The organism is Pseudoflavonifractor sp. SW1122 (assembly GCF_012027765.1).
Taxonomy (GTDB): Bacteria; Bacillota; Clostridia; order Oscillospirales; family Oscillospiraceae; genus Enterenecus; species Enterenecus faecium.
Genome location: NZ_SJOS01000010.1, coordinates 1 through 57,671 on the forward strand (window position 1 = coordinate 1; position 57,671 = coordinate 57,671).

The 57,671-nt window shown below is 60.6% G+C and carries 49 protein-coding genes, 2 tRNA genes and 1 riboswitch; of the genes, 15 read left to right on the forward strand and 36 right to left on the reverse strand.

Annotated features, from left to right (window positions below; genetic code table 11):
* The 3 genes from E0L15_RS03825 to E0L15_RS03835 all read right to left on the reverse strand — a co-directional run.
* A partial coding sequence (locus E0L15_RS03825) for a DNA translocase FtsK 4TM domain-containing protein (protein WP_206020557.1) occupies positions 1-730 on the reverse strand: 730 nt, incomplete at its 3' end.
* 15 nt (positions 731-745) lie between these two features.
* Positions 746-1,588 (reverse strand): undecaprenyl-diphosphate phosphatase, encoded by an 843-nt coding sequence (locus E0L15_RS03830; RefSeq protein ID WP_347565971.1) that lies wholly within the window; start codon positions 1,586-1,588, stop codon positions 746-748.
* Between the two features lie 414 nt (positions 1,589-2,002).
* Positions 2,003-7,330 carry a family 20 glycosylhydrolase gene (locus E0L15_RS03835; protein ID WP_168124610.1) on the reverse strand — a complete coding sequence of 1,776 codons (5,328 nt, stop codon included), beginning with the start codon at positions 7,328-7,330 and terminating at the stop codon, positions 2,003-2,005.
* A gap of 233 nt (positions 7,331-7,563) precedes the next feature.
* On the opposite strand from E0L15_RS03835, the gene E0L15_RS03840 reads away from it, so the two are divergent.
* On the forward strand, positions 7,564-8,052 hold the full coding sequence (locus E0L15_RS03840) for a DUF3592 domain-containing protein (protein ID WP_168124611.1): 489 nt from the start codon (positions 7,564-7,566) through the stop codon (positions 8,050-8,052).
* A 36-nt stretch (positions 8,053-8,088) separates the two neighbouring features.
* On the opposite strand, the gene E0L15_RS03845 is transcribed toward E0L15_RS03840, so the two are convergent.
* The 16 genes from E0L15_RS03845 to hprK all read right to left on the reverse strand — a co-directional run bounded on the left by E0L15_RS03845 (position 8,089) and on the right by hprK (position 26,010).
* Entirely contained in the window at positions 8,089-8,784 is a 696-nt protein-coding gene (locus E0L15_RS03845; RefSeq protein ID WP_168124612.1) for an ATP-dependent Clp protease proteolytic subunit, read from the reverse strand.
* Between the two features lie 133 nt (positions 8,785-8,917).
* The gene (locus E0L15_RS03850; protein WP_168124613.1) at positions 8,918-10,321 is read right to left on the reverse strand and encodes an aminopeptidase; all 1,404 of its coding nucleotides are present in this window, start codon (positions 10,319-10,321) and stop codon (positions 8,918-8,920) included.
* A 20-nt stretch (positions 10,322-10,341) separates the two neighbouring features.
* Positions 10,342-10,947, reverse strand: a complete 606-nt coding sequence (gene coaE / locus E0L15_RS03855) for a dephospho-CoA kinase (protein WP_168124614.1) — start codon at positions 10,945-10,947, stop codon at positions 10,342-10,344.
* A complete protein-coding gene (locus tag E0L15_RS03860; RefSeq protein WP_168124615.1) occupies positions 10,944-12,221 on the reverse strand; it encodes an L-threonylcarbamoyladenylate synthase in 1,278 nt (425 codons plus the stop codon). Before E0L15_RS03860 ends, coaE begins: the two co-directional genes overlap by 4 nt.
* 4 nt (positions 12,222-12,225) lie before the next feature.
* Positions 12,226-13,287 carry a peptide chain release factor 1 gene (prfA, locus tag E0L15_RS03865; protein ID WP_168124616.1) on the reverse strand — a complete coding sequence of 354 codons (1,062 nt, stop codon included), beginning with the start codon at positions 13,285-13,287 and terminating at the stop codon, positions 12,226-12,228.
* A gap of 4 nt (positions 13,288-13,291) precedes the next feature.
* Complete coding sequence (gene abc-f, locus E0L15_RS03870; protein WP_168124617.1) at positions 13,292-15,199, reverse strand: ribosomal protection-like ABC-F family protein; 1,908 nt, start codon at positions 15,197-15,199, stop codon at positions 13,292-13,294.
* 36 nt (positions 15,200-15,235) lie between these two features.
* Positions 15,236-16,630, reverse strand: coding sequence for a UDP-N-acetylmuramoyl-tripeptide--D-alanyl-D-alanine ligase (gene murF / locus E0L15_RS03875; protein ID WP_168124618.1), 1,395 nt, complete (start codon positions 16,628-16,630; stop codon positions 15,236-15,238).
* 23 nt (positions 16,631-16,653) lie between these two features.
* Positions 16,654-17,700: a D-alanine--D-alanine ligase gene (locus tag E0L15_RS03880; protein ID WP_168124619.1), complete on the reverse strand. Its 1,047-nt coding sequence runs from the start codon at positions 17,698-17,700 to the stop codon at positions 16,654-16,656.
* A gap of 210 nt (positions 17,701-17,910) precedes the next feature.
* Positions 17,911-17,984, reverse strand: a tRNA-Gln gene (locus tag E0L15_RS03885).
* Between the two features lie 149 nt (positions 17,985-18,133).
* Positions 18,134-19,042 (reverse strand): cell wall hydrolase, encoded by a 909-nt coding sequence (locus E0L15_RS03890; protein ID WP_158096578.1) that lies wholly within the window; start codon positions 19,040-19,042, stop codon positions 18,134-18,136.
* A 408-nt stretch (positions 19,043-19,450) separates the two neighbouring features.
* A tRNA-Ser gene (locus tag E0L15_RS03895) sits at positions 19,451-19,542 on the reverse strand.
* 77 nt (positions 19,543-19,619) lie between these two features.
* Positions 19,620-20,984, reverse strand: coding sequence for a sodium:alanine symporter family protein (locus E0L15_RS03900; RefSeq protein ID WP_168124620.1), 1,365 nt, complete (start codon positions 20,982-20,984; stop codon positions 19,620-19,622).
* 60 nt (positions 20,985-21,044) lie between these two features.
* Complete coding sequence (locus E0L15_RS03905; RefSeq protein WP_087369685.1) at positions 21,045-21,569, reverse strand: folate family ECF transporter S component; 525 nt, start codon at positions 21,567-21,569, stop codon at positions 21,045-21,047.
* Positions 21,566-22,864: a folylpolyglutamate synthase/dihydrofolate synthase family protein gene (locus E0L15_RS03910; protein WP_168124621.1), complete on the reverse strand. Its 1,299-nt coding sequence runs from the start codon at positions 22,862-22,864 to the stop codon at positions 21,566-21,568. The genes E0L15_RS03905 and E0L15_RS03910 overlap by 4 nt, the downstream gene beginning before the upstream one ends.
* Positions 22,865-22,938: 74 nt before the next feature.
* Positions 22,939-23,075: riboswitch (THF riboswitch) on the reverse strand.
* Positions 23,076-23,161: 86 nt separating this feature from the next.
* The gene (gene glmS / locus E0L15_RS03915; RefSeq protein WP_168124622.1) at positions 23,162-24,991 is read right to left on the reverse strand and encodes a glutamine--fructose-6-phosphate transaminase (isomerizing); all 1,830 of its coding nucleotides are present in this window, start codon (positions 24,989-24,991) and stop codon (positions 23,162-23,164) included.
* 71 nt (positions 24,992-25,062) lie between these two features.
* Positions 25,063-26,010 (reverse strand): HPr(Ser) kinase/phosphatase, encoded by a 948-nt coding sequence (gene hprK, locus E0L15_RS03920; RefSeq protein WP_168124623.1) that lies wholly within the window; start codon positions 26,008-26,010, stop codon positions 25,063-25,065.
* 166 nt (positions 26,011-26,176) lie between these two features.
* On the opposite strand from hprK, the gene rpmB reads away from it, so the two are divergent.
* Positions 26,177-26,365, forward strand: coding sequence for a 50S ribosomal protein L28 (gene rpmB / locus E0L15_RS03925; RefSeq protein WP_087228945.1), 189 nt, complete (start codon positions 26,177-26,179; stop codon positions 26,363-26,365).
* A 70-nt stretch (positions 26,366-26,435) separates the two neighbouring features.
* Here the strand turns inward: rpmB and E0L15_RS03930 are convergent, their stop codons facing one another.
* From E0L15_RS03930 to E0L15_RS03955, 6 genes are all read right to left on the reverse strand, one after another.
* Complete coding sequence (locus E0L15_RS03930; RefSeq protein WP_168124624.1) at positions 26,436-26,624, reverse strand: hypothetical protein; 189 nt, start codon at positions 26,622-26,624, stop codon at positions 26,436-26,438.
* A 106-nt stretch (positions 26,625-26,730) separates the two neighbouring features.
* On the reverse strand, positions 26,731-27,738 hold the full coding sequence (locus E0L15_RS03935) for an NAD(P)H-dependent glycerol-3-phosphate dehydrogenase (protein WP_168124625.1): 1,008 nt from the start codon (positions 27,736-27,738) through the stop codon (positions 26,731-26,733).
* The gene (locus E0L15_RS03940; RefSeq protein WP_168124626.1) at positions 27,735-28,631 is read right to left on the reverse strand and encodes a glycerol-3-phosphate acyltransferase; all 897 of its coding nucleotides are present in this window, start codon (positions 28,629-28,631) and stop codon (positions 27,735-27,737) included. Before E0L15_RS03940 ends, E0L15_RS03935 begins: the two co-directional genes overlap by 4 nt.
* Before the next feature lie 3 nt (positions 28,632-28,634).
* Positions 28,635-29,963: a ribosome biogenesis GTPase Der gene (gene der / locus E0L15_RS03945; RefSeq protein ID WP_087228970.1), complete on the reverse strand. Its 1,329-nt coding sequence runs from the start codon at positions 29,961-29,963 to the stop codon at positions 28,635-28,637.
* Between the two features lie 187 nt (positions 29,964-30,150).
* On the reverse strand, positions 30,151-30,330 hold the full coding sequence (rpmF, locus tag E0L15_RS03950) for a 50S ribosomal protein L32 (RefSeq protein ID WP_087228973.1): 180 nt from the start codon (positions 30,328-30,330) through the stop codon (positions 30,151-30,153).
* 47 nt (positions 30,331-30,377) lie between these two features.
* On the reverse strand, positions 30,378-30,881 hold the full coding sequence (locus E0L15_RS03955) for a DUF177 domain-containing protein (protein ID WP_087228977.1): 504 nt from the start codon (positions 30,879-30,881) through the stop codon (positions 30,378-30,380).
* 147 nt (positions 30,882-31,028) lie between these two features.
* On the opposite strand from E0L15_RS03955, the gene E0L15_RS03960 reads away from it, so the two are divergent.
* The 9 genes from E0L15_RS03960 to E0L15_RS04000 all read left to right on the forward strand — a co-directional run bounded on the left by E0L15_RS03960 (position 31,029) and on the right by E0L15_RS04000 (position 40,754).
* Complete coding sequence (locus E0L15_RS03960) at positions 31,029-32,015, forward strand: RluA family pseudouridine synthase (protein ID WP_168124627.1); 987 nt, start codon at positions 31,029-31,031, stop codon at positions 32,013-32,015.
* Between the two features lie 240 nt (positions 32,016-32,255).
* Positions 32,256-33,446 carry an ABC transporter ATP-binding protein gene (locus E0L15_RS03965; protein ID WP_087228983.1) on the forward strand — a complete coding sequence of 397 codons (1,191 nt, stop codon included), beginning with the start codon at positions 32,256-32,258 and terminating at the stop codon, positions 33,444-33,446.
* Positions 33,436-34,290 carry an ABC transporter permease gene (locus E0L15_RS03970; protein WP_087228986.1) on the forward strand — a complete coding sequence of 285 codons (855 nt, stop codon included), beginning with the start codon at positions 33,436-33,438 and terminating at the stop codon, positions 34,288-34,290. The genes E0L15_RS03965 and E0L15_RS03970 overlap by 11 nt, the downstream gene beginning before the upstream one ends.
* Entirely contained in the window at positions 34,287-35,174 is an 888-nt protein-coding gene (locus E0L15_RS03975) for an ABC transporter permease (protein ID WP_087228990.1), read from the forward strand. The genes E0L15_RS03970 and E0L15_RS03975 overlap by 4 nt, the downstream gene beginning before the upstream one ends.
* Positions 35,175-35,198: 24 nt before the next feature.
* Positions 35,199-36,320 (forward strand): ABC transporter substrate-binding protein, encoded by a 1,122-nt coding sequence (locus tag E0L15_RS03980; protein ID WP_168124628.1) that lies wholly within the window; start codon positions 35,199-35,201, stop codon positions 36,318-36,320.
* Between the two features lie 298 nt (positions 36,321-36,618).
* A complete protein-coding gene (locus E0L15_RS03985; protein ID WP_168124629.1) occupies positions 36,619-37,011 on the forward strand; it encodes a thioesterase family protein in 393 nt (130 codons plus the stop codon).
* A gap of 125 nt (positions 37,012-37,136) precedes the next feature.
* Positions 37,137-37,397 (forward strand): metal-sensing transcriptional repressor, encoded by a 261-nt coding sequence (locus tag E0L15_RS03990; RefSeq protein ID WP_087229000.1) that lies wholly within the window; start codon positions 37,137-37,139, stop codon positions 37,395-37,397.
* 13 nt (positions 37,398-37,410) lie between these two features.
* On the forward strand, positions 37,411-39,921 hold the full coding sequence (locus E0L15_RS03995) for a heavy metal translocating P-type ATPase (RefSeq protein WP_168124630.1): 2,511 nt from the start codon (positions 37,411-37,413) through the stop codon (positions 39,919-39,921).
* A 149-nt stretch (positions 39,922-40,070) separates the two neighbouring features.
* Positions 40,071-40,754, forward strand: coding sequence for a VTT domain-containing protein (locus tag E0L15_RS04000; RefSeq protein WP_347565972.1), 684 nt, complete (start codon positions 40,071-40,073; stop codon positions 40,752-40,754).
* 40 nt (positions 40,755-40,794) lie between these two features.
* Here the strand turns inward: E0L15_RS04000 and E0L15_RS04005 are convergent, their stop codons facing one another.
* The 6 genes from E0L15_RS04005 to E0L15_RS04030 form a co-directional block, all read right to left on the reverse strand.
* On the reverse strand, positions 40,795-42,051 hold the full coding sequence (locus tag E0L15_RS04005; RefSeq protein ID WP_087390204.1) for a diaminopimelate decarboxylase: 1,257 nt from the start codon (positions 42,049-42,051) through the stop codon (positions 40,795-40,797).
* A 118-nt stretch (positions 42,052-42,169) separates the two neighbouring features.
* Positions 42,170-43,081, reverse strand: coding sequence for a zf-HC2 domain-containing protein (locus E0L15_RS04010; RefSeq protein ID WP_168124631.1), 912 nt, complete (start codon positions 43,079-43,081; stop codon positions 42,170-42,172).
* Positions 43,078-43,575, reverse strand: coding sequence for a sigma-70 family RNA polymerase sigma factor (locus E0L15_RS04015; protein WP_168124632.1), 498 nt, complete (start codon positions 43,573-43,575; stop codon positions 43,078-43,080). The genes E0L15_RS04010 and E0L15_RS04015 overlap by 4 nt, the downstream gene beginning before the upstream one ends.
* Before the next feature lie 137 nt (positions 43,576-43,712).
* Complete coding sequence (locus E0L15_RS04020) at positions 43,713-45,032, reverse strand: uracil-xanthine permease family protein (protein ID WP_168124644.1); 1,320 nt, start codon at positions 45,030-45,032, stop codon at positions 43,713-43,715.
* A 303-nt stretch (positions 45,033-45,335) separates the two neighbouring features.
* Positions 45,336-46,748 (reverse strand): CoA-binding protein, encoded by a 1,413-nt coding sequence (locus E0L15_RS04025; protein WP_168124633.1) that lies wholly within the window; start codon positions 46,746-46,748, stop codon positions 45,336-45,338.
* Position 46,749: 1 nt separating this feature from the next.
* Complete coding sequence (locus E0L15_RS04030; protein WP_087229018.1) at positions 46,750-47,967, reverse strand: AsnC family transcriptional regulator; 1,218 nt, start codon at positions 47,965-47,967, stop codon at positions 46,750-46,752.
* 240 nt (positions 47,968-48,207) lie between these two features.
* On the opposite strand from E0L15_RS04030, the gene E0L15_RS04035 reads away from it, so the two are divergent.
* Genes E0L15_RS04035 through E0L15_RS04045 form a run of 3 tightly spaced genes read left to right on the forward strand, consistent with a single transcriptional unit; the run spans position 48,208 to position 50,043 of the window.
* Positions 48,208-48,528, forward strand: a complete 321-nt coding sequence (locus E0L15_RS04035; RefSeq protein WP_087369657.1) for a PadR family transcriptional regulator — start codon at positions 48,208-48,210, stop codon at positions 48,526-48,528.
* Complete coding sequence (locus tag E0L15_RS04040; RefSeq protein WP_158099770.1) at positions 48,521-49,123, forward strand: DUF1700 domain-containing protein; 603 nt, start codon at positions 48,521-48,523, stop codon at positions 49,121-49,123. Before E0L15_RS04035 ends, E0L15_RS04040 begins: the two co-directional genes overlap by 8 nt.
* Positions 49,120-50,043, forward strand: a complete 924-nt coding sequence (locus E0L15_RS04045) for a DUF4097 family beta strand repeat-containing protein (RefSeq protein WP_168124634.1) — start codon at positions 49,120-49,122, stop codon at positions 50,041-50,043. The genes E0L15_RS04040 and E0L15_RS04045 overlap by 4 nt, the downstream gene beginning before the upstream one ends.
* 43 nt (positions 50,044-50,086) lie before the next feature.
* On the opposite strand, the gene E0L15_RS04050 is transcribed toward E0L15_RS04045, so the two are convergent.
* The 4 genes from E0L15_RS04050 to E0L15_RS04065 all read right to left on the reverse strand — a co-directional run bounded on the left by E0L15_RS04050 (position 50,087) and on the right by E0L15_RS04065 (position 55,417).
* The gene (locus E0L15_RS04050) at positions 50,087-52,306 is read right to left on the reverse strand and encodes an ATP-dependent RecD-like DNA helicase (RefSeq protein WP_168124635.1); all 2,220 of its coding nucleotides are present in this window, start codon (positions 52,304-52,306) and stop codon (positions 50,087-50,089) included.
* A 20-nt stretch (positions 52,307-52,326) separates the two neighbouring features.
* On the reverse strand, positions 52,327-53,775 hold the full coding sequence (gene cysS, locus E0L15_RS04055; protein WP_087229032.1) for a cysteine--tRNA ligase: 1,449 nt from the start codon (positions 53,773-53,775) through the stop codon (positions 52,327-52,329).
* 3 nt (positions 53,776-53,778) lie between these two features.
* Positions 53,779-54,423, reverse strand: coding sequence for a serine O-acetyltransferase EpsC (gene epsC / locus E0L15_RS04060; RefSeq protein ID WP_087390178.1), 645 nt, complete (start codon positions 54,421-54,423; stop codon positions 53,779-53,781).
* A gap of 277 nt (positions 54,424-54,700) precedes the next feature.
* A complete protein-coding gene (locus E0L15_RS04065; protein WP_168124636.1) occupies positions 54,701-55,417 on the reverse strand; it encodes a hypothetical protein in 717 nt (238 codons plus the stop codon).
* Positions 55,418-55,528: 111 nt separating this feature from the next.
* Between E0L15_RS04065 and E0L15_RS04070 the strand changes: the two genes are divergently transcribed.
* The gene (locus E0L15_RS04070) at positions 55,529-56,371 is read left to right on the forward strand and encodes a DegV family protein (RefSeq protein WP_168124637.1); all 843 of its coding nucleotides are present in this window, start codon (positions 55,529-55,531) and stop codon (positions 56,369-56,371) included.
* A gap of 46 nt (positions 56,372-56,417) precedes the next feature.
* Here the strand turns inward: E0L15_RS04070 and E0L15_RS04075 are convergent, their stop codons facing one another.
* Positions 56,418-57,569 (reverse strand): S41 family peptidase, encoded by a 1,152-nt coding sequence (locus E0L15_RS04075; protein WP_168124638.1) that lies wholly within the window; start codon positions 57,567-57,569, stop codon positions 56,418-56,420.
* Positions 57,570-57,671 lie beyond the last annotated feature (102 nt).

Here is a 57,671-nt window from a genome sequence, read left to right on the forward strand (position 1 = left end):
CGTCGGCAGCGTCAGATGCGTACAACAGACAGCCATAGGTCTGAGGCTCTTCCGCTTCCTCCTCTTCCCACCGGGCTTGCCGGGCCTCTTCCCGCTCCTCCATCCAGCCCCGCATGTCCTGGTAGAACTCCACCGGGGTGCGGTTGAAGGAGAAGAGCAAGGTGAGCAGAGTCACCACCAGGAGCACCACCATAGCTCCCACCGTACTGAAGGCGTAGCGGAAGGAGATGGCCAGGATGCCACCCAGCACACCGCCGGAGTTGCTGCGCAGACCAGCCATCCACAGCTGGCCCATGAGATTCATCCCCCATGTAAAGCGGTTGCCGCTGAGCATGAGGTGGAGTATAGCCCCGGCCAGCACCGGCAGCAGCAGTGCACAGGTCAGGCGCAGCCGCACCGGTCGGCGGCGGTGAAAGATCAAGATGTAGGCGCACAGCACCAAAACGGGCGGCGCCAGGTAGTAGCCGTAGCCACACAGGCCCCGGAGCAAGTCGCAAAACAGGTCGATGAATGCGGCCTTGACACCAAAGTAGCCAAAAGAGCCAAAGAAGGCCAACACCAGGCATACCACGCCGCCAATCTCTCGGTGGTAGGAAGGAGCGGCAGGGGCCGCCTTCTTTCTGGGCTTGGCGGTGGAGGTCGTCTTCTTTTTGGTACTTTTGGGAGCGGCAGACTTGCTCTGGGTCCGTTTCCCGCCGCTTTTGGTGGTTTTCTTTTGCGTTGAAGCCATAGCTTCCTCCTCACATTAGAGTACGATAAAACCGGCAACCAGGGAAACTACGCCCACGATCCAGCAGTAGTATGCAAAATTGCCGAACTTGCCCTTGCTGGCCAGCAGGCGCACCAGCTGGATGGAGAAATACCCCACCACGCCGGCCACCACCATGCCCGCCAGATAGTTGGGCAGCAAACTGGTGTCCACACCTTCGCCCACGGCTTTGACCACCTTGAGCAAGGTAGCGCCCAGCACCGCAGGCAGGGACAGCAGGAAGGAATAGCGCACGGCAAACTTCCGGTCAAAGCCCAGAAGCATACCGGCGGAAATGGTGCTGCCGGAACGGGAGATGCCGGGGATGGTGGCCACCCCCTGGGCAATGCCCACCAACAGAGCATCCTTCACGGTGGCGGTGCGGGCGTTCTTACGTCCGCCGCCCATGCGGTCCGAGAAAAACAGAATAAAGCCGGTGAGAATGAGCATCACAGACACCGCAGCGGGATAGTTGCCCAGCTGCTCCACCACCCCCTCCAAGGGCAGGACCACAAACAGAGGCAGAGTGCCCACGATGACCATCAACACCAGGCGGCGGGCCGTGGGGGGCCGGGACTCCCGGCTGCCGTGGCCGGAAAACAGAGAGGCGAAGCCGCGGAAGAACTCCACCACCATCTCCACAATGTCCTTCCAGTATACCACGCACACAGCGAGAAGCGTGGCAAAATGCAGCAGGATGTTAAAGAGGTTATCCACCTCTTTCATCTCAAAGAAGTGCTGCAACAGGGTCAAATGCCCGGAACTGGAGATGGGCAGAAATTCCGCCACGCCCTGGACAAAGCCCATAAACATTGACATGAGCAAGGACAAGATTATCACCTCATTTTTCTTGATTGCCCAGGACTGAAATCCGGTGCATCATAGTATATTACCACATCCCATAGTCAAATTCCAGCGTTTTTCTCCCTACCATCGGAAATCTTGTCAAAATATCTCATATCCATGCAAAAGGCCAGATGATATTGCATCGTCAAAAAGCCCTCGGCAGAGTTTTCCCGCCTAAGGGCGGGAAAATAAATCAAAATCTGTTTTTCCCGGGGACATGCGCATCGGGAAAAACACTTCTCAGCCCGCAAGTGTGGAATCGGGTCGCCCTTTGACCCGATTCTGCATGCAGCGGGCTGCAATTTCTCTCAAAAATGCTGGCATTTTTGAGAAGCGTGTCGAACTAGTTCGACACGCGAAATACCCCGGACCGGGAGAACCCGGTCCGGGGTATTTGGTGCAAAGAGATCAGCGGACTCGCTTGCGGGCCGCCGCAACAACAGCCAGGCAAGCAGCACAGACCAAGAGGGTCAGAACGGGCACCATCACCCAGTTCCCATCTCCGGTCTGAGGCACACTCTCCGGCTTCTGGGTGGCATCCGGCTTGTCCGTGGTTTCGGGCTTGTCGGTGGCGTTGGGGGTCTCACCGCTCTCGGTGGTCAGGCCACGGATGGCGGTGTCCAGCTGGGCCACAGCGGCGTCCACCGTCTTCTGGTCGTCCTCGGTGAGGCTGTCATCCGCCATCACCGCCTGCGCCGTGGCCAGAGCGGTGCGGAAGGTGGCCACGCTCTCGGCGGTGTAGCCGGACAGGTCCAAGCTCTCAGCCTTGCCGATGAGGTCTTCCAGGATGGACTTGTTAGCCTTGAAACGCTGGGCCAGGATGGCATTGAGCAACACCTGAGCGGCGGGCTGCACGTCCTCCTCCATGGCGTCGCCGTCGGCCATCACGTCCTTGGCAGCCGCCAGGGCGTCCACCAACTCCTGCCAGTGGTCGGCCACATATTTGTCAGCGTTGGCAGTCATGTCCTCCGCCTTGGCGATCAGCTGCTCCAGCATGGCCTTGTCGCCCTGGGTGAGGCCCAGGCCCCAGATACCCTCCAGCAGGGCGTCCCAAGCGGCGTTGACATCCTCCTGAGAGGCGTTTTCATCCGCCAGAACCACCTTGGCATTGGCCAGTGCCTGTTCAAAAGCAGCCTTGGCAGTGTCGGTGACACCCTCGGTGGAGAGCGTCATGGCGTAGTCATAGGTCTTTTGCAGCAGGGTCTTGTCCACCTGGCTGGGCTCGGGGGTGGGCTCCGGCGTAGGCTCGGGAGTGGGAGTAGGTGCAGGCTCCACAGGCAGATTCTCCATGGCCTCGGTGAGGGCTGCGGCGCTGTTCTCCACCTCGCTGCGAGTAGCCAAGGGGCTGCCTTGGAGGGCACGGGCCAGCACCACGGCCTCAAACAGCGCCTGCTCCTCCTGGGTGCCCTGGGATGTAAAGGTCAGACCCTTTTCGGCCACGATCTCCTCGGCCTTATCCAGCAGCGCCTGGAGCTCTGCCTTGTCCACCTGCTCGTAGACCAGCATCTCCTGGAGCTTGTACACGCCGCTGGACTGGTTGCCCTGCATCTTCACAAAGCGGGCCTCCACCGCCTGGTCCAGCTTCACGGTCTGGCGGGCGGCGGTGTTGCCGGAGACCACCTTGGCCTCGGTCCAGGTCTCCCCGTCCAGAGAGGTCATGATCTTGATGTCACGGCCCACGCCGTCGGCTCTCCACTGGAGGTCCACCTGGGAGATGGTGCGCACCTGGCCCAGGTCCACGGTGAGGGAGCTGTCCCCGTGGTCGCCCTGCCAGTAGGAGTAGATCTCCGAAGAGGCATCGTCGTCGCTGGTGAAGGTCTCGCCGTCCACCGCCTTCATGGCGATGCGGGTGCGCTGTACCCCGTTGTCCTGGCCGGAGGCGTCGCTGCTCTGGTAGGAGTCGCCACCAGCGTAGGCGTTCTGGGCCACGTTCACCAGGCCGTCATCGGTCCCTGCCACCTCCTGGGCAGACAGGGCCTTGTTGTACACCTTCAGGTTGGCCATCTGGCCGTGGAAGTCCTGGCCAATCTTCTCCAGGGGCAGCAGCACCGAGGAGTAGAGGGTGGACACCGCATTGGGGGTCACACCGTCCTGGTCCTGCTTCTGGGACAGGAAGGTCACCAGCTGGCCGTTGACATAGAGCCGGGTGGCCTGGAAGGTGCCCACGATGGTGATGTTCACGGCGGTGCCGTCGGTGGGCACCTGGTAGCCGAAGTCACGGGTGAAGTAGTTCACATCGGCACTCAGGTTGCCGTTGTGTCCTGCCACCTGGATGCGGCCGTCATAGCCGGAGAACAGGGAGGATTCGGCGGTGTTTGCCTCACCGTCCTGGGCGGAGAGCTTCAAATCAAAGGAGACGGTGTAGGGGTAGGACAGGGTCTTCAACGGGGTCTCCAGGAGGGTGGAGCCGTCGAAGGTGAGCCAGCCGTCCTCCACAGCGCCGCCGGTGAGGGTGGCATCATAGCCGTTGCCGCTGGCGTCATACACCTTATCTCCGTCCTTGGAGACATTCTGGAAGTTGTAGTCCAGCACCAGGGAGCTGGCGCTGTCCACCTCCATGGCGATCTGGGTGCCGGGGCCCTCGGCCAGACGGGCGGCACGCAGCTCGTACTCAGGGAAGGTATCCTCCTGGTCGGTGCCGCCCCAGGTCTTTTCGCTGAGGATGGACACGGTGCGCAGCACCCGCTGGTGGATGTCCTGCTCGGTCATGCCCTCCTGGCTCTGGTCGCCCCAGACCACGCCCTTGGCGCCCACCAGGTTGGGCTCACCCACCAGGGGATTGTTGCCGCCGAACATGGTGGGGTTCCAGTCGTAGAACAGGTACTCGGCGTTGGGCACGTCTCGGTTGGTGCGGCCGGGGTTGGCGTACAGGAAGGCGTCCCGGCAGTTGATGACCTGATACCCTTCGGCCACACGCTGGGCGGCCTGGTCATAGGCGGTGCTCCAGATGTCCAGCTGGTAGTCCTCCGCCAGCTCCTGGGCGGTCTTGCCCAGGGCGGTCTGAGCGGTGGCAAAGCTGCCGGTGCTGGCGCCCCACATGCGGATTTTGGTGTCCTCACCCAGGTTGTTCTGGATGGTCTGGCGCATGGTGTCGGCAAACTTGGCAAAGGCATCGTTGGTGGCCTGGTTGTGCACCCAGTACTCATCGGCGCCGATGTGCACCACGTCCGCGTTCACCACCGGGTCCTCCCCACGGGTGTACTCGTCCCACAGGGTGGAGGCAAAGCGCAGGGCCCGTTGGCTGTTGGGGCCGGTCAAGTCCAGCAGCTCCAGCTGCTGGCCCAGGCTGGTGGTGCTGGGGGCCAGCATGGTGCCCCCGGCCAGCCACTCAATGTTGTCCGGGTTCTCAGCGGCGTACTTGTTGTACAGCAGGGAGTGACCGGGCATGTCCAGCTCGGTGAGCACATACATGCCCATGTCCTCGCACATCTGGGTCAGCGCCCGCCACTGGTCCTTGGTGTAGGTGGGGTTGCCCTGATAGTCCTCGTTGTTGTTGTAGTAGTCGGAGTTGATGAGATCGGCAGGAATGCCTGCATGCTTGGTCTCCGAGGTAAGGCTGGGGAACTCCTCGCTCTCCAGGCGGTGGAAGCCGGAGTGGGTCTCAAAGGAGGAGGAGCTGATGTTGGCGTTGTCGTTGTCATTGACATGCAGGTGGAACTCGTTCATCTTGTACCACAGCATGATCTTGGCGTAGTCCTGGAGCAGCTCATAGCGGTAGGGGGTACGGGCCACGTCCAGCATGATGCCCCGCACCTCATAGGCGGGATAGTCCCGCATGATGCCCTGGGGAATGGACACATGGTCCTGGGCCTGCCACAGAATCTGCTCGGCGGTAATGGTGCCATACAGGCAACCAGTATAGGTGGGGGCATAGATGTGCAGCCCCTGCTCATTGGTCACCATCAGGTAGCCCTCCTCCCCCAGGTCATAGGCGGCGGGGTCGGTGAGGGACTCCAAATAGATGTCGTGGGGCCCGGTGGGGGCGGTGCCCGTCTCCACCGTCAGGGTGAGGCCGGAGATCTCCTCCACATCGGTCACCAGGTTCTGGGCCACCTTGTCCAGGCCCACATTGGCCTTGTCGTTGAGGATGACCTTGGAGTCGGCGGTGAGGGTAAAGCTGCCCTCATAGCCGTACCACTCCTGGACGGTGGGAATGACCTCTGGCTTGGGGTTGGGGTCGGTCACCGTGGGGAACCACTCAGCGGGATAGTTGGAGGAGTGGTCGGGCACGGTGACGGTGACATTCTTCTGGGCATAGCTGGTCTCGTCTCCCCGGTCGGTAAGGCGCAGCAGCAGCGTCACGTCCCGAGCGCCAATGTTCCACGAGCTGATGGTGCCGTCATTGGCCACCACGTTCTCCAGTTCGCTGCCCCGCACCACCAGGTCCGCCCCGGAGATGGTGGGCAAAGTGATCTGGGTATCTCCCAGGCTGGGATTGGACACAGTGACTTTATTCAGTTCTCCATCCACGTCCACAGGGGGGTGAACGTCGGGATTGGTGCCCATGAGCGCAACCTCGGCAATGTTCACATTGTTGCCGCCGGGGGCCTGGGCGTTGGTCTTGTGGATGTACAGCCGCACATACCGACCCAGCTGGGTCTGACCCAGAGCGGGCTGGGACGTGGTGGTGATGGTGTCGGTATAGCTGGCAGGGTCTGCGATGTTCTGCCCCTCTCCGTTGACCAGAGTGGAATTAGCCGAAGCTCGGCTGACATAGGCCACCCGCTGCCAGGAATCGGCATCCTCCGGGGTGTCGGTGGTCTGGAGCTCATATTCCATGGCCCACACCTTGTTGCTGGCATAGGTGATCTTCACGGTCTGAAGCTTCGAGCCGGTGGCTCCCAGGTCCATCTGGAGCCACTGAGGGGTCTGGAGCTCCTGGTCCTTGGAGTTGTCGGTGACCTTGAAGTCCTTCAGGTCCGGGGAGTTCCACTGGGTGGTCTTGGAGCCGTCCACCGCATTGGATGCGGAGGTCCCCTCCACGGCCCCGCTGGCCGTCACCGGGCGGTTGAGGGCCAGATTCCAGGGCTCCTCGGTGGGTTCTTCCGCCTCTTTGGCATACACCTGAATCTCCCGCAGGCACACGTTGTTGCCGGGAGCGGCGGTGTTCACCTTTTCCACATAGAAGCGCACATACCGCTCCACTGAGGCCCCCTCTGCCAGGGCGGGGGTGGTGTCCGAGGTGATGGTGTCGGTGTTGGCCGCGGAGGCGGGGGTGGTGTTCCCCGTCTCGTCGGCGATGTTCTGGCCGCTGCCGTTTTTCACCGCTCCGTCAAAGGGGGAGCGCTCCACCCGCACCAGGGTGGTCCAGGCGTCCTCTGTCCCGTTGTCCGAAGAGGTCTGAATCTCGTACACCATGGGCCACACCTTCATGTTGTACCACAGCTGAACCCCCGCCACCTCCACGGGCTGGGTCACGCTCTCCCCCAGGTCTACGGTGAGCCACTGGGGGGTCTGGGCATCGGTGGGGGTCGCACCGCTGGTCTTCATCTCGTCCGAGGCCCACTGATAGGTCTCCTGGGTGATGCCGTCCACGGCATAGTGGGCGGTGGACGCCCCCGAGGACACAAACACCGGACTGTCCGGGGTAATCATGGCGGTACCCTCTACGGCACGGGCCGCCGCCTTGGTATCTCCACCTGTGTCTGCCGCAATGGCCTGCAGGGGCAGACTGCTGGCCAGGAAGAGGGCGGACAGCGCCAGGCTGAGCACCTGTTTTTTCTTCATTACCTTCATTTCCTTTCCTCCCTTGTCAAATTTCGCTTCCACTTGTCTGTTTTAGTTTAGCACATTTTACAATAAACGCAAGGTTTTCTTTTCGTTCTCTGTCATTTTGCGGTGGATGTTTCATCCACATACATACAACTTCGGATTTCATTGACACAGGCCCCCAGGTCGGGTATCATTACAGGAAAGGACATGGGACGGTGTGTCGCCCTTGTCCCTGATACTTTTTGGGGTGAATCAACATGAAACAAAAGAAAACACACAACCAGCCGCAGGCGAAGTCTTCGGGCTTTCTCTTCAACTTCATCCTGTTTCTGGGCTTCGTATTTGCGGTCAGCGCCGTTGGCATCTTCATCTCCGGCTATTCCAACTTCCAGACCCAGTGGGACCAGACCGAGTGGACGGTTGCCACTGCCCAGGTGGTGGAGGTCACCGACTCCCAGGTGAATGGTACCACGGTGTATGAGGTGGAGTACCAATACGAGGCAGGAGACACCACCTACACCGGCACCGCTCAGCGCTCCAGCGACGATCTCAAGGCTGGGGATTCCCTGACCATCAAATACAATCCCGACAGCCCCGATGCCTCCACGGCCAATCTGGCCGTGGACATGGCCTTTATCATTCAGGCCAGCATATCCGCCGTGCTGGCGGTGATCTTCCTCTATGGTCCCTCCCTCTACAAAAAGAAAAAGGAGGGCGGCCCCGTTCGCCGTCTTCCCCTGCGCTAAATGAACATCCCGCTCTGGATAACCAGAGCGGGATGTTCACTTCTTACGATATTTCTTCATGCGCTTGCGCAGGCAGGCCATGGCATCGGACAGGCCACCCAGGTGGTCAATGAGCCCCAGCTCCACTGCCTGCTGGCCGTAGACGATGCTGCCCATGTCGGCGGCCATCTCCTGGGTGTTGAGCATCAGCTTCTCCAGTCGCTCCCGGGTGATGGAGCTGTTGTGGGTGACAAAGTCCAAAATCCGCTCCTGCACCCGCTGGAAGTAGTGGAAGGTCTGGCTGACTCCGATGACCATCCCATTGAGCCGCACGGGGTGGATGGTCATAGCCCCGGAGGGCACGATGAAGGACTCCTTGGCGGACACCGCCAAAGGCACCCCGATGGAGTGGCCGCCCCCCAGCACCAGAGACACCGTGGGCTTAGACATCCCGGCGATCATCTCCGCAATGGCCAGCCCCGCCTCGATGTCGCCCCCCATGGTGTTGAGCAGGATCAGCAGTCCGTCCACCTCGTCGCTCTCCTCCACCGCTGTGAGCAGGGGCAGCACGTGCTCATACTTGGTGGTCTTGGCCCCCTCCGGGGCCTCTTGATGGCCCTCGATCTGGCCGATGATGGTGAGGGTCTGAATGGTCCCGCACCCGGTCTTCACCGTGGAAGCCCCCAGCTCGGTGAGCTGTTGCTGCTGTTCCTCCACAGGCTGTGTTCCCCCGCTGTTATCCTCTTTTTTCATGCAAAAGCACCCCCTTCCCGGATAGTATTTCCAGGAAGGGGGTGCTTTATCCTATGTACGGCCAAAAAGCCTCGCAGAGTTCGCACCCGCAGGTGCGAAATATCAGAATCCGTTTTCCCTTTGAACGGAACTCTTAGCCCTCGTACAGAGCCCGGCAGGCTGCGTAGGTCATGTAGCAGTCCAGCTTGGACACGGTCTCAAAGGGAGAGTGCATGGACAGCACGGGCACGCCGGCGTCCAGGGTGTCGATGTTGCGGTTGGCCATATAGCAGGCCACGGTGCCGCCGCCGCCCTGGTCGGTCTTGCCCAGCTCGGCCATCTGCCACAGAACCCCACGGTCGTCCAGCAGGCGGCGGATATAGCCCACAGCCTCGGCACCAGCATCGGAGCAGCCGCCCTTGCCGCGGGCACCGGTGTACTTGCTCAGACCCACGCCGTAGTTGACGAAGGCGGAGTTGTTGCGCTCATAGACCTCAGCAAAGTTGGGATCGAAGGCGGCGGTGACGTCGGAGGACAGGCAGAAGGACTTCTCATAGCAGGCCCGCAGAGGCACGTTCTGGCTGTCGCACAGGTCCTCCATGAAGGTATCAAAGAAGGCGGACTGCATGCCGGACACGCCCTCGGAGCCGATCTCCTCCTTGTCAGCCAGCACGCACACGGCGGTACGGCAGGGAGTTCCCTCCAGGTCCAGCATGGCCTTCAGGCCAGCATAGGCGCACACCCGGTCGTCGTGGCCGTAAGCGCCCAGCAGGGTGCGGTCAAAGCCGATGTCGGTGGCGTTGAAGGCGGGGACCGCCTCGATCTCGGCGGAGATGAAGTCGGCCTCGGTGATGCCGTACTTCTCGTTGAGAATCTGCATGACCGCCAGCTTCACCCGGCCGTCGCCCTCGTCGTCCTTCAGGGGGCGGCTGCCCACCACCAGGTTCAGGCTCTCAGCAGGAATGGCCTCGCCCAGGGGCTTCTTGGACTGGTCCGCGCCCAGGTGGGGCAGCAGGTCGTTGATGGTGAACTGGGGATCGCCGGGATTGCCGCCCACGGCCACATTCACCACAGAGCCGTCCTTGAGCACCACCACGCCCCGCAGCTCCAGGGGGATGGTCACCCACTGGTACTTGCGGATGCCGCCATAGTAGTGGGTCTTGAGGAAGGCGATCTCGCTGTCCTCATAGAGGGGGGTGGGCTTCAGGTCCAGACGAGGGGCGTCGATGTGGGCAGCCACGATGGACACGCCCTGGTCCAGGGGGGCAGAGCCGATGACAGCCAGGTTGATGCCGCGGCCCCGGTTGACCCGGTAGACCTTCATGCCGGGGACCAGCTCCATACCCCGCTCCAGGGGCACAAAACCGGCAGCCTCAATGAGCTCCACGGTGTAGTCCACACAGGTGCGCTCGGTCTTGCCCTTATCCAGGTAGACCTTGTAGCCCTCGCAGTAATCAAAAATGGCGTGCTCGGTGGCCTCGTCCACCTTGTCCCAGCCGTTCTTCTTCTGGTTGAGCAGCTGCTCCCGGAGCAGCTTTCCCTTGTTGTTCTCTTCCATGGGTATAACCTCCTATATGTTTATCTGTGCAATATATGGGCAAACAACGCCGTGGCCTGCTGTTCCAGCTGCCCCGGGTCGTCTCCGTCGTTGTGTAAGGTGTACTGACAGTGGGTCTCGAAAAACTCCGCTGGCTTCTGAGCCTCCACCCGCTTGCGGGCATAGACCTCATCGATGCCGTCCCGGGCCATGATGCGCCCGATGCGGGTCTCCGCCTTGGCCACCACCGCCACGGTGATGTGGCAAATGTCCGCCACTCCGCTCTCAATGAGGGCTATGGCATCCACCACCGCCACCTGCTTTCCCTCCGCCTGGGCCTGGTCCAAACGGCGCTGGATTTCCAGCTGGATATAGCGGTGGGTGATGGCGTTCAAATCCTCCAGGGCCTGGGCGTCCCCAAACACCCTGGCCCCCAACTGCTTTCGAAGCAGCACACCCTGGTCATCGTAGATGTCCGGGCCAAACCGCTCTTGCAGCGCCTGGCGCATGGGCTGACTGGACACGGTGAGGTCATGGTAGATGGCGTCGGCGTCCAACACCGCCGCCCCCATGCCCTCCAGCACGTGGAGCACGGTGGTCTTGCCCGCCCCTGTGGGGCCGGTGAGGCCAATGATGGTGAAGCTCATCCCTCCACCTCACATCCCAGGGCCTGCTCAATGGCCTCGCGGCTCAGGCCGCCCTGGCGGAGGATGCGGAAGGGTTTTACGGTCAGGTTCACAATGGTAGACTCCACCCCCACCGAGCAGGGGCCGCCGTCCAGCACCGCCCCAATGCGGCCGTCCAGCTGCTCCAGCACCTGCTGGGCGTTCTTGGGGCTGGGGTGGCCGGAGATATTGGCGGAGGGACAGGCCAGAGGATGGCCCAGAGCCCGGATGACCCCCAGGGTGTCCGGGTGGTCGGGGCAGCGCACCCCCTGGGTGGTGCCCCCGGCAGGAACGATGGAGGGCAGGGTGCCCTTGCCCCACAAAATCATGGTCAGAGGGCCCGGCCAGAAGGCCTTGGCCAGGGTGTAAGCCTCAGTGGGAATGTCCCGGCACACCCCTTCCACCATGTCCATGCCGTCCACCAGCACGTTCAGGGGCTTCTCCTCCGGGCGGCCCTTGGCCTCGTAGTTGGCCCGCACCGATTCCTCGATGTAGGCGTCCGAGGCCAGTCCGTACACCGTCTCGGTGGGCACCGCCACCAGCTCCCCCACTGCCAACAGCTGGGCAGCCTTGGCTACCTCGTGGGGGGCCAGGGTCTGGGTCTCAGGACGGCCCAACACCAGGGAGAGCAGCTGTCCGGGCCGCTCCACCAAGTGGTGGGCCCCCTCCTGCTCCAGCTCGGAGCGGCTGCGGAAGCCCCACAGCACCCCACAGGTGTCCAGCGAGCCGTTTTTCCCGGTACGGATGTCCACGTTGCTGTCCCCCACAAAGAGGGTGGTGTCCGGCTTGGCTCCCATCTGCTCCATGAGGGCATAGAGCAAGGTGGGGTCGGGCTTGGTGGGCTGATCGGGCAGGGCCCCCTGGATGTGGGTGAACACCCCAGGGTAGTACCGCTCCATCACCGCCCCAGCCAAAGAGTGGGCCTTGTTGGTGAGCACGCCGATGCCCACCCCCGCCTGCTTTAAGGCGTCCAGAACCTGGGCCATCCCCCAATAGGGGGCGGTGAGGTCCTCTTTGTGGGCCCCGTAGTAGTCCATAAACTGGGCCAGAGCTTCCTCCAACTCCTCCTGGGACGTGCCTTGAGGGGCAAACCGCTCCACCAGCTTGGGGATGCCGTTGCCCACCTTGGTCTTGTAGGCCTCCACCGTGTGGGTGGGCCAGCCCCGCTGGGTGCACACCCAGTTTCCGGCGTTGGCCAGGTCGTCAATGGTGTTGAGGAGGGTTCCGTCTAAGTCAAAAATCACATGGGTATACATTTCTCTAGCCCTCTCCTTGTTTCAGCCGCTGGGCCCGGTCGGCGGTGATGAGCCCGTCAATGATCTCGTCCAGATCTCCGTCCATGACAGCGTCCAATTTGTATATGGTCAGCCCGATGCGGTGCTCGGTGAGCCGCCCCTGGGGGAAGTTGTAGGTGCGGATGCGCTCGTTGCGCATACCCGAGCCCACCTGGCTGCGCCGCTGGTCTCCGTATTCCTCCGAAATGCGCTGCTGCTCCTGGTCGTAGAGCATGGAGGCCAAAATACGCATGGCCTTCTCCCGGTTCTGGAACTGGCTGCGCTCCTGCTGGCACTCCACCACCGTGCCCGTGGGCTTGTGGATGAGGCGCACCGCCGAAGAGGTCTTGTTCACGTGCTGACCACCGGCACCAGAGGCCCGGTAGACCTGCATTTCCACATCGGCGGGATTAAGCTGCACGTCCACCTGCTCCATCTCGGGCAGCACCGCCACGGTGGCGGTGGAGGTGTGCACTCGGCCGCCGGATTCCGTCTCCGGCACCCGCTGCACCCGGTGCACCCCACTCTCAAATTTCAGCCGGGAGTAGGCCCCGTCCCCGGAAATGGTCAGAGAGATGTCCTTGACGCCCCCCAATTCGGTCTCGCTGACGCTGTTGACCTCCACCTTCCACCCCCGCTTCTCTGCGTACATGGTGTACATGCGGGTGAGGGAGTGGGCAAAGAGGGCGGACTCTTCCCCGCCCACCCCGGCCCGAATCTCCACAATGACATTTTTGTCATCGTTGGGGTCCCGGGGCAGCAGCAGCTCCCGGATGAGCTGCTCCAGACGCTCCAGTTCCTCACGGGCCTTTGCCATTTCCTCCTGGGCCAGGTCCTTAAAGTCCGGGTCTGAGAGCAGCTCCTCCGCTCCCCGAAGGTCCTCCCCTGCCTTACACCAGCTGCGGTAGGCGGTGACCAGGGGCTCCAGCTCCCGCTGCTCCTTGTTGAGCCGGGACACCAGGTCCGGGTCTTCATAGGTCTCGTTGGCAGCCAGACGGGCCTCAATTTCCCCGTACCGCTGCTCAATGCCTCTGAGTTTGTCCGTCATGTTCTCACCCCTTGGCCTCTTCCAGCTGGGCAGCCAGGTTCTCCCACTGGGTATACAGGTGGGCCAGTTCGTCCTCCAGGCGGCTGCGCTCCTCGTAGAGCTCCTGGGCCTTGAGGTAGTCGCTGGCGGCGGCCTCCAGCTCGCCCGTGAGCTCGTCCAGGCGGACTTCCGCCTTTTCCACCGCCCGCTCGGCACTCCGCACCTGCTTTTCCAGCTCCTTGGTGCCGCCGGAACGGCGGGGCCTCTCCTCCGCCTTGGGCTTTTCCGGCTGCACCTGGGCCTTGGCGGCGTTTTTCAGCTGGGTCTGCCGCTCCCGCCAGGCCCGGAACTCCCCGTAGGTGCCCCGGAAGTCCTGAATCTTGCCGTCTTCCAGCATCCACACACGGGTGGCAAACTTCTCGATAAAATAGCGGTCGTGGGAGACAAAGAGCAGGTTGCCCCCGTACTCCGCCACCGCCTCCTCCATCCACTCCCGGGAGTCGATATCCAGGTGGTTGGTGGGCTCGTCCAGCACCAGGAGGTTGATTTTGCTGTCCATGAGCATGCACAGCCGCAGCCGGGACTGCTCACCGCCGGACAGGGTGGACACGGATTTGAACACGTCGTCCCCCCGGAACCGGAAGGAGGCCAGACGGTCCCGGGCCTCCTGGGTGGTGCAGTTCTGGGCATAGAGCATGGTGTCCACCAAGTTGCGCTCCGGGTGATCAAAGTGGATGATCTGGGGCAGGTATCCCACCCGGATGGAGGGGCCCAGGTAAATGCTGCCCTGGTCCGGGTCCTCCTCCTCCATGAGGATTTTCAGGAAGGTGGACTTTCCGGTGCCGTTGTCCCCCAACAGGGCGATGCGCTCGCCCCCCGCCACTTCCAGATTCAAATCCGAGAAGAGGGTGCGGTCCCCGAAGTGCTTGGACAGCCCGGTGACCACCATGGCCTCGTCCCCGTGGAACTCCCGCTCCCCAAACCGGGTGGTCATCTTCTTCTCTCGGGTGGGCTTGGCGGTGGTGTTCATGCGCTCAATGCGCCGCTCCATGTTGATGGCCCGCTTGTACTGCTTGTCGTTGCCCTGGAAGGCCCACAGGCGCATCTGCTGGGCGGCCTGCTCCAGCTGGGCGATCTTGGCCTGCTCCTTCTCATACTGGCGCAGCCGCTCCTGGTACCGCCGCTCCTTCTCCTCCACGTAGAAGGTGTAGTTGCCGGAGTACAACTCCGCCTTGCCGTCCTGGAGCTCCACCACCCGGCGCACCACCTTGTCCAGGAACCATCGGTCGTGGGAGATGGCCAGGACGGTGCCGGGGAAGTGCTCCAGATACTCCTCCAGCCATTCGGTGGCGTTGAGGTCCAAGTGGTTGGTGGGCTCGTCCAGCAGGAGGATATCCGTATCCTCCAAGATGAGACGGGCCAGGTTGATGCGGGTCTTTTCGCCGCCGGACAGGGCGGAAAAGAGCCGTCCTCTCATATCCTGGTCAATGGCCAGGCCGTTGCACACCTTGTTGAGCTGGGTCTTGGTGTGGTAGCCTCCCCCCGCCTCAAAGGCGGCGGTGAGCTTGTCGTAGCGTTCCATGACGCTCTGGGTGGGGTGGTCCCCCATCTTCATCCCCAGCTCGGCCAGCTCCCGCTCGATGTTGTGCAGGCGTTCAAAGGCGGTGTCCAGCACGTCCTCCACGGTGTACCCCTCGGGGTAGACGGGAATCTGGGAGATGAGGCCCACCCGCTTGCCGGGGGCAATGGTAACAGTGCCCTCGTCCGCCTCCACCTCGCCGGTGATAATGCGGAAGATGGTGGTCTTGCCGGCGCCGTTGCGGCCCAGCAGGCCCACCCGCTCCCCGGTATCCACCTGGAGGGAAAACCCGTCCAGGATTTTTCTGCCCACTTCAAATTCTTTGACCAGGCCGGTCAACTGTATATCAATCATTCCGTTCTCCTCGTCCACCGGCCTCTAACCCAGTCGTTACTTCTGGGTCTGGGCCGTCAGATAGTCTACAATCTTCTCAAATGCCATGGACCGGGAGGCCTTGACCAAAATGGTCACCCCCGCCCGGATTTCCCGGCTCAGCGCCTCCTTGGCCTCCTCCAGGTCATGGAAATAGGAGACCTGCTCCTGGCTCATGCCCGCCTGGACGGCTCCCTGGGCCATGTACTTGGCCAGGTCGCCAATGGCGATGAGCCGCTCCACTCCGGCCTGGGCGAAGTAGCCGCCCACCGCCTGGTGGAACATGGCGCTATTGGCACCCAGCTCCTTCATGTCTCCCACCACGGCCACACGGCGGCGGTCCTTGGCGTCGCCCAGCACGGCGGCAGCCGCCCGCATGGACTGGGGATTGGCGTTGTAGGCGTCGTTCAAAATCACCACGTCCCCAGGGCAGTTGACCACATTCATCCGCATCTTGGTGGGGAGGAAAGCCCGGATGCCCCGGGTGATCTCGTCGGCCTCCATGCCGAACAGCTCGCCCACCGCGGTAGCCATGAGGGTGGGGTAGATCATGTGGGTGCCCAGGGCAGGGATATCCGCCTGGAACTTGCTGTGGGGGGTCTTCACCTGGCAGGAGATGTGGCTGGCTCCGTCGCTGTCAATGTCAAAAGCGGTGTAGTCCAGCCCCTCCCCGCTGCCCACCATGTAGGTGGTCTGGGGCAGCTTGCCCTTGAGGGTGGAAAGCATGGGGTCGTCCCCGTTGAGAATGGCGGTGCCATCCGCCTTGAGATGGTTGAAGATTTCGCACTTGGCGGCAAAGATGGCCTCCCGGCTGCCCAGGTTCTCAATGTGGGAGTCCCCCACATTGGTGATGAGGGCCACATCCGGCTCCACCAGCTCACTGAGGTAGTCGATCTCCCCGGCGTGGTCCATGCCCATCTCCAACACACAGATCTGGTGGGTGTGGTCCAGGCGCAGCAGGGTGAGAGGCAGGCCGATGTCATTGTTGAAGTTGCCCTCGGTTTTCAGCACCTTGTACTTGGCCCCCAGCACCGCCGCCACCATGTCCTTGGTGGTGGTCTTGCCCACCGAGCCGGTCACCGCCACAAAGGGGATGTGGAACATCTCCTTATAGTACCGGGCCAGGTCCCGCAGGGCCCGCTGGGTGGAACGCACCTTGATGTAGAACTTCCCCGGCAGGTAGCTCTCCCGCTCCCGGGCGGTGATGCATCCCACCGCCCCCTGCTCCAGGGCGCTGTTGATGAAGGAGTGGCCGTCAAACCGCTCCCCCTCCAGAGGAAGGAACAGGCAGCCCTGGGGGACACTGCGGCTGTCGGTACACACCTCGGTGACCGTCTGATTCAGGTCGGCCTCCCCGCCGATGAGGGTGCCGCCCACTGCCTGGAGTAGCTGCGCCAATGTCAAAGCTTCCATCTCTTCTTCTCCTTTACTGGTCCTCAGTGTCCCGCCTTGCGGGCCTGCAAGGATGCCTCAATGATGCGCTCGCACAAGGTGCCGTAGTCGATGCCCACCACAGCCGCCTCCTGGGGCAGCAGGCTGGTGGGAGTCATGCCAGGCAGGGTGTTGATCTCCAAGAACCAGGGGGTGCCGTCCTCGGTGACAATGAAGTCCGCCCGGGAGTACACCGCCAGGCCCACCCCGTGGAACACCTTCAAAGCGGCCTCGGCCAGCCGCTGCTCCCACTGCTGGGGAATCTGGGCGGGACAGATCTCGTCGGCCGCCCCAGGCTGGTACTTGTTCTCATAGTCATAGAATCCCTCTTTGGGGATGATCTCAATGGAGGGCAGCGCCTTTCCTTCCAGGATACCCACCTGGATTTCCCGGCCCTGCACGTACTGCTCCACCACACAGCGGCCGCCCAGCTCCAGCCCCTCTTCCAGAGCAGCCTGCAGCTCCTCCTTGGTGCGGGGGATGGACACGCCGATGGAGGAGCCGTAGTCCACGGGCTTGACCACGCAGGGCACTTCCAGACGTTCCACCAGGCCGGGGATGTCCACTGCGGTGTAGTCCACCAGCTCCCAGCTGGGGGTCTGCACCCCCAGAGGGGCCACGATGCGCTTGGTCAGGTCCTTATCCATGGCGATGGCGGAGCCCAGGTAGTTGGACCCGGTATAGGGGATGCCCATAAGGTCCAGGGCGGCCTGCACCCGGCCGTCCTCGCCGCAAGCCCCGTGGAGGGCCAGGAACACCACGTCCGCCTGAGCGCACAGCTCCAACACCCCAGGTCCAAACTGGCTGGCGCCCCCGTCGGTGCGAGATGCCTTCACCTGCTCCAGGTCGGGGGCCACCCGGCCCACCCGGGTCAGCTCCTCATCCAGAGGTGCGTCAAACAGGGTCTCCACCGGGGCGTGGGTGCCCAGGAACATATCCACAAAGGCCACCTGGTGCCCCCGCTGGCGCAGGGCGGTGCACACCTTGCAGCCGCTGGACAGCGAGACATTCCGCTCCGGGCTCAGTCCGCCCGCCAATACCACAATCTTCATGACCATTCTCCTTTATCGGTGGAATCACTCCATGGAACATTCGGTCCCTACAAAGCATTCACTCTTCTCTTCATAGGTATGACTCCCAGGCCTCGTTTATCCCGGGGATACCCACATTAGCAAATTATTATATCACTTTGCCCCGGTCCAGGCAAGAGGTGGGTTTTCCTGAGAAAAAGAAAAACGGACATGACCTTGGTCATGTCCGTTTGGCAGCGGATGAAGGATTCGAACCCTCACGAACAGAGTCAGAGTCTGGTGTGCTACCATTACACTAATCCGCTATGTTTGTTCGTTTGTCTTGTGCTTTGTTTTGCGCCGCTCGCTTGAGCCTTGCTTAGTATAGCACGTATACGAAAAATGTCAACCCCCTTTTTTCGATTTTTTGAAAAAAATTTTGTGCCCCCCAAATTGGGGGGGCACAGGACACTCGTTAGGCATAGAAGGAGTGGCCGCCAATGGTAGCCACATAGGCACGGTTCCGGGAGGCGTAGCAGTCCAGGCCTGCCCGGTTGAAGAACAGAGCGTTATCCAGCACCACCGCTCCGTCCAGCACCAGCTTGGCAGCCACCACGCTCTCCCAGTTGGGGTCGCGGTGAATGGAGCCGCTGGAGGCAGGGCTAAACTGATTCTTCTGGAAAATCACGCCCTCCACCGTGTTGGGGAACTTGTAGCTGGCCACGCGGTTCATCACCACGTTGCCCACTGCGATCTTCCCCGCCATAGGTTGATTGCCGCTCTCCGAATAGATGATGTGGGAGAGCCAATAGAGATCATTGCTGTTGTAATAGGCACTGCCAGGGGTGATATAGCCCTGGCCCTCCTGGGTGTACAGGCGGATGTACCCGGTGGCATCGTCCCGAACCAGCTTCAGGTTCAGAATCTCAGCCAGGGTATCCACGGGAATCGCCAGATCCCCGTTCAGGTTCACCACACCCTGGTCCAGATAGAGATAGCGGTCGTTGGCCACCACATAACAGGCGCCGTCGTACACCGACATCTGCAGAGTCTCCTGGGTCGCCGGGTCGGTGGCGGACACGGACACACCGCCGTCCACCTGCTCCACCACAGCCTGGGGCTGGGCGGCGGCCAGGAAAGATTTCACGGTTACGTAACACTCTCCCCCGATCATCTCACGCCCCACGTTCAACAGTGCGACGGAGTCAAGATACAGGCCAATGCCCTGGGGGTGCTGGATGTTCTCTGCGGCCTGCCGGGCCACGATCGCCTCGGCAGAAACCACGGCCATCAGTTCATCTGCGCTGCCCAACTGCTCGACGACAGCGGGCTCAGAAACTTGAGGCTGAACTGCTTTACTGGGCTGGATCAATGTGCATGCCATGAGTGTCGCCAGCATTGCGCTGGTCACCTTCACATTCATTCAATCGCTCCTTGTTTCAATTTGTTGTCAAATTGTAACCGTATTGTAACCCATTTTAAACCACTTTGCAACCCTTTTGCTCCGTCATTTTGACTAAACATCTCGCCCCTTTCAGACAACATACACACAGTTCATCTAAATTTTGACCATATTTTCCCGTTTTTGTGCGTTTTGCACACAAAAATATAGAGAACGATTTTCCGGGTCAGGACCCGCTCCAGGCTGGTCTCTGAGCCACAAAACGAAACGGTGGAAGCGGCCACAAAAAGCTGCATCCACCTGGGGCATCGTTCCGTTCCATCCCAGTGACCTTTGAGGTAGTCCGTGTCGGAAAAAAGGAAAACCCCGAACGTAAAACGTTCGGGGTTTTGGCGGAGTGGGAGGGATTCGAACCCTCGGACGGTTTTTGGCCGTCACACGATTTCCAATCGTGCTCGTTATGACCTCTTCGATACCACTCCGTGTGGCCTCTGTCGGGTCAACGAAGGTCATTATACCAGATTCTCCGCCAATGTCAACACCTTTTTTCAAATTCTTTTTATTTTTTCTTCAGCCACTGGTTTAGGGTGCGCAGCACCACTGGAGACAGCAGCAACAGGGTGGCCAGATTGGGGATGGCCAACAGGCCGTTACACAGGTCCACCAGCTCCCACACCGCCGCCAAGTCTCCCACAGCCCCCGCCACCACGCACAGGGGAAACACCACATGGTACACCCCCAACACCAGGGGCGACTTGGTGAGGGTCTCCACTCCCCGACGCCCGTAGTAGCCCGCCCCCACCAGGGAGGTAAAGGCAAAGAGGGTCAGGCTCACCGTCACCATCCACTCCCCTGCCTTTCCCCACAGGGAGGCAAAGGCGGAGGCGGCCAGGTTGCTGCCCAGCATTTCCCGGGGAATCTCCCCGGCCGCAATCATGTCCTGGGCCGCCACGGGGTCGTAGACCCCAGAGGTGAGAATGACAAGTGCCGTGACCGTGCAGATGACCAGGGTGGCAAAGAACACCTCAAAGATGCCCCACATGCCCTGTTTTCCCGGGTGCTCCACCTGGGCGCAGGCGTGGGCCATGGCGGACATGCCCACCCCCGCCTCGTTGCTAAACACCCCCCGGGCCACACCGTAACGCAGGGCAAGGCCTATGGAGTAGCCCCCCACCACTGCCTTGGGGGCAAAGGCATAGGTGACAATCTGCTCCATCACCAGGGGGAGCTTCTGGGCGTTGACGGCAATCACCCCTACCCCGCCGCCGATGAAGATCACCGCCATCACCGGCACCAGCAGCTGGCTGAGCCGGGACACCCGGCGGATGCCCCCCATGAGCACCACCGACACCACCACTGCCAGCACCACTCCTACCACTTTCGGGGAAAGCCCCACGGACCGCTCCAGCGCGGTGGCGATGGAATTGGCCTGGGCCAGGTTGCCCCCCACCAGAGTCTCCGCCACGCACAGCAGAGCGTACACACAGCCCAGCCACCGCAGTTTCAGTCCCAGTTGGATGTAGGTCATGGGCCCGCCCCGCCACTGGCCCTTCTCATCCTTTTCCCGGTATTGAATGGCCAGGATTTTCTCTGCACATCCGGTCATCATCCCCAGCAGGGCGGACATCCACATCCAGAACACTGTCCCCGGACCGCCGAAGAAGATGGCCGCCGCCACCCCTGCCACCGAGCCGGTGCCGATGGTGGCCGCCAAGGCCGTGGACAGAGCTTGCAGCTGGGTGACGCCCCCCTGCTCCTCCTTTTGCCGTTGAAACAGTGCCCCCACCGTGTGCTTCCACCACACCGGCAGGCCGAAGATCTGGAAGAACCCTGTGCGCAGAGAGTAGTACAGCCCCACCGCCAGAAAGCCCACCAACAGCGGGCCGCCCCAGAGCACGCCGCTGATTTGGGATAAAAAAGCCATGTCCACACACCTCCTATCCAAGAAGGTATGCGGACATGGTATCCATTATGAAATGAGAGGTTACGCCACGCCCCGTCTGTGGGACAGGTCGGCGTACCGCTCCACCGGGCGCTGCATGAGTCGGATGATGATAAACTGTACCGGAGCCATCACCGCAGCCTGCACCACACGGGCGCCCGCCACGGCCCAGTAGGGGTTATCCGTGAGCATGTGTCCCCACAGGGCCGCCAGGAAAATTCCAATGACCACGTGGTTGAACACCAGGGCCAGGGCCAGCTGCCACCACTTTCTCCGTCCCTCTTTCAGGGCCATGCCCAGAGCCACACCGTGGAGGGCATTATTTAAGGTGTAGCCGGGAAAATAGGGCCCGATGGGAAAGAGGATGGCGCCCAGCAGGTCCGCTAAGGCTCCCATGACGCCGCCCCAGACCGGGCCAAACAGGGCGCCGCAAACCGCCAGAGGCACAAAGGCAAAGCTAAACTTGGTGATAGGGGTGGCGATGGAGAAGAAGCGGGACAGCACCACCTCCATGGCCAGCAAAACGGCCACTTGGGCCAAGATCAGAACCGAAAACTTTTTATTCATGACAAATCTCCCTTTTTCGACAATACACAGGTGCGAATCTCTCCCACAGAGTACAGAGAGCCCAGGGCGCACACCAGCCCGTCCGCGACCGCCAGTTCCATGGCTCGCTCCACCCCCTGGGAGATGGAGGCGGCGGCATAGGCGGTGGTTCCATAGGCAGACAGCTCTCGGGCCAGCGTCTCTGCGTCCAGAGCCCGGGGGCTGGGGGGCGTGATGGTGACAAAGGCCTGAGCCAACGGGGCCACCAGCTCACACAGCCCCGCCCGGTCCTTGTCCTCCAGCACCCCCATGAGGAGCACCGGGGCTTTTCCCGGGAAATAGCGCTTGAGGTTGTCCGCCACCGTGGCGGCGCACTGGGGGTTGTGTCCCCCGTCCACCACAAACCAGGGGTTACGGGACAGAACTTCAAATCGACCGGGCCAGCGCACCCGCTCCAGCCCCTGGGCCAGAGCCTGGGGCGAGACGGGATACTTGGCGGAAATGGCCTCCAGAGTTGCGAGCACCACAGCGCCGTTGTGGCGCTGGTTGTCCCCCAGCAGAGGGACAAAGAGGGACTGCCCCTTCCAGCTCCACCACTGCCCCTCCGGGCTCTCCCGGTCCAGGACCACGTCCTGGGCGCGGGCAATGGTGAGGGAGGCCCCGTGGGCCTGACAGACCTCACGCACCACCTGGGTGACGCTCTCCTTCTGCTCATAGAGGATGACGGGGCAACCATCTTTGATAACCGCCGCCTTCTCGGCGGCAATGGCCTCCACGGTATTGCCCAGCTGGGCGGTGTGGTCCAGGCCGATGTTGGTGATGACCACCGCCTGGGGGGCGGGGATGGCGTTGGTGGAGTCCAGGCGGCCACCCATGCCGGCCTCCAGCACCACGATGTCACAGTCCCGACGGCGGAAGAACTCCAGGGCCACACAGGTGACCAGCTCAAACTCGGTGGGGTGCTCCTCCATCTGGTCGGCCAGCCCTCCCACCCAGGACGTGATGGCGGCCAGCTCGTCTCCGGTGATCTCCGCCCCGTTCACCGTCATCCGCTCTTCAAAGTGGTGGATGTAGGGGGAGGTGTACAGGCCCGTGGTGTAGCCAGCGGCGGTGAGCACCGAGGCCAGCATGGCCGCCGTGGAGCCCTTGCCGTTGGTGCCCACAATGTGAATGAACTGGAGCTTCTGCTCCGGGTTACCCATGGCAGCCAGCAGCTGCCGGGTGCGAGAAAGGCCGGGGCGGCTGCCCAGCCAGGAAAAGGAGTGGATATACTCCACTGCCTGTGCCCCTGTGGTCAGGGGCGGGTGTTTGTCCATAAAAATACCTCCTTTGCATCGGCAGCCCGGAAACGGGAACGCCGCACAAAGGAGGGACAATGGCTCCGCTATGCGGCAGCGGGATGCGGTGGGCACACTGCAAGCCTGGGGGGATTTCCCCTCGTGCTATTCGTCCGGCGGACAACTCCCCGTCCCGCCGGCACTGTCTCCCCCATCAAGGGAAGCATAACACGTGCGCACCTACTCTGCCTGTTTGACTGTCAGTGTACTCCTCTGCCCCGAAAATTGCAAGACAAATTTTCACCCCCGGCCATAAGGCCGAGGGTGAACGGAGTTTTATTCCACGGTAACCGACTTGGCCAGATTTCTGGGTTTGTCGATATCACAGCCCCGGTGCAGGGCCACATAGTAGGCAAACAGCTGGAGGGGCACCACGCCCAGGGAGGGCAGCAGCATGGGGTGGGTGTCGGGGATGAGCATCATGCCGTTGGCCACTTCCTCCATCCGCTGGGCATGGCTGGCGGTGGTGAGGGCCAGCACGTCCGCTCCACGGCTCTTCACCTCCACCACATTGCTCAACGCTTTGTCAAAGAGGGCCCCGTAGGTGCCCACCGCCACCACCAGGGTGCCGTCCTCAATCAGGGAGATGGTGCCGTGCTTCAGCTCTCCGGCGGCGTAGGCCTCGGAGTGGATGTAGGAGATCTCCTTGAGCTTCAGCGACCCCTCCAGGCCCAGGGCATAGTCCACGTTGCGCCCCATGAAGAAGATGGACTCGTGGTTGAAGTACCGGGAGGCCAGATACTGGATCTGGCTTTTCTGGGCCAGCACCTCCTCCATCTGGGCGGAGAGCAGGAGCATCTGGCCCAAAATGTCCCGGTACTCCTCCGTCTCAATGGTGCCCAGTCGCCGGGCAAAGTACAGCCCCAACAGGTTGAGCACCGCCAGCTGGGTACTATACGCCTTGGTGGTGGCCACGGCGATCTCCGGCCCGGCCCAGGTGTACAGCACCACATCAGACTCCCGGGCGATGGAGGAGCCCACCACATTGACGATGGCCAGCACCTTGGCCCCCAGACGTTTGGCCTCCCGCAGAGCGGCCATGGTGTCCAGGGTCTCGCCGGACTGGCTGATGACCACCACCAGGGTGTGCTCATCCACAATGGGCTCCATGTATCGGAACTCGGAGGCCAGGGCCACCTCCACGGGCTTGCGCAGCAGCCGCTCCAGGTGGTACTTGCCCACCATGCCCACATGGTAGGAGGAGCCGCAGGCCACAATGTACAGCTTTTGGAGGTCTCGGATCTCCTCATCGGTGAGGGCGAAGTCCTCCAGGTACACCTCCCCGTCCTGAATGCGGGGGAAGATGGTGCGGCGCAGCGCCTCGGGCTGCTCCATGATCTCCTTGGCCATGAAGTGCTCGTAGCCGCCCTTTTCGGCGGCGTCCACCTCCCAGTCCACCCGGGCGACCTCCTTGGTGATGGGCTGGAGCAGGCTGTTATAGCACTGGATGCCCTGGGCGGTGAGCACCGCCACCTCCCCGTCCTCCATATAGATGACGTCCCGGGTGTGGCGGAGAATGGCGGTGACGTCAGAGGCCAGGAAGTTGGACTCCTCCCCCAGCCCCAAAATCAGGGGGCTGTCCTTGCGCACGGCGATGAGCTGGTCGGGCTGGTCGCAGCACAGGATGCCCAGGGCATAGGCGCCCTCAATGCGGTGGAGCACCCGGCCCACCGCCGCCAGCAGATCCCCCTCATAGAAGTATTCCACCAGCTGGGCCACCACCTCGCTGTCCGTCTCGGAGACAAAGGGCACCCCCTTGGCCTGGAGGAAGCTTTTGAGCTGGGCATAGTTTTCGATGATGCCGTTGTGCACCACCGCAATCTTGCCGCTGTGGCTGACATGGGGGTGGGAGTTGGTGTCCGAGGGCGCCCCGTGGGTGGCCCAACGGGTGTGACCGATGCCGATGGTGCCCGGAATGGCACGTCCGCCCTGGATCATGTCCGAGAGTACCTGCAAACGTCCCTTGGACTTGGCCACCCGCACCTGTCCGTCATGGTATACCGCCACTCCGGCGGAGTCATACCCTCGGTATTCCAGGCGGGACAGGCCGTCCAACAAAATGGGCGCCGCCTGCTCCCTCCCCACATATCCTACAATTCCACACATATCGCTTCCTCCTTATATAAATTCCTGAAAAGCAGACACAACGCCCGGAAAGGCGTTGTGTCCAGGTGTCCTCATCGGTCCGAAGAGAGCTGACCATCAATGTGGGCATCAATCTGGCGGGTGAACTCCAGCGCCGCATTGTGGCCCATCTTCTTATTACGGTTGTTCATGGCCGCCACCTCCAGGATGACCGCCAGATTCCGTCCCGGCTTGACGGGAATGGTGAGGGTTGGCAGCTGCACACCCATCATCTCGGTGAAGAACTCGTCGGCACCCAGGCGGTCATACATGGCCCCGTCCTGCCAGTTCTCCAGCTTCACCAGCATGTCGATGTTGGTCTCGAACTTGACGGCGGACATACCGAACAGGCGACGCACATCCACCACGCCGATGCCTCGCAGCTCCATATAGTGGCGGATGAGCTCGGGGGCGGTGCCCACCAGGCGGTTGTTGAAGCCCCGGCGAATCTCCACCGCATCGTCGGCAATGAGGCGGTGGCCCCGCTTGATAAGCTCAATGGCGGTCTCACTCTTGCCCACGCCGGACTCGCCCATGAGCAGCACGCCCTCGCCGTACACCTCCACCAGCACGCCGTGGCGGGTGATGGTGGGAGACAGCGCCACCCGCAGGTAGGCGATGAGAGTGCTCATGAAATCCGCCGTATTCTCCTTGGTGCGCAGCAGAACCTGGTCGTACTTCTTGGCCGACTCCATGCACTCCGGGTACGGCTCCAGGCCCCGGGCGATGATCACCGCCGGGGTGTGATAGGAAAACAGCTGGTCAAAGCGCTCCATGCGCTCCTCTGCCGTGCGCTCCTGCAAGTAAGACCACTCCACCAGGCCCAGCAGCTGCATACGCTCCCGGTCAAAGTAGTCGAAATAACCCGTCATCTGGAGGCCGGGACGGTTCACGTCCTGGATGGAGATTTGGCGGTCCCGGTAGCCCTCCGGGCCGTACAGCACCTCAAGATGAAACTGGTCAATGATGGTGCCCAAACGAATGGTAGGCCCTTTTCCCATGATTTCACGCCCTTTCCTCGCGTTTTGTTCCTTTATTTTACCACAAAGCCCCAACGAAAAAAATACTTCTTTTTGAAAAATGCCCCTTGATTTTCTCTTAAGTTTCTGGTAAGATATCGTAGTTATCGTATGAATGTAATTCCAACCAGCGAGGAGGTTTGTAGATATGGCCAAATGTGAGTTTTGTGGTAAGGGCGTGAACTTCGGCATCCAGGTTTCTCACTCCCACCGCCGCTCCAACCGTCCCTGGAAGCCCAACGTCAAGCGCGTTAAGGCTGTGGTGGACGGCACCCCCAAGCACGTCTATGTGTGCACCCGCTGCCTCCGTTCCGGCAAGGTCACCCGTGCTGTGTAATTCCATACACTCATGACTCAAAGCCCTGTACCGCATGGTACAGGGCTTTCGTCGTTGTATGGGGAGTTTGTCAGCGGGGATATTTCTGGAGCATCTCCGCTTTGAGCTGCTCCCAGGCTTCAATGAGCTTGTCGGTGGCTCCAAAGAACTCGTTGTCCCGGCCCTGGGTGTAGGTCACGCCAGACTCCCAGTCTCCCGTATATACCACTGGGACATTCTCGATGTGGTCATAGCAAAACACCGGGGACATAAAGTCCACCCAGCTGCCCTCTCCTGCACATCCAGGAAGTTTTGAGGATACAAAACAGAGCCCGGAGAGATGGTTTCATCTCTCCGGGCTCTGTTTCATTCTCGCATCAAAAACGTTACAGCCAGATCTCTTCCAGTTCCAGCTCGGAGCGGCGCTCCCGCACCATAAGCTGACCCAGAATCACATGGGGGTCCTTGCCCTCATAGAGCACCTGATAGGCGCCCTCAGCGATGGGCATTTCCACCCCCATCTTATGGGCCAGTTGGCGGGCGGAGGCGGCGGCATAATAGCCCTCCACCACCGTGCCGTCTTTGCCTCCCACGGCCTCGGCCACAGGCGTGCCCTTGCCGATGGCGATGCCCGCCCGGCAATTACGGGAGTGCATGGAAGTACAGGTGACAATGAGGTCGCCCAGGCCGGACAGCCCGGCGAAGGTCTCCTTGTTGGCCCCCATGGCCACACCCAGGCGGGCCATTTCGGTGAGGGCCCGGGTCATGATGAGGGCCTTGGTGTTGTCTCCGTAGCCCATGCCCACACAGCAGCCGGTGCACAGGGCCACCACGTTTTTCAGGGCCGCCCCGATCTCCACCCCCAGAATATCCGGGGAGGTGTACAGGCGCATGTTGCGGTTCATGAAGATGTCCTGAGCCAGCAGAGCCGCCTCTTTGTTCTCCGAGGCCACCACCACCCCGGTGGGCAGCCCTCGGGCCACCTCTTCGGCGTGGGAGGGACCGGAGAGCACCACCACAGGACAGTTGGGGATCTCCTCCTCAATGACCTGGTGGAGCAGCAGACAGCTGTCTTTTTCAATGCCCTTGGCCACGCTCACCAGCACGGTGCCCGCCTTGAGATAGGGGGCAATCTGCTTGGAGGTGGCACGCACGGCAAAGGAGGGGGTGGCCAGGACCACCACCTGACTTTGGGTCAGGACGTTTAGGTCACAGGTCAGCGCCAGCTCCTGGGGCAGCTTCACCCCAGGGAGTACGGGATTCTCCCGGCTTTCCTGCATCTCTTGGCATTTCTCCGCTCGGCGGCACCACATGGACACCTGGTGTCCATTTTCCAGCAGCACCAGAGCCAGGGCAGTTCCCCAGCCGCCGCTGCCTACCACGGTGATGTTCATGCCTCACCCTCCTGAAGCTTCTTCTCTTCCTGGTCGTCGGACACTTCCTCAGATGCTTCCTCCTGTGTGGAAGATTCCTCCTCCTGCTCGGAGTTCTCCTCTTCCACCTGGTCGGCATGTTCTTCCTCGGCAGGCTCCTGATCGGCGGAAGTCTCAGGCTCATCCTGCTCCTCCACCGTCTCCTCTATCTCTTCCGAGGGGTCAGGCGCTTCCGGTTCCGCCTCCGCTTCCTTTTTCTTGTGCAGGGTGAACTTGGACTCGGTGCCCTTGGCAATGCGCACCATATTGCCCCGGTGTTTCCACAAAATCAGGCCGCCGATGATGACGGCCAGCACGGTGATCAGCTCGTCCTGGTACACAAACCAGGTGACAAAGGGGAAAGACAGTCCGGCCCAGCAGGAGCCCAGGGACACGTACCGGGTGGCAATGGCCAGGATGAGGAAGCCGCCCCACACCACCAGGGCCACCCGCCAGTCCATCATCAGGGCGATGGTGCCACCGGACAGAATACCCTTACCGCCCCGGAACTGGAAGGTCACGGGGAACATGTGGCCCAGCAGGCAAAAGAGGCCCGCCCAGTACTTGCTCAGAGTGATGAGCTCGGGGGAGATGGAGCCCGCAATCCACATGGCAAACAGCACCGCCACCACGGCCTTCACGGCGTCCGAGAGGATGACCACCAGGGTCAAGGGGCCGCCGAAGGTGCGGTAGAAGTTGGTCAGACCTGCGTTTCCGCTGCCGTGGTTGCGCACGTCGTCCCGGAGGATGTACCGGGACACCACCACGGCCCCGTTGAAGCAGCCCAAAAAGTAGGCCAGCACTGCAATGCCCACCGCCGCCAGGGCCAGCCAGCCCCCGGACACATGGGCAGAGTCCAACACATAGTTCAGCACGACTTACTCCTCCTTATCACCCTTTTGCCGGATGGTGATGCGCACCGGAGTGCCCACCAGTCCGAAGGTGGCACGAATTTGGTTCTCGATATAACGCTGATAGGAAAAGTGGAACAGCTTGGCATCGTTGCAGAAAATGACGAAGTGGGGAGGCTTGACGCCCACCTGGGTCATATAGTAGATCTTCAGGCGGCGGCCCTTGTCCGTGGGGGGCTGCACCCGGGTCTGGGCATCGGCCAGCACCGAGTTGAGCACACCGGTGGGGATGCGCATGGTGGCCTGGTTGACCACGTTCTGGATGACCTGGAACAGGCGGTCCACCCGCTGGCCTGTCATGGCGGAGATAAACAGGATGGGCGCGTAGGTCATATAGGACAGATCCCGACGCACTTCTTCCTCCATGCGCTTCATGGTCTTGTCGTCCTTCTCAATGGCGTCCCACTTGTTGACCACAATGATACAGGCCTTGCCCGCCTCGTGGGCCAGGCCCGCCACCTTGGTGTCCTGCTCGGTGACGCCCTCTTGGGCGTCGATCATAATGAGGCACACATCGCTGCGCTCAATGGCCATGGTGGCCCGGAGCACCGAGAACTTCTCGATGCGGTCGTCCACCTTGGACTTCTTGCGCATACCGGCGGTGTCGATGATGAGGTACTTGCCCGTCTCATTTTCAAAGTAGCTGTCCACGGCATCTCGGGTGGTACCCGCCACGTTGGAGACGATAACCCGCTCCTGGCCCAGAATCCGGTTGGTGAGGGAGGACTTGCCCACGTTGGGCTTGCCGATGATGGCCACCTTCACCACATCGTCGTCCTCCTCTTCGTCCTCCTCGGGGGGGAAGTAGGACAGGCAGGCGTCCAGCAGATCGCCGGTGCCGTGGCCGTGAACGGCGGAGATGGGATAGGGGTCACCCAGCCCTAAGTTATAGAACTCGTAGATGTCCGGGTTGGTGGGTCCGGTGGAGTCCATCTTGTTCACCGCCAGGATTACCGGCTTCTTGGAGCGCTGGAGCATACCAGCCACCTCCTGGTCGGCGGCGGTCATGCCGGTGCGGATGTCGCAGACAAAGATGATCACCGTGGCCGACTCAATGGCAATCTCCGCCTGGAGACGCATAAAGGACAGAATCTCGTTGTCGGTGCCGGGCTCAATGCCGCCGGTGTCCACCAGATCGAAGGTGCGGCCCAGCCACTCGGCCTGGGCGTAGAGGCGGTCGCGGGTGACGCCGGGAGTGTCTTCCACGATGGACAGGCGCTTTCCCGTCAGCTTATTAAACAGCATGGACTTACCCACGTTGGGGCGGCCCACAATGGCCACCAATGGTCTCGCCATGAAAATCCCTCCTTACTCGAAACGATCAGATTATTTTATATTGTTAAAAGTCAGTATATCAAACTTCACAGACTATGAAAAGCAAATTTTGACAAAACCGGGCTTTTCAGCCCTTTCACCAGAAAAGTACGTAAAAGAGGCTGTCGCAAAGCGCACTTTGCAACAGCCTCTTTTTCATCACAGGCGATCACTCGCTCACAGTAACCTCACGACCATTGTAGGTCATGCAGTTCTTGCAGACGCGGTGAGGCAGGCGGACAGCACCGCACTTGGGGCAGGTGTTGACACCGGGAGTCTCCAGCTTCCACACGGAGCTGCGACGCTTGTTTCTGCGCTGCTTGGATACTTTACTCTTAGGGACGGCCATTTTGACACCTCCTTATCGGTCAATGTCCGCAGACATAACATTACAAATCATCCGTCCTGACCCAACAGCTGGGCCAGCTTGGACAGACGGGGATCAATCTCCTTCTTGCAACGGCAAGGCTCATGGTTCAGGTCTGCACCGCAGCCCGGACACAGCCCCTTGCAGTCTGGAGAGCAGAGATTCTTCGTGTCCATATTCAGGAGGAACACGTCACCCAGCAACTCCTCCAAATCCAGCTGCATCTCCCCATCCAGCAAAATGATATCATCATTTTCCTCGTCTTCCAATTCGGTAGCCAGCATGGACTCAAAGTCCACCGTCTTCTCCTTGGAAAAGGGTTGGGCGCAGCGGTCGCAAATGAGGGACAGGGTGGTTGCCATGCTGGCCTGGAGCAGCAGCACCCCCGCCATATTCCGCACTCTGCCTTCCACAGTGACAGGTTGGGATACAGGGTGGTCTCCGTTCCACTCCAGCTGAGTTAGGTCCATCTGGAAGGAAAACGGAAGGGTGGCGCCCGGCTGACGGGCAATTTGCTTCAAATCCAGTTTCATCGGCACACCTCGCATAACGACACAAATGGTATTATACTCAAGAGTCTCCCACTTGTCAAATGGTTTCTTGATTTTTTCTCTCTTTTTTTTCACCAAAAATCATGGTACACTGGTGGCAGTATCTTGACAGTCCAGGAGTGATGGTGATTGAAGGAATTTACCATTGGAAAAAATGACGCTGGGCAGCGGTTGGACCGCTGGCTGGCCAAGACCGTGCCCCTCCTCCCCGCCCCGTTGGCCCAGAAGTACATCCGCCTCAAGCGGGTCAAGCGCAACGGCAAGGGCTCCAAGCGGGATGTGCGCCTGGAAGTGGGGGACGTATTACAATTATACATCAACGACGAGTTTTTTCAAACCCCAAATCGGGAAAATGCGTTTCTCTCCGTGTTCAAGCCCCAGCTGGACATTGTGTATGAGGACGAGCACATTCTCCTTTTAAACAAGCGCCCGGGTATGGTGGTGCATCCCGACGACCAGGAGCGGGTGAATACCCTGCTGACCCACATTCAGGCCTACCTCTACCAGAAGAAGGAGTGGTCCCCCTACTGGGAGAACTCCTTTGCCCCTGCCCTTTGTAACCGCATTGACCGCAACACCGGGGGCATCGTCATTGCCGCCAAGACCGCCGAGGCGCTGCGCATCATGAACCAGAAGATCAAGGACCGGGAGCTCACCAAACTGTACCTGTGTGTCATCCGGGGTGAGATGCGCCCTCGAAAGGGGGAGTTGAAGGGCTTTATCCTCAAGGATGAGAACAAGGCCCAGGTGAAAGTGTACGACCACCCGGTCCCCGGGGGCAAGACCGCCCTTACCTTATATAATACCCTGGCAACCGAGGGCGGGCTGTCCCTGGTGGAGTGCGATCTCATCACCGGGCGCACCCACCAGATTCGCGCCCAGTTCGCCGCCGCCGGTCATCCCCTGCTGGGGGACGGCAAGTACGGCCGCGAGCGGGACAACCGCCAGTTTGGCCGAAGCTATCAGGCCCTGTACTCCTACAAGCTGCGCTTTGAGTTTACCACTGACGGAGGATGCCTTTCCCATCTCAACGGCATGGAGTGGACGGTGCGGGACATTGACTTTGTCCCCCAGTATTTCCCCCAATTTTCCACTCAATGGTCGCCCCAGGATTGAGTTTCCACATTCCGCCATCCACCCCCACAGGCCGCCCCTTGGGCGGCCTGTTTTTTGACCGGAAATGGGGCTGTTTTTTTCAAAAACATGATTGACATTTCTCCATCGACATAATATAGTGTAACTCGCTATCCGTGAAACCCCAGGCCCAAATTGGGCTGTCCGCTGGAGGGCACTGGCCGGGACAAATATCGAGGGAGCTGACATTTTAGAAACAACCATAGAAATGAGGGAGGACACATGTCCAAGGAGCTGATCCGCCTGAAAGACTGCGTCATGGCCTACGACGATGGCGTGGTATTGGACCACATCAACCTGTATATCAATGATAAAGAGTTCCTCACGCTGCTGGGTCCCAGTGGGTGCGGCAAGACAACCACGCTTCGTATCATCGGCGGGTTTCTTACGCCTACCTCTGGGGATGTTTTATTTGACGGCGTGAGGATTAATCATGTCCCGCCCCACAAGCGGGAGGTGAATACCGTATTCCAGAAATACGCCCTGTTTCCCCACCTGAATGTGTATGAAAACGTGGCCTTTGGCCTGCGCTTGGGCAAAACCGTCACCAATGTGGTAAACGGCAAGTCCACCGCCAAGAAGGTGAAGATTCCCGAAAAAGAGATTCACCAGCGGGTGATGGAAATGCTGGAGATCGTCAACCTCAAGGGCTTTGAAAAGCGCTCCATCTCCGCCCTCTCCGGCGGTCAGCAGCAGCGGGTAGCCATCGCCCGGGCCCTGGTCAACCAGCCCAAGGTGCTGCTGTTGGACGAGCCTCTGGGCGCTCTGGACATGCGCCTGCGCAAGGACATGCAAAACGAGCTCAAGCGCATCCAGCAGGAGATGGGCATCACCTTCATCTACGTCACCCACGACCAGGAGGAAGCCCTGGCCATGAGCGACACCGTGGTGGTCATGGACGGCGGCCGCATCCAGCAGATCGGCACCCCGGAGGATATCTACAACGAGCCCAAAAACGCCTTTGTGGCCGACTTTATCGGCGAGTCCAACATCATCGACGGCATCATGCGGGCCGACGAGGTGGTGGAGATCTTCAACCGGAAGTTCCGCTGCCTGGACAAGGGCTTTGACAAGGACGAGCCGGTGGACGTGGTCATCCGCCCCGAGGACGTGGACATTGTGGCGGAGAACCAGGGCCAGCTCAAGGGCACCGTCACCTCTGTGACCTTTAAGGGCGTCCACTACGACACCATCGTGGACTTCTATGGCTTCAAATGGCTCATTCAGACCACTGAATACCATCCCGTGGGCACGGTTATCGGCATCCACCTGGACCCCGACTGCATCCACGTGATGAAAAAGAGCGAGTACTCCGGCATGTTCGGAGACTACTCCTCCTACTCCGAGGAATACGAAGAGATCGGCGATGCGGACTATGAGCCCGAGGAGGAGGAGAACGGGCATGAAGAATAAGCGTTCCCTCCTGGCCATCCCCTATGTGGGATGGATGGCCTTCTTTGTGGTGGCCCCCATCATCATGGTGGTGATCTACGCCTTCACCACCGCCGACTTCTCCTTTACCGGGGAGAACTTCACCCGTATGGGCACCTTTACGGTAATTTTCACCCGCTCCTTCAAGCTGGCCATCATCGCCACTCTGGTTTGCCTGCTCATTGGCTATCCCCTGTCCTACGCCATGGCCAAAGAGGGCAAGAGCTTCCAGCGGGTGGCCATGCTCCTCATCATGCTGCCCATGTGGGTCAACTTCCTGCTGCGCACCTACTCCATGATGTCCATCATGGAAAACAACGGTCTCATCAACCAGTTTTTTGCTGCCATCGGCCTGTTTGATCTCATCAACAACCTCTTTGGCACGGACATTCACTATTTCAAGATGATCGGCACCCAGGGCGCTGTGGTGGTGGGTATGGTGTACAACTACCTGCCCTTTATGGTGCTGCCCATCTATTCCACCCTCATCAAGATGGACAACACCCTGCTGGAGGCCGCCCAGGACCTGGGTGCCGACACCGCCACGGTGTTCCGCAAGGTCATCCTGCCCCTGTCCCTGCCCGGCATTCTCTCCGGCGTGACCATGGTGTTCGTCCCCTCCGTGTCCACCTTCGCCATCTCCCGGCTGTTGGGCGGCGGCATCCAGATGCTGCTGGGCGACCTCATCGAACAGCAGTTCTTGGGTGGCGCCTACAACCCACACCTGGGCTCGGCCATCGCCCTGGTGATGATGGTCATTGTGGTGGCCTGCATGTGGATTATGAATCGCTTCGGTGAGGGCGAAGAACAGGCGGTGATGCTATGAGTCTGAACAAGAAAAACAGCCTGGGCAACCGCATCCTCATTGGTGTGGTGTTCTTCTTCCTCTATGCCCCCATTTTGCTGCTCATTTTCTACTCCTTCAACGCCGCAGACTCCAGCGTGGTGTGGAAGGGCTTCTCCCTGCGGTGGTATGCCAAGCTGTTCCAAAATCAGCTGATTATCAAGAGTGTGTACAACACCCTGCTGGTGTCGGTGCTGGCCACCCTCATTGCCACGGTGGTGGGAACCCTCAGCGCCATTGGCCTGTACTCCATGCGCCGGAAGTTCCGGGAGCCCCTGCTCACCATCAACAACATCCCCATGATGAACGCCGACATCGTCACCGGCGTGGCCATGTGCCTGTTCTTTGTGGCTGCCCTCAGCGGCTGGAACTACCTGGCCTCCCACTATCGGCTCATCATTGACCTCTTCGGCACCCAGTACCGGGTCACCTTCCACCAGCTATCTTTGGGCTTTGGTACCCTGCTCATCGCCCATATCACCTTTAACATCCCCTATGTCATCCTCTCCGTGGCCCCCAAGCTGCGGCAGATGGACAAAAACCTGGTGGACGCCGCCCAGGACCTGGGCTGCACCTGGCCCCAGGCCTTCTTTAAGGTGATTTTGCCGGAGATCATGCCCGGTATTGTCTCCGGTGCCCTCATCGCCTTCACCATGAGTGTGGACGACTTCGTCATCTCCTACTTCACCGCCGGCTCCTCCACCTCCACCCTGGCCATGCAGATCTACTCCATGACCAAAAAGGGTGTCACCCCGGAGATCAACGCCGTGTCCACCATCCTCTTCGGGGTGGTGCTGGTGCTGCTGATCATCGTCAACGTCCGGGAAATTCGGGCAGAGAAGGCCGCCGCCAAGCGGGTCTATTGATTTTCATCGAGGAGGAATGAACCTTTGAAAAAGCTAGCCATTGCGGCTCTGGCCTGTGTGCTGGTGGGCGGCTTCTGCTTCTCCGCCTGTACCATTGAGCGCATTGACCCCGAGGCCGACAACAACACCGCCGCCACCAACACGGGCAAGCGGGTGCTCAACGTGTGCAACTGGGGCGAATATATCGACGAGGACCTCATTGCCCAGTTCCAGGAGGAGACGGGGATCACCGTCAACTACCAGACCGCTGAGAGCAACGAGTCCCTGTATTCCCTGCTGAAAAACGGCGGCGCCAACTACGACGTCATCTGCCCCTCCGACTATATGATCTCCCAGCTCATTGAGGAGGACATGCTCCAGCCCCTGAACTACGACAACATCCCCAACTACTCCTACATTGGGGACCAGTTCAAGAACCTGGCCTTTGACCCCAACAACGAGTACACCGTGCCCTACACCTGGGGCACCCTGGGCATCATCTACAACAAGACCATGGTGGACGGCGAGATCACCAGCTGGTCCTCCCTGTACGATGACGCCAATCGTGGCAACGTGCTGCTCATCAACAACTCCCGGGACGCCTTTGGCAACGCCCTCATCTACCTGGGCTACTCGGTGAACACCACCAACGAGGACGAGATTCGTCAGGCTTACGACCTCATCGCCGACGCCACCCACCGGGGTGTCTTCCAGGGCAAGGTGATGGACGAGGTGTTCAACAAGATGGAGCAGGGCAACGCCGCCATCGCCACCTACTACGCCGGCGACTACCTGTCCATGTATGAGAACAACTCCGACCTGGCCTATGTCATCCCCGAGGAGGGGGCCAACTGGTTTGTGGACGCCTGGTGCATTCTGAAAAATGCTCAGCATGTGTCTGAAGCGGAGGAGTGGATCAACTTCATGGCCTCCACCGACGCCTCTCTGGCCAACATGGACTATATCTGGTACGCCTCTCCCAACACCGAGGCGCTGGAGAAGTACCCCGAGTACTACAAGGAGACCTACGGCGAGGAGCTGGACCCGGAGCTCTACGAGATCATGGCCCCCTCTGCCGACGTGCTGAAAAAGTGCGAGAACTACGTGGTGCTCCCCCAGGAGACCCGCGATCTGTACAACGATCTTTGGATTCAGCTGGGCCTTTAAGCTTCCCATAGAAGTCCATGGACTTCTATGGGAGGAGGCTTGCATGTGGGGTGGAACTCGATTTCTGACGAAAAAGTCATTCCACCCCACATGAGAAGTGTCATTTCCCCGGCACATGTCCGTGGAAATGACGCAATTTAGATTTTTCCGTCACCTGCGGGTGACGGAACTCTGCGAGGCCCCGAGCCAAGCAAAGTGCTCTTGATTTGGGCGGCGTCCGTTGGCGCCGCTCTTTTCTCTTGTCAAGAGAGTAAATTTCGGGTACACTGTGTCCAGACAACACAAAGGAGGAATCCCCATGTCCATTGAAGTCGGCCTCAAGGGCCGTTTTGAGTCCGTGGTCACCCAGGAGAAAACCGCCACTGCGGTGGGCTCCGGTCTGGTGCCCGTCTTTGCCACCCCCTATATGGTGGCCATGATGGAAAACGCCGCCTCGGACTCCCTCATCCCCTGCCTGGCTCCCGGTGAGAGCTCCGTGGGCACCCACCTGAACATCGCCCACTCCTCCGCCACCCCTGTGGGTATGAAGGTGTGGGCGGAGAGCGTGGTCACTGCCGTGGAGGGCCGCAAGGTCACCTTCGAGGTCCACGCCTACGACGAGCGGGGCGAGATCGGCTCCGGCGTCCACGAGCGCTTCATCATCCACGCAGAGAAGTTTATGGCCAAAACCCAGAGCAAACTGGAAGGCTAACCCCACGCGGCGCCGCAAAGGTACCCTTTTTGCGGCGCCGTTTTTTCTTGACTTTCTCCTACTTTTGTGCTAGGATAACACTACCCCCCAGGGGGGTGTTATTCCAACGTAAGGAGGGATGCGTCATGATGGCCGATGCCAAAACCGTGACTCGCCTATTGAAAACCGCCCGAGGACAACTGGACGGAATTTTAACCATGATTGAAGAGGACCGCTACTGCATGGACATCTCCCAGCAGCTGTTGGCGGTGGATGCCCTGGTGCGCCGGGCCAACAAGGAAGTGCTCACCGCCCACCTGAAACACTGTGTGGAACAGGCGGACACCCCCCAGGAGCGAGCCCAAAAGGTGGACGAGCTGGTGGCCGCGCTGGGCAAGCTGCTGTAAAGGAGGCTCCGCCATGAAACAGAAGTTTTCCGTCACCGGCATGACCTGCGCCGCCTGTTCCGCCCATGTAGAAAAGGCAGTGAAGGGGCTGGCAGGCGTCCAGGAGGTGCAGGTGAACCTGCTGGGCAACTCCATGTCGGTGACCTACAATGAGCCCCTGACCGCCCAGCAGATTTGCGAAGCGGTGGCTAAGGCCGGGTACGGGGCCACGGTGATGGGGGAAACAGCCGCCCCCACTCCCGCTCCTGTATCCAACGCCCAGAAGTCCTTGAAGGTGCGCTTTGTCTCCTCCCTGGTCTTCCTGCTCCCCCTGTTCTACCTGTCCATGGGCCACATGATGGGCTGGCCCATTCCCCACTTCTTCCATGGCACCCAGAATGCCATGGTGTACGCCCTCACCCTCTTCTTGCTCACCCTACCCCCGCTGATCATCAACCGGGCTTATTTTGTGGGTGGCTTCCGCTCCCTCTGGCATCGGGCCCCCAATATGGACTCCCTCATCGCCGTGGGCTCCTCGGCTGCTGTGCTCTACGGCATTGTGGCCCTGTACGCCATCGGCTGGGGGCTGGGCCACGGGGACACCGCCCTGGTGGAGCGGTACGCCATGGACCTGTACTTTGAGTCTGCGGCCATGATTGTCACTCTCATCACCCTGGGCAAGTTCCTGGAGGCCCGCTCCAAGGGCAAGACCGGCCAGGCCATCGCCCGGCTCATGGACTTGAGCCCCAAGACCGCCACCGTGCTGCGGGACGGCCAAGAGGTGACCATCCCCACCCAAGAGGTACAGGTGGGGGACCTGCTCCTCATTCGCCCCGGCTCCGCCCTCCCCGTGGACGGGGTGGTGGTGTCTGGGGTGTCCAGCGTGGACGAGTCCCCCCTCACCGGGGAGTCCATCCCGGTGGACAAGGGAGAGGGGGACCGGGTGATGTCCGGCTGTCTCAACGGCGCTGGCATGCTCACCGTCCGGGCCACCCAGGTGGGCCAGGACACCACCCTGTCCCAGATGATCGCCCTGGTGGAGGAGGCCGCCTCCTCCAAGGCTCCCATCTCCCGGCTGGCCGACCGGGTGGCGGGTATCTTCGTCCCCGTGGTCATGGGCATTGCCCTGGTCACCGCCCTGGTGTGGCTGGTGAGTGGCCACACCGTAGCCCAGGCCCTCACCTCTGCCGTGGCGGTGCTGGTGATCTCCTGTCCCTGTGCCCTGGGGCTGGCCACCCCTGTGGCCATTATGGTGGGCACCGGAGTGGGGGCTCAGAACGGCATTCTCATCAAATCTGCCCAGGCCCTGGAGCAGCTGGGCAAGGTGTCCTGCATCGTGCTGGACAAGACAGGCACCATCACCCAGGGCAAGCCCCAGGTGACGGGTGTGTACCCGGTGGGACAGCTGTCCGAAAGCCAACTGCTCACCCTCGCCGCCAGCCTGGAGCACCCCTCCCAGCACCCTCTGGGCCAGGCCATTGTGGCCCACGCCCAGGCTCAAAATCTGCCTCTCCAGGAGGTGATGGACTTCCAGGCCGTCCACGGCAAGGGGGTTACCGGAACCCTCCAGGGGCTCCCCTTCCTGGCGGGCAACCAGGCCATGATGGAGGAAGCGGGGGTAGACCTGTCTTCCGTGGCCCAGCGCACCCAGGCCCTCACAGAAAAGGGCCACACTCCCCTGTACTTCGCCCAGGGCACCACCCTGGTAGGTGTCATTGGGGTGGCAGACACCGTGAAGCCCACCAGCGCCCAGGCCGTGGCGGAACTGCACAAGCTGGGACTGGAGGTTGTGATGCTCACCGGAGACCACCCTGCCACCGCTCAGGCCATCGCCCAGGAGGTGGGCGTGTCTCAGGTCATCGCCCAGGTACTGCCCACAGAAAAAGAGGGCCACATCGCCCAGCTGCAAGCCCAGGGCCATCAGGTAGCCATGGTGGGAGACGGCATCAACGACGCCCCCGCTCTGGCCCGGGCAGAGGTGGGCATTGCCATTGGGGCAGGCTCAGACATTGCCCTGGACTCCGCCGACCTGGTACTGATGAAGAGCGACCTGCTGGACGCCGTCACCGCCGTGCGGCTGTCCCGGGCCACCCTGCGCAACATCAAGGAAAACCTGTTCTGGGCCTTCTGCTACAACGCCATCTGTATCCCCGTGGCCGCCGGGGTGTTCTATCCCCTGTTCCATCTCCAGCTCTCCCCCATGCTGGCCTCGGCTGCCATGAGCCTGAGCTCGGTGTGCGTGGTCACCAACGCCCTGCGGCTGCGCCGCTTCCGCCCCACCAAATCGAATACCCCAGCGGTGTGCAACAGCACCTGCTGTGAATTGAAAGGAGAAGAACCTACCATGACTCAAACCATCCACATCCAGGGCATGATGTGCCCCCACTGCGTGAGCCACGTCACCCAGGCCCTGAACGCCATTCCCGGCGTGTCCGCCCAGGTGGATCTGGCCAGCGGCACCGCCACCGTCACCGGAGACGTGTCCGCTGACACCCTCAAGGCCGCCGTGGAGGGGGCCGGATATCAGGTCACCGCCATCGACTGACCTCACAACACCGAGAAGAGCCGCCCCTGTGTGGGCGGCTCTTCTCCTATCTTAACTCTTTCTTGATAAAATCCTAACGGTTTGACACCTTTTTATTTCCGACACAATCTGCTACAATATTCCTATCTTTTCCCAGGAGGTGGGAAGTTGTGAACCCACGTATCAAACAGGCCCTGTTGTGGCTTGTCACCATAGCCTTGCTGGGCGGCTGCGTCTACGCTCTGTACGCCACTGGATTTTTCCAGACCCTCCACTCCAGGGCGGCCATGGAGGCCTATATTGCCCAGTTCTCTCCCTGGTCCCACCTGATGTACTTTGTCATTCAGCTCATTTCGGTGATTGTCGCCCCCATTCCCAGCAACATCACCGCCCTGGTGGGGGCAGTCATGTTTGGATTCTGGCCCGCCTTTCTCCTCACCTGGGGGGCGGTGGTTCTGGGGTCGGTGATCGTCTTTCTCCTGGCCCGGGTGCTGGGCCACAAATTTGTCCATCAGTTTGTCAGTGAGAAGGTGTCCGGCAAGTACCTGGACGTCATCCATCGCAAGCGGGACGTGTTCCTCTTCCTGGCCTTTCTCTTCCCCTTCTTTCCCGACGACCTGCTGTGCATTCTGGCAGGGCTCACCGACCTGAGCCTGAAACGATTCCTCATCCTCTGCCTGGTGGCCCGGCCCTGGGGGCTGCTGGTGGCCTGCGGCGTGGGTGGCTCCGCCCTCTCCATTCCTCCCTGGGCCATGGTCCTCATGGGCCTCATCGGGCTGGCGGTGTTTCTCGTGGCCCTACGGTACGGGGATAAGGTGGAACAAGCCATTTTACAGCGCATGAACAAAGAGTAAAAACTTCCCGTCCGGCGGTGCCGGACGGGAAGTTTTCTTGTTACCAAACGAGAGTTGCAAAGTAGTCGTCGGGGGTCTCCGCCCGGCGCATCAGCTCCACCGAGCCGTCCCGCTTCAAAAGCAGCTCCGCCGAACGCAGCTTGCCGTTGTACTGGTAGCCCATGGCAAAGCCGTGGGCCCCGGTGTCGTGGATGACCAGAATGTCACCCTTGTCGATCTGGGGCAGAGCGCGGTCAATGGCAAACTTATCGCTGTTTTCACACAGGGAGCCCACCACGTCGTAGACGTGGTCACAGGGGGCGTCCTCCTTGCCCAGCACGGTGATATGATGGTAAGCACCGTAGATGGCGGGGCGCATCAGGTTGGCGGCACAGGCGTCCACCCCGATGTACTCCTTGTAGATGTGCTTTTCGTGGACAGCGGTGGTGACCAGGTGCCCATAGGGGGCCAGCATGAAGCGGCCCAGTTCCGTGCACAGGGAGATGTCCCCCATGCCAGCGGGCACCAAGATCTCCTCGTAAGCTTTCCGTACCCCCTCGCCGATGATGGCGATGTCGTTGGCGGGCTGCTCCGGGCGATAGGGCACGCCTACGCCGCCGGACAGGTTGAGGAAGGTGATGTGGCACCCGGTGTCCCGCTGCAGCTCCACGGCCAGCTCGAAGAGCACCCGGGCCAGGGCGGGATAGTAGTCGTTGGACAGGGTGTTGGAGGCCAGGAAAGCGTGGATGCCGAAGTTCTTGGCTCCCAGCTCCTTCAGACGGGTGAACGCCTGCTTCATCTGCTCCTTGGTCATGCCGTACTTGGCGTCCCCCGGCTTGTCCATGACCTGGAAGCCCTCCTTGCTCTCCCCCAGGGTGAAGGTGCCGCCGGGATTGTAGCGGCAGGAGATGGTCTCAGGGACACAGCCCAGGGTGTCATAGAGGAAGTCCACGTGGGTCAGGTCATCCAGGTTGATGATGGCCCCCAGCTTGTGGGCGTAGCGGAACTCCTCGGCGGGGGTCTCGTTGGAGGAGAACATGATCTCATGGCCGGTAAATCCACAGCGCTCTGCCATCATCAGCTCGGTGAGGGAGGAGCAGTCCACGCCACACCCCTGGGCGTGGAGCAGCTTCAAAATCCCGGGGGTGGGGGTGGCTTTCACGGCGAAATATTCCTTAAAGCCGGGATTCCAGGAGAAAGCCTGGTACAGCTTCTTGGCATTGTCTTCAATCCCCGCCTGGTCGTAGATGTGGAACGGGGTGGGATAGGTCTCACGGATCTCCTTGGCCTGAGCCAGGGTGAGGAACGGTTTCTTCATGGTTTTCTCTCCTTTGATGCGGCTGACGCTCCCCTTTGAACGAGACCGCAGATATATCACGCTTTATCATACTAAAAGGATAGAATTTTGTCAACCATGAGAAATCTCCCATTTCCCCTCAATGGGGTCTCAGCTCTCTCCACAAGCGGTAGAGGCTGGCCGCCAGCAGGACCAAACAGTACACCAGCACCCCAATGGCCACAATGAGGATGAAATCCCGGGTGGCACAATAGGACACCGTGGTAACACCCAGCACAATGAGATGTCCCACCCCATAGGAGGGGGATAGCAGTAGGGCCCGCCCCACCCATGTTCGGACCTTGGGCGTTTTCTTCGCTGCACACCACACCACCAGGAGCACCACAAACACCCCTGCCGCCAGGAACAGATAGTAGCCCAGCACCAGCCGGGGCAGGGTCTCCATCCCCCCATCTGGGTGTTCCCCATACACCAATACATCCCCCTGGCCATTATTTTGGGCGTAGTACACCAGCACCGGGCGGTCGGTGTGGGGGGCAATGGTAAGGGTGCGGCTCCCGGAACGGGAAAAGCACTGGTCCCAGGGAGAGGTCCACGCCTGAATGGAATAGCTCTCGCTCTGGTTGTCCGGCTCCTGGGTGCCCAGGCTCTCCACCTGGCACTGGGTCACCGCCTGGTCAAAGGTGATGGTGAGGCTGCCGTCTGCCTGCTCTGTCACCTCCAACAGCTGGGCCGTGTAGGGAAAATAGCGGGGCGCAGAGAGGATGGCAAAAGAGGATAAAAGCACCACCAGCACAAATGCTCCGGCCAACAAGGCGGTCTGTATTCGCTTGAGCAGTAGTTTCTTCTGGAGTCGTCGCAGCGGGGCCTCAGGGCGCTCTTCCTGGGGGGGCGGGGTTACGTCCGGGGGCTGGCGCAGGCTCTGGACCTCCGCCTGGCACGTCTCGCAGCTTTTCAAATGCTCCCCCACAAACTCCGCCGTCTCCGGGCTGACCATATCCTCCACATACAGGGGGAGCAGGTCTTGGACGATGCTGCATTCCTGTTTCATGTTTCGTTCTCCTCCAATCGTTGTCTGACCATGGCTTTGGCCCGGTGATAGGTGACACAGGCCCAGTTGTGGGTCTTTCCAAACATCTGGCCAATCTCCTTGAAGCTCAACTCGGCAAACACCCGCCACAGAAACACCTCTTTGTAGGGCTCCGGCAGCTGGTGGAGCACCTTGCGGATGCGCATGGCCTGGTCCCGCCGCTCACACAGCTGTTCCGGGGAGTCTCCCTCCTCTGGCAGCTCCAACCAGTCGGCCTCATCCAGCGGGTGGGTGCGGTTTTGACCTTTCACGTAGGTCAGGTAGCAGTTTTTCCCGATCTGACACAGCCACACCCGCACCTCGCAGTCGCCCCGGAAGGTTTGGATGCCCTGCATGGCCTTAAAAAAGGTCTGGCTGGTCAGCTCCTCCGCCACATGTGGGTCCCCGGACAGGCGCAGCAGATACCGGTACACGTCATTAAAGTAGGCCCGGTATATCTCTTCAAACTCGGTCACGCCACCACCTCCTTCCACCCATAAGACTGGGGAGTGGGGGAAATCTTACAACACTTCCCCGAAAAATTTTTGCTGCAAAATACAGCGGCGTCCGGCCAGGTGAGCCGGACGCCGCGGGTGATTGATTGGAACGCTGCTTAGTAACGGCCAAAGTCGCCAGCGCGTCCCTCGGTGACGTCGGCACCGAAGGTGTAGTCCTTGCCGGGGAGGATGGCGTTGAGGGCGATACCCGCAATGGCAGCCACAGCCAGGTTGGTGAGGGTGATGTGCACCTCACCGATGGCAAAGGTGATGCCATTGGTGAAGCCCAGACCGCACACCAGAATGACGGCGGCAATGATGAGGTTGCGGGAGTTGGTGAAGTCCACTCGGTTCTCCACCACGTTACGCACACCGATGGCGGAGATCATACCGTAGAGGATGAAGGACACGCCGCCGATGATGGCGGTGGGGATGGAGTTGACCACGGCGGCAAAGGCGGGGCTGAAGGACAGCACCACGGCGTAAATGGCAGCCAGACGCACCACCCGGGGGTCGTGGACCCGGGAGAGCACCAGCACGCCGGTGTTCTCACCGTAGGTGGTGTTGGCGGGGCCGCCAAACAGGCCGGACAGAGAGGTGGCGATACCGTCACCGATGAGGGTACGGTGCAGGCCGGGGTCGGACAGGAAGTTCTTGCCCACGGTGGCGGAGATGGCGGACATATCGCCGATGTGCTCCATCATGGCGGCAATGGCGATGGGGGCCATGACGAAGATGGAGGTCAAGTCAAACTTGGCGATAACAAAGGGCTGGAGACCCACCAGGTTGGCGCCAACCACACCGGAGTAGTCGATGAGGGGCACCACGTTGCCAGCGGCGTCCACGGCGGTAGCGCCAAAGGAGTTGGCGATCACGGCCACGATATAGGAGCCCACCACACCCAGGAGGATAGGGATGATCTTAATCATGCCCTTACCCCAGATGTTGGCCACCACGATGATGGCCATGGCCACAATGGCCAGCCACCAGCAGGTGGAGGCGTTGGACACGGCGGAGGGGGCCAGGTTCAGGCCGATGAGGATGATGATGGGGCCGGTGACCACGGGGGGCAGGAAGCGCATGACCTTCTGCACACCCACCAGCTTGATGATACCGGCCAGAACCACATACAGCAGGCCGGCCACCACAATACCGCCCAGGGCGTACTGGAGCTTTTCGGCGGCGGCCATGTCGGCGTACTTGCCAGCGGTCAGCTCACTGACGGCCTGGAAGCCGCCCAGGAAGGCGAAAGAGGAGCCCAGGAAGGCGGGCACCTTCAGCTTGGTACACAGGTGGAAAAACAGGGTGCCGATACCGGCAAAAAACAGGGTGGTCTGGATGGACAGGGGCAGGCCGTAGGAGTTGCTCACCAGCATGGGCACCAGCACGGTGGCCCCGAACATGGCGAACATGTGCTGCAAGCCCAAAATCAGCATCTTGGGCCAGCCCAGGACACGGGCGTCCTGAATGGGCGCTTGATGGTTGTTCACATTATTCTCTCCTTTTCTCTCATGTTCTCACAGAAAAAAAGACAATCACCCGAACAAGGTAATTGTCTCATATAGGACGATGGAACGGCCACACCAAACACTGATTCGCCTTCATCTGTGCCAGCATGTCCATTCCCTCCCTTCTGTCTCGACTTTGTATCATATCAGATTGGAGGTGAAATAGCAATATAAAATAATTTCCATCCGCCCGGTGTGGGGCGGGAATGTTCCCGCCCCACACCGCTGAGGTTATGCCTTGTTTTTCTTGATTTGGCCGTATTTATACAGCGCAATCATGGCGTTGACTGCCTGCTCTGCCGTGGGATAGGCGGGGATGCCGTGGTCCCGCAGCTTCATGATGGCCTCTTGGCACTCCTCGCCGCCCTGACACTCCATGATAAAAGGCTTGCCCAGGTGCTTGTAGGTCTCGTGGATCTGGATGACCACGTCGGTGACCGCAGGCACATCGGTGACGGCAGTGGGACAGATGGAGCCCAGAATACCGTGCACGTTGGGGTCCCGGATGGCCTGGGTAAAGGCGCCCTTGTACTGGATGGGGGAGGCAGTGCCCGAGATGTCCACGGGGTTCAGGGGCGAGCCAAACATGGGCATGTAGGCCCGGATACGTCCGGCCAGACCCGGGGAGATCTCAGACAGCTCATGGAGGGGCAGGCCGCAGCGCTCGAAGTGGTCACAGCTGAGCAGGCCGGAGCCGCCGCCGTTGGTGATCATCACCAGATGGTCTCCCTTGGGGGTGGGCTGCATGCCCAGGGCCAGGGACACGTCCAGGAACTCCTGCCAGGTGGTGGCCCGGATGGCCCCCGCCCGCTCAAAAATCTCGTCATAGAAAGCGTCGGTGGTCCCGGCGTTCTCACTGGCGGTGTGGGCAAAAGCCGCCTTCTCGCCAATCTTGGAGCCGCCCACCTTGATGGTGACAATGGGCTTATCCACATGCTGGCAGGCGTCCACAAAGGCCTCGGGGCTGTCCAGGCCCTCGATGTAGATGGCCAGACACTTGGTGTTGGGGTCCCGCCCGGCGTAGGCCACGAACTCGCAGAAGTCCACGTCCGCCTTGTTGCCCAGGCCCACAAAGAAGCTCATGCCGAAGTGGTCCTTTTGAGAGGTGCCCAAAGCGGCCAGCAGATTGGCCCCCGACTGGGAGATCATGGCCACAGGGCCCTTGATGGGCAAATAGGGGATGAAACCGCAATTGAAGTTCAGGTAGGGGCTGCCCATGCCCACCAGGTTGGGGCCGATGAGGGGCAGCTGGTTGTCCCGGCAGTACTGGGTGAGCTGATTTTGCAGTTCACCTCGGCCAATCTCCTTAAAGGCGCTGGTGGCAATGACCACGATCTTCACCTTTTTGGCCACGCAGTCCTCCAGCACGGATTTGACAATGTGGGCGGGTACGGCCACGAACACCAAATCCACATCATAGGGAATGTCTTTGACGGTGGGGTAGGCAGGCAGGCCCTGCACCACGTTGCTTCTGGGGTTGACGGGGTACAGCTCTCCCTTGTAGCCCCAGCGGCGCAGCTCCTCAATGACCTTATAGCCCACCTTGGTGGGGTATCGGCTGGCGCCCACTACGGCAATGGACCGGGGATTCAGGGCATATTGCAGGTTCTCAATGACATATTCTCTGGCGCGCTCTACCTTCATGTCATTTCACCTCCTCATGATTGGAAAACTGGCACTTGACGCAGCTCTGAGCGGTGCGGTCCTGGAGAAAGTCGTCAGTGAAGACGCACTCCTCCCAATAGCCGTTCTGGTCGTCCAGACGGGCCACCCAGCGGCGGAACTGCCGGGGCGAGTCCGCCACCTTCACCTCCTCAATTTCTCCATAGCTCTCCAGCTTGGCCCGCAGGGCCTCGGGGTCGGTGAGCTGGTTGAAGGAGCTGAGCATCACGTCATAGAAGGAGTCGGAGAACTCCCAGATGTTGTTGAACTCGGGCATGTCGCTGAGCTCGTCCACCAGCTGGGCTTTCCGGTAGCTGGGCACATTCTGGAACATGCGCACCAGGTACATCTTCATGGACAGGCCCAGGCGCATGTGGTTGATGTAGATCATGGGCACGGCGATGCGGCGCTTGTCGCAGATCTCCACAAAGTCCGCCTTCATCTGGGCCCCGTCCAGGCCGCTGAGCCGCTCCAGCACGTCATAGTCGAACATATCCCCCACGGAAGCGGTGTTGTTGATGGCGTCGATGATGGCAAAGTCCGTCTTATCCAGGACGTCCTGGACCTCCAGCAGCTTGTCCACCTGCTCCTGGCCCCAGATGAACTTGCGGTAGCCGTCCCCATGGGCGTCCCACATGTTCACGTTGGACTCCCGCACGTCCCGGCGGATGGGACACAGGTGGACGTACTCCACCTCCGGCATGTCCCGCCAGGGCCCAATGACGTCGCTGAGCAGGTTATCCAGCACCCGCATGTGGTTTCCGTTGAAGTAGTCGAAGTCGCCGTTGGTCTCGTATCCGGTGCAGATGTCGTCCTTGTTCTGGAACCACTCGGATAGCTTGGCCTTCACCGCCGGGTCGGTGCCGTCCTTGAGCTTCACCACCCAGTAGTACAGGCCCCAGCCATACACTGCCACCGCCGGATTGTACACGAACATAATGGCGTGCTGGTCATACATCCGCTTGATTCTCTCCCCCACTTCCGCAGCCGGAATTCCAACTTTGTCCGAAATGTACTTTAAATTGAACACCTCGGGATAGTTCTGATAGAAGGACTTGGCCACGTTGTAGGCACTAAACTCTGCGCTGTCTGTGCTGACAATCCCTGGTTCTGTAAACCCAATGCCTCTGGGCGCATACCAATACTCACGCATCCACGCCTGATGCTGGTCGGAACCAAGGGTGTAGTGATTGTTTGACATACCGATCCTCCTCGTGTTGAAATTTTGACCTGTTTTCTACGGCAACCAGCCCATGGCTGGGTCATCTTCTGTGTGGGGCTGCGAGGATGAGAGAGTCATGTTCTGCCTGTCTTCTATTGTCAGTTTAGCACAATCATTTTTAATATTCAAGTATCGTTCCCGGTATAGTGCACAATTTCTAAATACCCCTTGACACGTAATACTATACGTGGCATAGTATTACGTGAAGGGAGGTATTCCATGGATATTCAGTTAAAGCGAGGGCTGCTGGACGTGTGTGTGCTGGCGGCCATCAAAAACGAGGATTCCTACGGCTATCAGATCATCAAAGACATGAAGCCCTATGTGGAGATCTCCGAGTCCACCCTGTACCCCATTTTACGACGTTTAGAAGGGGCCCAGCTGCTGACGGTACGAAAGGCCGAGCACAACGGCAGACTGCGCAAGTACTACCACATCACGCCCCAGGGGCTCCAGCGTCTGGAGGACTTCAAAGCCGAGTGGGATGAGATCGTATCCATCTACAAATTTATTGCAAGAGAGGGAGATGCGCATGAATAAGAAGGAATTTCTCGCCGCCCTTCGTGCGGGTTTAGCTGGATTGCCCGAGGCAGACGTGCAGCATTGGCTGGACTTTTACTCGGAAATCATCGATGACCGGATGGAAGAGGGCATGACAGAGTCTGAGGCAGTGGCGGATGTGGGTTGTGTACATGATATCGTAACTCAAATTCTCTCTGAGACACCGCTTCCTAAGTTGGTCCATGCCAAAGTAAAGCCCAAGCGGCCACTCAAAGCATGGGAAATTGTGTTGTTGGTCCTGGGCTCTCCGCTTTGGGTTCCGCTTCTCTTTGCGGGAGCACTTGTGGTTTTGGCCTGCTATGCGGTCCTCTGGGCCTGTATCATCACTCTGTACGCCGTGGACCTCACTGCTGCGCTGGGTGGGGTTGCACTGATCATCTCCGCTCTGTTCTACTTTCCCCCCAATCATGTTCTGTCCCAAATCTTTTTCGGCGGTACAGGACTGATGAGCGCAGGCATTGCTGTACTGTTATTTTTGGTCTCTGGCAAGGTAACTACATGGCTGCTCCGCCTGAGTAAAAAAGCGTTACTTGCAGTCAAGTTCCGTTTTGTGCAAAAGGAGGCTACTCTATGAAATTCACTCGAAAATTGGTGGTTCAGGTCGCTTTAGGTGTCACTGCCACAGGCTTTCTTTTATCCTTGGGTGCTCTGGCTGCCGCAAAGTTTGACCTTTCCCGTATAGACCCCCTGGCATCTCCCCACGTAACTTCACCCATGGGAGAGTCCGTCCCCAGCGCTGACGTAACCTCCAACGGCGAGAACGATAATTCTATTGGAATCGTCACCCAGACCGTGGCAGAGTCTTTTACCAACATCTCCGTGGATAGCGAAAATTGCGACGTACACCTCATCCCATCCCAGGAGGATACCTGCCAGGTGGAATATCCCACCCATCCAGAGATGACCTGTTCGGTGTCCGTACATGACGATACCCTGCAAATCGTGTTTGAGGATAACCGTATTTGGACGAACTTTATAAGTGCGTCCTTCCAGCCTATGGAGATCAATCTATATCTGCCCCAGACGCAGTACGAACATCTGGAACTGGAAACCGTCAGTGGAACTATGACAGTACCCGAAAGCTTCTCCTTCACCCAGTCCGATGTCCACACCACCAGTGGGGAAATCCAGTTCACAGCCCACAATTCCGAGGACCTCTCTTTGGAGTCCGTGAGCGGCAACATTTCCGTGAACGACGTCACACCTCAAGCTCTCAAGATTCACACCACCAGCGGAGATATCCACCTCTCTCAGGTCGTAACCGCTGGCCCATGTACCATTGACAGCATCAGTGGAGATGTGGAACTGAAGGATTGCGATGCTCCGGAGTTGACCATTGACACCACCAGTGGCGACGTGGAAGCCTCCCTGCGAAGCGGAAAGACCTTCTCCACCCAGACCGTCAGCGGAGACGTAGAGGTCCCCTCGGACAGTTCCGGCGGTTCGTGCAACATCAGCACCATTAGCGGAGACATCACCTGCACCATCCAATAACAAATGAAGGCCCCACGGCGTTTGCCGTGGGGCCTTCATTTCTTTATTCTTTTGTTCCCTGAATGAGGCGGGTACGCAGAGCGGAATACCGCCGGGTCTGACGGTCGTTTTTCACCATCTTTTCCAATAGCTCCGGGCTGCCTACCAAAATGAACAGCTCCTTGGCCCGGGTGATGGCGGTGTACAGCACCCCACGGGCCAACAGCGTGGACGGCACGTCCTGGAGGGCCAGAATCACCGCCCGGTACTCACTGCCTTGGGATTTATGTACCGTCACGGCATAGGCGGGCTCCAACTCGCCCAGCAGCTCCGGGGGATAGGCCACCAGGCGGCCATCAAAGGAGACGGTGACGCCACCGGCATCCACCTGCAAGATCTCCCCGATGTCCCCGTTGAACACGCCCAGGTCCTTCTCCCCGGTCTCCGGGTTCTCCCAGAACAGGTCGTAGTTGTTCTTCACCTGCATCACCCGGTCCCCCTCCCGGAAGATATAGGGACCGAAGGCCCGCTCCCCCTTCCCCTCCTGAGCCGGGTTGAGGGCCTGCTGGAGAGCTCGGTTGAGGGCGGCTGTGCCCGCCTCCCGGCGTCTCGTGGGGGACAGCACCTGAATTTGGCTGGGGGCAATCCCCATGTTCTGGGGCAGCCGCCGCTGGCACAGCTCCACAATGGTGTCCACCGTGCGCACCGCGTCCCCCCGCTTCATGCAGAAGAAATCCTTGCTGTGGTTGGTCAGGTCTGGCATGACCCCTTGGTTGACCCCGTGGGCGTTCATGACAATGGCGCTCTCTTGGGCCTGGCGGAAAATCTCGGTGAGAGCCACCCCCGGCACCACATGGCTGCGCAGGAGGTGATCCAGCACGTTGCCCGGTCCCACGGAAGGCAGCTGATCCGGGTCACCCACCAGTACCAGGCGGCAATCCCCCCGCATGGCGGCCAGCAGGGCGGACATTAGAGACATGTCCACCATGGAGGTCTCGTCCACAATGACGGCATCCACCCCCAGGGGGTCATCCTGGTTCTTGGTAAAGGCCAGCTGTCCGGTATAGGGGTCCATCTTGGTCTCCAACAGCCGGTGGATGGTGTAGGCGTCTTGGCCGCAGGTCTCGCTCATGCGCTTGGCTGCCCGCCCGGTGGGGGCGGCCAGAGCGGTCTCCAGCCCCAGGTGGTCAAAGAGGGCCAGCACCCCACGCAGAGAGGTGGTCTTACCCGTGCCAGGACCTCCCGTGAGGAGCATCACCTGGCGGCTTGCCGCCAGCTCCACAGCGTCCCGCTGCTGCTGGGCGTAGGTGATGCCCTGGCGGCGCTGGATGTCCTCCAGCAGCTGGTCCAGGTTGTGAGGCGGGGTGAGTTCCATGGTGCACATCTCGCTCAGGCGCATGGCCACATAGCACTCCGCCCCGTACAGCCCCGCCAAGTAGCAGGCGGTGACCCCGGCGATGCCCTCCCGCACCACCTCGCCCCGCTGGATGAGGGCTTCCAGCCCGGTGTCCAGGCACTCCCCCTCCACGCCGATGAGGGCGCCTGTGGCGGCCAGCAGCTTGTCCTGGGGGAGGAACACGTGGCCGTTGTCGGCGTTGTGCTCCAGCTCAAAGAGGAGGGCGGTCTCCACCCGCTGAGGGTCGTCCCCCGCCACGCCCAGCTCAATGGCCAGCTGGTCCACCTTGGAGAAGGGGATGTCCAGGCCACGGTCGGCCAGAAGATAGGGGTTATTCTGCACCATCTCCACCGCCAGGTCCCCGAACCGCTGGTAGAGGGGCATGGCGGCGGCCAGGGGCAGCTGGTGCTGGGTGAGAAATTCCGCCAGGTTCCGCATGCCCATCTGGGCCCGGAAGCCCTCGCTGATGGTGCGGGCCCGCTTGAGGCTCACCCCTCGGATTTGAGCCAACTCCTCCGGGGCATTCTCAATGATCTCCAGGGCCTGGGCCCCGAACTTATCCACAATCTGACGGGCCAGCCCCATCCGGATGCCCTTCACCGCCCCGGAAGCCAGGTATTCATAGATGGCCTTCTCCCCCACCGGCATGCGCCGATAGATGGCCTCGGCCTTGAACTGCTCCCCGTAGCTGGCATGGCGGCCCCAGCTACCCTCTAGCTCCAGGGTCTCCCCCGGGGCCACGCCGGGCATGCAGCCCACCACCGTCACCTCCCCCCGGTTGGGGGTGTCCAGGCGCAACACCGTGTAGCCGTTCTCCTCGTTACGGAAGAGGATGGCGGTGACGGTGCCCTCCAGGTGGTTGTGAGATTCTTGTTGGGTCTGGCTCACTCCCCGCCCCTCCTCTTGCTTCAAATTCGTCTCCAGCTGGCCCCGTTGGGCATGTCGGTGACCTCAATGCCCTGGGCCTTCAGCTCGTCCCGGATGCGGTCGGCCTCGGCAAAGTTCTTGGCCTTCTTGGCCTCGGCACGGGCCTTCACCAGCGCGTCAATGGCGGGGTCCCCCTCGCCGTGGATGGTGAACTCCCCAGAGGCGGCCTTCTGGGCCTGGGCCTGCTGGCTCTTGCGCAGCTCAGCGGCCTTATCCAGCAGGGAGAGGGAGAGCACCTGGTCAAAGTCGTTCAAAATAGCCAGACGGGTGGCGTCATTGGTCTTGGCCTTCAAAGCGTCGTAGAGGCAGGTGACGGCCATGGAGGTGTTCAGGTCGTTGCCCACCTGAGTCTTAAACTTGGTGCGGTACTCCTCCACCACAGCCTGGTCCACCTCGCCGTCCTCGGGCTTGAGGGCGGCAATCTTCTTCACCAGCTTCTGATAGGCGGTGGCGGCGTTGTCCAGGTTCTCCCAGGTGAACACCAGGCCCTTGCGGTAGTGGCTCTGGAGGCAGAAGAAGCGGTAGGCCAGGGGGTCATAGCCCTTCTCCTCCAGCAGGGAGACGGTGAGGAACTCGCCCTTGCTCTTGGACATCTTGCCGGAGTTGGTGTTCAGGTGGGCCACGTGGAACCACTGCTTGCACCAGGGGTGGCCGAAGTAGGCCTCGGACTGGGCAATCTCATTGGTGTGGTGGGGGAAGGCGTTGTCCACGCCGCCACAGTGCAGGTCCAGGTACTCGCCGTTGAACTTGGCGGAGATGCCCGAGCACTCAATGTGCCAGCCGGGATAGCCCACGCCCCAGGGAGAATCCCATTTCAGGGCCTGGTCCTCAAACTTGGACTTGGTAAACCAGAGCACAAAGTCGTTTTTGTTGCGCTTGTTCACATCCTCTTCCACGCCCTCCCGGACGCCCACGGCCAGGTCCTCCTCGTCGTGGTCGTTGAACACATAGTAGTGGTCCAGCTTGGAGGTATCGAAGTACACGTTGCCGCCGGCAAAGTAGGCGTACCCCTTCTCCATGAGGGTCTCCACCATATGGATGAACTCGTCAATGAGGCCGGTGGCAGGCTGCACCACGTCGGGGGTCTTGATGTTCAGCTTGCGGCAGTCGTCAAAGAAGGCGTCGGTGTAGAACTGGGCGATCTCCATGACGGTCTTGTGCTCCCGCTTGGCGCCCTTGAGCATCTTGTCCTCGCCAGTGTCCGCATCGGAGGCCAGGTGTCCCACGTCGGTGATGTTCATCACCCGGTTCACGTCATACCCCTCCCAGCGCAGGTACTTCTCCAGCACGTCCTCCATGATGTAGGAGCGCAGGTTGCCGATGTGGGCAAAATGGTACACGGTGGGGCCGCAGGTGTACATCTCCACACGGCCAGGGGTGTGGGTCTGAAATTCGTCCTTCTTACGGGTGGCGGAATTGTATAGATACATGGTTTACTTCTCCTTTTTCATCTGGTTTACCTGTTTTTCCAGCAGCTCAACCCGAGCCGCCAGGGTTCCCAACTTTTCCAAAGTGGGGTTTTTCACGCTGGTCTGGTCCACCGTATCGGTATAGTTGACCTTTTCCCCGCGGACCCGCACCACCTGGGCAGGGACACCCACGGCGGTGGCATGGTCGGGAATCTCGGTGAGCACCACTGCATTGGCGGCAATGCGGGAGCCGTCTCCCACGCGGAAGGGGCCCAACACTTTTGCCCCGCAGGAGATCATCACATTGTTGCCAATGGTGGGGTGGCGTTTGCCGCAGTCCTTGCCGGTACCGCCCAGAGTGACCCCGTGGTAGATGAGGCAGTCGTCTCCCACCTCGGCAGTCTCGCCGATGACGATTCCCATGCCGTGGTCAATGACCAGGCGGCGGCCCAGCTTGGCCCCAGGGTGAATCTCGATCCCCGTCCAGAACCGGCTCCACTGGGACACCAACCGGGCCAGGAATTTCAGGTGGTGCACATAGAGGAAATGGGCCAGACGGTGATAGAGCACCGCGTGGACGCCGGGATAGAGCAAAAAGATCTCCAGACGGCTCCGGGCCGCCGGGTCCCTGGCTTGGTAAGCACGCAACGTTTCTCCCAATCGGGTCAAAACGATTCCTCCTCTCCTGCGGATAGACCCATGAAACAAAAACGCCTCTCATACCACCAGGGTATGAGAGGCGATGGTCTCGCGGTTCCACTCTCGTTTGTCACTCAAAGGCCGTCACGTGGCCTGGCCGGAGGGCATCTACATCCCCCTCGCTCCCGCTTGCACTTCACGCACGCTTCCCCCGAGCCCTGCTTTCAGCCGCTGACAAGGCCTCTCTGACGGATTTCACACACGCTACTCAAATGCGTTCACAGCGATATTTACTTACCTCAGTATATTACCACGGCCCCTCTGGGGTGTCAAGGCTCGTAACCGCCAAATCCTCCCCCCGGATCTCCCCTCGCTCCCACAACACCGCCAACAGCGGCTCTTCCATCTCCTCCGGCAGGTCCAGTCCCAGAGCGGTGAGGCGCAGGCCGTCCAGGCGGCAATCCCCGTACACCTCCAGGCACCGTCCCCACCGGGGGCCGCCGGGGGAAAAGGCCACCGTCACCTCCGCCCCCGCCGCAGCTGGAGCCACCGGGAGGCCGTACTGGCCGTGGAGCCACCGGGCGTAGTCCTCCCCTTCCCCTGGCACCTGGATGAGCAGCCCCTTGACCTGTGGGCACAGACGCTGGGCGGTGCGCTGCAAGGGGATGGTGAGGCGCTGGGCCACCAGGGCCACCCGCCCCTCTCCTGGGGGAATGCCCAGCTCAGCCAGAGCCCCCAGGGCCAACTGGTCCGCCTGGGCCTGGTACAGAGGCTCCACCTCAATTCCGACAAAGCCCGCCTCCTGGAGGCTCCAGGGGCAGTTCTGAGGCCAGATCACCTGGCGCACCCCCGCCTGGTACAGGGCACGCACTGCCCGCCGCATCCGCCGCCGTTTCCGCCACATACCCATGGAGGGTGGGGCGCACACCGTCACGGTCAGCACAGGCAGCGTCCCATAATAGTGCAGGTCACTGCTCCCCCGCCCCTTCTCTTCCCTCCAGATCAGCCGACCCACCGCTGCCACATCCGCCACCTACTTCCAAAACCCGGAACTGCACCATTGATTTCACCCCGGATTGATGATAGAATACAGGGGTATTCTAAGAACCATACTTATGACGATGGAGGACTCTCTATGTCTATTAAAATCACCGCTGACAGCACCTGCGATCTGCCCCAGGCCCTGTTGGAGAAATACCAGATCACCATTGTGCCCCTCTATGTGAATCTGGACGGGGTGGTGCATCGGGACGGCGTGGACATCGTCCCCGAGCAGATTTTCGACCACGTGGCCGCCGGAGGCAACCTGCCCACCACAGCCGCCATCAACATCGCCGATTACACCGAGATCTTCGCCCCTCTGTCCGCCCAGTATGACGCGGTCATCCACATCAACATCAGCCAGGACTTCTCCTCCTGCCACCAGAATGCGGTTCTGGCCGCTGGGGAGTTTGACAACGTGTTTGTGGTGGACTCCCGCAACCTCTCCTGTGGCCACGGCTTTGTGGTACTGGAGGCCGCTCTGGCCGCCGCTCGGGGAGAAAAGGTGGAGGACATTCTGCCCTATCTGGAGCGCCTCACCTCTCGGGTGGACACCACCTTCGTGGTGGACAAGCTGGACTACCTGGCCAAGGGCGGCCGCTGCTCCGCCGTGGCGGCGCTGGGCGCCAACTTGCTCAAGCTCAAGCCCTGTATCCAGGTCTCGGATGGCAAGATGGGCGTGGCCAAGAAGTACCGGGGCAACTGGGATAAGGTGCTGCTGGACTACGTAAAAGAGCGGGTGTCCGACCCCACGGGCATCAATCGGGACCGCATCTTCCTGGTACATACCCGGTGTGACCAGGGGGTGGTGGAGTCGGTCCGGGCCGCCCTGGTGGGCTACGGCTTCCAGGACATCTACGAGGCCACCGCCGGATGCACCATCTCCAGCCACTGTGGCCCCAATACCCTGGGCATCATCTTCCTGCGCAACGAATAAGCATAAAAAAGGACCATCCACGGACAAATCCGTGGATGGTCCTTTTTTATTTCAGCAACAAGTCAATGGCAGCTTGCAACTGGTTGTCGGTGCCGCTGTCGTCCAGAGACAGCTCCACATCGGGCTGAATGCCCTCCCCGATGAGGGAGTGACCGCCGCCGGTACAGTAGGCGGACACAGACAGGCCCAAGCCGCCCCCGTTGACCAGGGGGAAGGTGAGCTGGGCGTAGCCCTTGCCGGAGGTCACCTCGCCCACAATGGGGGCCTGGACACTCTCCCGCAGCTGGGCGGCAAACAGCTCGGCGGCAGAGTAGCTGTTGGCATCCACCATCACCACCATGGGCAGGTCCACACAGGAGGCGTCGGACTCATACACCGTCTCCTTGCCCCACCGGGGCCGCTCGGTAAAGACGGGGCCTTCCGGGAGCAGGTAGTCCAGGGCGGCGATGAGCTCGGCCACATAGCCGCCGGGATTGCTGCGCACGTCCAGCACCAGGCTGGTGGCCCCCTGGTCCATGAGGCTCTGCACCTCTCGGCTCAGGGAAGAGGCCGCCCCGGAGTAGAAGTTATCCAGGCGCACATAACCCACGCCGTTATCCAGCAGCTTGCTGCTCACCGAGTCGCTTTTCAGGGTCTGGCGGGTACAGGTCACCGTGCGGGTGGTCCCGTCCTCTCCCAACAGGGTCAGCTCCACCTGGGTGCCCTCTTCCCCCGCAATCATATCCGTGGCCTCATAGCGGGCATCTCCAGCCACTGACGTGCCATCCACATGGGTGATGACATCCCCAGCCTTGACCCCGGCCTGCTGAGCGGGGCCCTCCTCGGTGACCTCCTGCACCAGCAAGCCATCCTCCCGGTCATAGCTGACGGTGACACCGATGCCCACATAGTTGTTGGCCCGGCTCTGCAAGGTGTTCTGGTAGCTCTCCGGGTCCAGGTAGTAGGACCAACGGTCTCCCAGCCCTTCCACCATGCCGTCCAGAGCACTATCCACCGCCTTGGACAGGTCTGCATCCGTCTCCACAAAGGAGAACTTGGCCAGCAGATATCCCTGCATCAGGGCGATGCCATCCTTGCCAAACACCACCACAGCGGCTCCTGCCACGGCTCCCAGTGTCAGCACCAGAGTCAGTACCACCGCTATGACGATCTTCGCCCAACCGGGAAATCGGCGGCGCTTTTTTTGTTGTTCCTCCATGTGATAACCTCCTTGGCCTATGCTTATGCGGGACCATACCCCCACATTTCAAAAAAGAACCAGGGGGTGCAGAACCAGTCTGCACCCCCTCAGAGAAATCAT

Bases quoted from the DNA above. Each gene is read 5' to 3' on its own strand.
- E0L15_RS04005 (WP_087390204.1), bottom strand. From the start codon at position 42,051: ATGAAGAAACCGTTCCTCACCCTGGCTCAGGCCAAGGAGATCCGTGAG.
- E0L15_RS03905 (WP_087369685.1), bottom strand. From the start codon at position 21,569: ATGAATAAAAAGTTTTCGGTTCTGATCTTGGCCCAAGTGGCCGTTTTG.
- E0L15_RS04040 (WP_158099770.1), top strand. From the start codon at position 48,521: ATGAATAAGAAGGAATTTCTCGCCGCCCTTCGTGCGGGTTTAGCTGGA.
- prfA (WP_168124616.1), bottom strand. From the start codon at position 13,287: ATGACGGACAAACTCAGAGGCATTGAGCAGCGGTACGGGGAAATTGAG.
- E0L15_RS03850 (WP_168124613.1), bottom strand. From the start codon at position 10,321: ATGGAAGAGAACAACAAGGGAAAGCTGCTCCGGGAGCAGCTGCTCAAC.
- E0L15_RS03935 (WP_168124625.1), bottom strand. From the start codon at position 27,738: ATGAACATCACCGTGGTAGGCAGCGGCGGCTGGGGAACTGCCCTGGCT.
- E0L15_RS03860 (WP_168124615.1), bottom strand. From the start codon at position 12,221: ATGTATACCCATGTGATTTTTGACTTAGACGGAACCCTCCTCAACACC.
- cysS (WP_087229032.1), bottom strand. From the start codon at position 53,775: ATGTATCTATACAATTCCGCCACCCGTAAGAAGGACGAATTTCAGACC.
- glmS (WP_168124622.1), bottom strand. From the start codon at position 24,991: ATGTGTGGAATTGTAGGATATGTGGGGAGGGAGCAGGCGGCGCCCATT.
- E0L15_RS03995 (WP_168124630.1), top strand. From the start codon at position 37,411: ATGAAACAGAAGTTTTCCGTCACCGGCATGACCTGCGCCGCCTGTTCC.
- E0L15_RS03880 (WP_168124619.1), bottom strand. From the start codon at position 17,700: ATGAAGATTGTGGTATTGGCGGGCGGACTGAGCCCGGAGCGGAATGTC.
- E0L15_RS03970 (WP_087228986.1), top strand. From the start codon at position 33,436: ATGAAGAATAAGCGTTCCCTCCTGGCCATCCCCTATGTGGGATGGATG.
- E0L15_RS03900 (WP_168124620.1), bottom strand. From the start codon at position 20,984: ATGGCTTTTTTATCCCAAATCAGCGGCGTGCTCTGGGGCGGCCCGCTG.
- E0L15_RS03955 (WP_087228977.1), bottom strand. From the start codon at position 30,881: ATGAAACTGGATTTGAAGCAAATTGCCCGTCAGCCGGGCGCCACCCTT.
- abc-f (WP_168124617.1), bottom strand. From the start codon at position 15,199: ATGATTGATATACAGTTGACCGGCCTGGTCAAAGAATTTGAAGTGGGC.
- E0L15_RS03975 (WP_087228990.1), top strand. From the start codon at position 34,287: ATGAGTCTGAACAAGAAAAACAGCCTGGGCAACCGCATCCTCATTGGT.
- E0L15_RS03910 (WP_168124621.1), bottom strand. From the start codon at position 22,864: ATGGACAAACACCCGCCCCTGACCACAGGGGCACAGGCAGTGGAGTAT.
- E0L15_RS03890 (WP_158096578.1), bottom strand. From the start codon at position 19,042: ATGGCATGCACATTGATCCAGCCCAGTAAAGCAGTTCAGCCTCAAGTT.
- murF (WP_168124618.1), bottom strand. From the start codon at position 16,630: ATGGAAGCTTTGACATTGGCGCAGCTACTCCAGGCAGTGGGCGGCACC.
- coaE (WP_168124614.1), bottom strand. From the start codon at position 10,947: ATGAGCTTCACCATCATTGGCCTCACCGGCCCCACAGGGGCGGGCAAG.
- E0L15_RS04070 (WP_168124637.1), top strand. From the start codon at position 55,529: ATGTCTATTAAAATCACCGCTGACAGCACCTGCGATCTGCCCCAGGCC.
- rpmB (WP_087228945.1), top strand. From the start codon at position 26,177: ATGGCCAAATGTGAGTTTTGTGGTAAGGGCGTGAACTTCGGCATCCAG.
- rpmF (WP_087228973.1), bottom strand. From the start codon at position 30,330: ATGGCCGTCCCTAAGAGTAAAGTATCCAAGCAGCGCAGAAACAAGCGT.
- der (WP_087228970.1), bottom strand. From the start codon at position 29,963: ATGGCGAGACCATTGGTGGCCATTGTGGGCCGCCCCAACGTGGGTAAG.
- E0L15_RS03990 (WP_087229000.1), top strand. From the start codon at position 37,137: ATGATGGCCGATGCCAAAACCGTGACTCGCCTATTGAAAACCGCCCGA.
- E0L15_RS04030 (WP_087229018.1), bottom strand. From the start codon at position 47,967: ATGTCAAACAATCACTACACCCTTGGTTCCGACCAGCATCAGGCGTGG.
- E0L15_RS03835 (WP_168124610.1), bottom strand. From the start codon at position 7,330: ATGAAGGTAATGAAGAAAAAACAGGTGCTCAGCCTGGCGCTGTCCGCC.
- E0L15_RS03840 (WP_168124611.1), top strand. From the start codon at position 7,564: ATGAAACAAAAGAAAACACACAACCAGCCGCAGGCGAAGTCTTCGGGC.
- hprK (WP_168124623.1), bottom strand. From the start codon at position 26,010: ATGGGAAAAGGGCCTACCATTCGTTTGGGCACCATCATTGACCAGTTT.
- E0L15_RS04020 (WP_168124644.1), bottom strand. From the start codon at position 45,032: ATGCTGATTTTGGGCTTGCAGCACATGTTCGCCATGTTCGGGGCCACC.
- E0L15_RS04025 (WP_168124633.1), bottom strand. From the start codon at position 46,748: ATGAAGGTAGAGCGCGCCAGAGAATATGTCATTGAGAACCTGCAATAT.
- E0L15_RS04075 (WP_168124638.1), bottom strand. From the start codon at position 57,569: ATGGAGGAACAACAAAAAAAGCGCCGCCGATTTCCCGGTTGGGCGAAG.
- E0L15_RS03985 (WP_168124629.1), top strand. From the start codon at position 36,619: ATGTCCATTGAAGTCGGCCTCAAGGGCCGTTTTGAGTCCGTGGTCACC.
- E0L15_RS04010 (WP_168124631.1), bottom strand. From the start codon at position 43,081: ATGAAACAGGAATGCAGCATCGTCCAAGACCTGCTCCCCCTGTATGTG.
- E0L15_RS03845 (WP_168124612.1), bottom strand. From the start codon at position 8,784: ATGAAAAAAGAGGATAACAGCGGGGGAACACAGCCTGTGGAGGAACAG.
- E0L15_RS04045 (WP_168124634.1), top strand. From the start codon at position 49,120: ATGAAATTCACTCGAAAATTGGTGGTTCAGGTCGCTTTAGGTGTCACT.
- E0L15_RS03965 (WP_087228983.1), top strand. From the start codon at position 32,256: ATGTCCAAGGAGCTGATCCGCCTGAAAGACTGCGTCATGGCCTACGAC.
- E0L15_RS04035 (WP_087369657.1), top strand. From the start codon at position 48,208: ATGGATATTCAGTTAAAGCGAGGGCTGCTGGACGTGTGTGTGCTGGCG.